Annotated in this window: 39 protein-coding genes and 4 pseudogenes (1 of these 43 only partly in view); 20 read left to right on the top strand and 23 right to left on the bottom strand. The window is 39.0% G+C overall.

Annotated elements, in window-relative coordinates:
- Positions 1-146 precede the first annotated feature (146 nt).
- Positions 147-665 carry a DUF1465 family protein gene (locus ACFIJR_RS03415; protein ID WP_015856950.1) on the bottom strand — a complete coding sequence of 173 codons (519 nt, stop codon included), beginning with the start codon at positions 663-665 and terminating at the stop codon, positions 147-149.
- Between the two features lie 181 nt (positions 666-846).
- The gene (locus tag ACFIJR_RS03410) at positions 847-1,989 is read right to left on the bottom strand and encodes an OpgC family protein (RefSeq protein ID WP_375653602.1); all 1,143 of its coding nucleotides are present in this window, start codon (positions 1,987-1,989) and stop codon (positions 847-849) included.
- A 365-nt stretch (positions 1,990-2,354) separates the two neighbouring features.
- Here ACFIJR_RS03410 and ACFIJR_RS03405 point away from each other — a divergent pair, with 365 nt between their 5' ends.
- Together ACFIJR_RS03405 and ACFIJR_RS03400 are read left to right on the top strand one after the other, a co-directional pair.
- Positions 2,355-3,017 carry a thiamine phosphate synthase gene (locus ACFIJR_RS03405; protein ID WP_375653600.1) on the top strand — a complete coding sequence of 221 codons (663 nt, stop codon included), beginning with the start codon at positions 2,355-2,357 and terminating at the stop codon, positions 3,015-3,017.
- 311 nt (positions 3,018-3,328) lie between these two features.
- Positions 3,329-4,084 carry a TIR domain-containing protein gene (locus tag ACFIJR_RS03400; RefSeq protein WP_375653599.1) on the top strand — a complete coding sequence of 252 codons (756 nt, stop codon included), beginning with the start codon at positions 3,329-3,331 and terminating at the stop codon, positions 4,082-4,084.
- Positions 4,085-4,365: 281 nt separating this feature from the next.
- Here ACFIJR_RS03400 and ACFIJR_RS03395 read toward each other — a convergent pair whose 3' ends face one another.
- On the bottom strand, positions 4,366-4,653 hold the full coding sequence (locus ACFIJR_RS03395; RefSeq protein ID WP_375653597.1) for a type II toxin-antitoxin system RelE/ParE family toxin: 288 nt from the start codon (positions 4,651-4,653) through the stop codon (positions 4,366-4,368).
- On the bottom strand, positions 4,653-4,841 hold the full coding sequence (locus ACFIJR_RS03390; RefSeq protein ID WP_375653596.1) for an antitoxin: 189 nt from the start codon (positions 4,839-4,841) through the stop codon (positions 4,653-4,655). The genes ACFIJR_RS03395 and ACFIJR_RS03390 overlap by 1 nt, the downstream gene beginning before the upstream one ends.
- A gap of 496 nt (positions 4,842-5,337) precedes the next feature.
- On the opposite strand from ACFIJR_RS03390, the gene ACFIJR_RS03385 reads away from it, so the two are divergent.
- From ACFIJR_RS03385 to ACFIJR_RS03350, 8 genes and pseudogenes are all read left to right on the top strand, one after another.
- On the top strand, positions 5,338-5,703 hold the full coding sequence (locus ACFIJR_RS03385) for a helix-turn-helix domain-containing protein (protein ID WP_375653595.1): 366 nt from the start codon (positions 5,338-5,340) through the stop codon (positions 5,701-5,703).
- A gap of 371 nt (positions 5,704-6,074) precedes the next feature.
- Positions 6,075-6,467 carry a helix-turn-helix domain-containing protein gene (locus tag ACFIJR_RS03380; RefSeq protein WP_375625254.1) on the top strand — a complete coding sequence of 131 codons (393 nt, stop codon included), beginning with the start codon at positions 6,075-6,077 and terminating at the stop codon, positions 6,465-6,467.
- Positions 6,468-6,781: 314 nt separating this feature from the next.
- Positions 6,782-7,825 carry a tetratricopeptide repeat protein gene (locus ACFIJR_RS03375; RefSeq protein WP_375651737.1) on the top strand — a complete coding sequence of 348 codons (1,044 nt, stop codon included), beginning with the start codon at positions 6,782-6,784 and terminating at the stop codon, positions 7,823-7,825.
- 604 nt (positions 7,826-8,429) lie between these two features.
- Entirely contained in the window at positions 8,430-8,798 is a 369-nt protein-coding gene (locus tag ACFIJR_RS03370) for a helix-turn-helix domain-containing protein (RefSeq protein WP_375653593.1), read from the top strand.
- 598 nt (positions 8,799-9,396) lie between these two features.
- On the top strand, positions 9,397-9,972 hold the full coding sequence (gene efp / locus ACFIJR_RS03365; RefSeq protein ID WP_015856958.1) for an elongation factor P: 576 nt from the start codon (positions 9,397-9,399) through the stop codon (positions 9,970-9,972).
- 11 nt (positions 9,973-9,983) lie between these two features.
- A complete protein-coding gene (locus ACFIJR_RS03360; protein ID WP_015856959.1) occupies positions 9,984-10,775 on the top strand; it encodes an inositol monophosphatase family protein in 792 nt (263 codons plus the stop codon).
- 23 nt (positions 10,776-10,798) lie between these two features.
- A pseudogene (locus ACFIJR_RS03355) lies at positions 10,799-11,405 on the top strand (inositol monophosphatase family protein); the annotation flags it as partial.
- 73 nt (positions 11,406-11,478) lie between these two features.
- Positions 11,479-11,794 (top strand): annotated as a pseudogene (locus ACFIJR_RS03350) (inositol monophosphatase family protein); the annotation flags it as partial.
- Positions 11,795-12,274: 480 nt separating this feature from the next.
- On the opposite strand, the gene ACFIJR_RS03345 reads toward ACFIJR_RS03350, so the two are convergent.
- Entirely contained in the window at positions 12,275-14,251 is a 1,977-nt protein-coding gene (locus ACFIJR_RS03345) for a hypothetical protein (RefSeq protein WP_375653592.1), read from the bottom strand.
- Positions 14,252-15,144: 893 nt separating this feature from the next.
- A complete protein-coding gene (locus tag ACFIJR_RS03340) occupies positions 15,145-16,935 on the bottom strand; it encodes an ABC transporter transmembrane domain-containing protein (protein ID WP_375653590.1) in 1,791 nt (596 codons plus the stop codon).
- Positions 16,936-17,123: 188 nt separating this feature from the next.
- Here ACFIJR_RS03340 and rpmE point away from each other — a divergent pair, with 188 nt between their 5' ends.
- Together rpmE and ACFIJR_RS03330 are read left to right on the top strand one after the other, a co-directional pair.
- The gene (gene rpmE, locus ACFIJR_RS03335; RefSeq protein WP_015856961.1) at positions 17,124-17,345 is read left to right on the top strand and encodes a 50S ribosomal protein L31; all 222 of its coding nucleotides are present in this window, start codon (positions 17,124-17,126) and stop codon (positions 17,343-17,345) included.
- Positions 17,346-18,054: 709 nt separating this feature from the next.
- Positions 18,055-18,303: pseudogene (locus tag ACFIJR_RS03330) on the top strand (ABC transporter); the annotation flags it as partial.
- Positions 18,304-18,676: 373 nt separating this feature from the next.
- Here the strand turns inward: ACFIJR_RS03330 and ACFIJR_RS03325 are convergent.
- The 5 genes from ACFIJR_RS03325 to tkt form a co-directional block, all read right to left on the bottom strand.
- Positions 18,677-19,018, bottom strand: a complete 342-nt coding sequence (locus ACFIJR_RS03325; RefSeq protein WP_375653589.1) for a hypothetical protein — start codon at positions 19,016-19,018, stop codon at positions 18,677-18,679.
- Positions 19,019-19,777: 759 nt separating this feature from the next.
- Complete coding sequence (locus ACFIJR_RS03320) at positions 19,778-20,809, bottom strand: class I fructose-bisphosphate aldolase (protein ID WP_375648187.1); 1,032 nt, start codon at positions 20,807-20,809, stop codon at positions 19,778-19,780.
- Positions 20,810-20,916: 107 nt separating this feature from the next.
- Entirely contained in the window at positions 20,917-22,110 is a 1,194-nt protein-coding gene (locus ACFIJR_RS03315) for a phosphoglycerate kinase (RefSeq protein ID WP_375626658.1), read from the bottom strand.
- 526 nt (positions 22,111-22,636) lie between these two features.
- Positions 22,637-23,644 carry a type I glyceraldehyde-3-phosphate dehydrogenase gene (gap, locus tag ACFIJR_RS03310; protein ID WP_375626574.1) on the bottom strand — a complete coding sequence of 336 codons (1,008 nt, stop codon included), beginning with the start codon at positions 23,642-23,644 and terminating at the stop codon, positions 22,637-22,639.
- A 197-nt stretch (positions 23,645-23,841) separates the two neighbouring features.
- On the bottom strand, positions 23,842-25,848 hold the full coding sequence (tkt, locus tag ACFIJR_RS03305; RefSeq protein ID WP_375653588.1) for a transketolase: 2,007 nt from the start codon (positions 25,846-25,848) through the stop codon (positions 23,842-23,844).
- Between the two features lie 334 nt (positions 25,849-26,182).
- Between tkt and ACFIJR_RS03300 the strand changes: the two genes are divergently transcribed.
- A complete protein-coding gene (locus ACFIJR_RS03300) occupies positions 26,183-26,458 on the top strand; it encodes a DUF4164 domain-containing protein (RefSeq protein ID WP_005774573.1) in 276 nt (91 codons plus the stop codon).
- A 12-nt stretch (positions 26,459-26,470) separates the two neighbouring features.
- The gene (locus ACFIJR_RS03295) at positions 26,471-26,854 is read left to right on the top strand and encodes a cell division protein ZapA (protein ID WP_375626578.1); all 384 of its coding nucleotides are present in this window, start codon (positions 26,471-26,473) and stop codon (positions 26,852-26,854) included.
- Positions 26,855-28,345: 1,491 nt separating this feature from the next.
- Here ACFIJR_RS03295 and pyk read toward each other — a convergent pair.
- Positions 28,346-29,782: a pyruvate kinase gene (gene pyk, locus ACFIJR_RS03290; protein ID WP_375626580.1), complete on the bottom strand. Its 1,437-nt coding sequence runs from the start codon at positions 29,780-29,782 to the stop codon at positions 28,346-28,348.
- Complete coding sequence (locus tag ACFIJR_RS03285; RefSeq protein WP_375625243.1) at positions 29,779-30,267, bottom strand: DUF1036 domain-containing protein; 489 nt, start codon at positions 30,265-30,267, stop codon at positions 29,779-29,781. Before ACFIJR_RS03285 ends, pyk begins: the two co-directional genes overlap by 4 nt.
- 263 nt (positions 30,268-30,530) lie before the next feature.
- On the opposite strand from ACFIJR_RS03285, the gene ACFIJR_RS03280 reads away from it, so the two are divergent.
- Positions 30,531-30,791: a DUF2312 domain-containing protein gene (locus ACFIJR_RS03280; RefSeq protein ID WP_039760779.1), complete on the top strand. Its 261-nt coding sequence runs from the start codon at positions 30,531-30,533 to the stop codon at positions 30,789-30,791.
- A gap of 536 nt (positions 30,792-31,327) precedes the next feature.
- On the opposite strand, the gene rimJ is transcribed toward ACFIJR_RS03280, so the two are convergent.
- From rimJ to ACFIJR_RS03260, 4 genes are all read right to left on the bottom strand, one after another.
- Positions 31,328-31,891: a ribosomal protein S5-alanine N-acetyltransferase gene (gene rimJ / locus ACFIJR_RS03275; RefSeq protein ID WP_375653692.1), complete on the bottom strand. Its 564-nt coding sequence runs from the start codon at positions 31,889-31,891 to the stop codon at positions 31,328-31,330.
- Positions 31,892-32,448: 557 nt separating this feature from the next.
- Complete coding sequence (locus ACFIJR_RS03270) at positions 32,449-34,311, bottom strand: ABC-F family ATP-binding cassette domain-containing protein (protein WP_375653690.1); 1,863 nt, start codon at positions 34,309-34,311, stop codon at positions 32,449-32,451.
- Positions 34,311-34,697 (bottom strand): hypothetical protein, encoded by a 387-nt coding sequence (locus ACFIJR_RS03265; protein WP_375625241.1) that lies wholly within the window; start codon positions 34,695-34,697, stop codon positions 34,311-34,313. Before ACFIJR_RS03265 ends, ACFIJR_RS03270 begins: the two co-directional genes overlap by 1 nt.
- Positions 34,698-34,801: 104 nt before the next feature.
- Positions 34,802-35,437, bottom strand: a complete 636-nt coding sequence (locus tag ACFIJR_RS03260) for a thiamine diphosphokinase (RefSeq protein ID WP_375625240.1) — start codon at positions 35,435-35,437, stop codon at positions 34,802-34,804.
- A 156-nt stretch (positions 35,438-35,593) separates the two neighbouring features.
- Here ACFIJR_RS03260 and ACFIJR_RS03255 point away from each other — a divergent pair, with 156 nt between their 5' ends.
- Positions 35,594-37,171 carry a M48 family metalloprotease gene (locus tag ACFIJR_RS03255; RefSeq protein ID WP_375648183.1) on the top strand — a complete coding sequence of 526 codons (1,578 nt, stop codon included), beginning with the start codon at positions 35,594-35,596 and terminating at the stop codon, positions 37,169-37,171.
- Between the two features lie 143 nt (positions 37,172-37,314).
- Here the strand turns inward: ACFIJR_RS03255 and ACFIJR_RS03250 are convergent, their stop codons facing one another.
- Both ACFIJR_RS03250 and ACFIJR_RS03245 read right to left on the bottom strand, forming a co-directional pair.
- Positions 37,315-37,470: a hypothetical protein gene (locus ACFIJR_RS03250; RefSeq protein WP_375653586.1), complete on the bottom strand. Its 156-nt coding sequence runs from the start codon at positions 37,468-37,470 to the stop codon at positions 37,315-37,317.
- Between the two features lie 23 nt (positions 37,471-37,493).
- Positions 37,494-38,405 (bottom strand): RNA polymerase factor sigma-32, encoded by a 912-nt coding sequence (locus ACFIJR_RS03245; protein ID WP_015856975.1) that lies wholly within the window; start codon positions 38,403-38,405, stop codon positions 37,494-37,496.
- 582 nt (positions 38,406-38,987) lie between these two features.
- On the opposite strand from ACFIJR_RS03245, the gene ACFIJR_RS03240 reads away from it, so the two are divergent.
- The 3 genes from ACFIJR_RS03240 to ACFIJR_RS03230 all read left to right on the top strand — a co-directional run bounded on the left by ACFIJR_RS03240 (position 38,988) and on the right by ACFIJR_RS03230 (position 41,820).
- Positions 38,988-40,568 carry a hypothetical protein gene (locus tag ACFIJR_RS03240; RefSeq protein ID WP_375653585.1) on the top strand — a complete coding sequence of 527 codons (1,581 nt, stop codon included), beginning with the start codon at positions 38,988-38,990 and terminating at the stop codon, positions 40,566-40,568.
- Between the two features lie 21 nt (positions 40,569-40,589).
- Positions 40,590-40,931 (top strand): ferredoxin FdxA, encoded by a 342-nt coding sequence (gene fdxA, locus ACFIJR_RS03235; RefSeq protein ID WP_375648180.1) that lies wholly within the window; start codon positions 40,590-40,592, stop codon positions 40,929-40,931.
- A gap of 304 nt (positions 40,932-41,235) precedes the next feature.
- Positions 41,236-41,820, top strand: coding sequence for a CarD family transcriptional regulator (locus ACFIJR_RS03230; protein ID WP_375626593.1), 585 nt, complete (start codon positions 41,236-41,238; stop codon positions 41,818-41,820).
- Between the two features lie 1,917 nt (positions 41,821-43,737).
- Here the strand turns inward: ACFIJR_RS03230 and ACFIJR_RS03225 are convergent.
- Both ACFIJR_RS03225 and rpmF read right to left on the bottom strand, forming a co-directional pair.
- Positions 43,738-43,806 (bottom strand): annotated as a pseudogene (locus tag ACFIJR_RS03225) (50S ribosomal protein L32); the annotation flags it as partial.
- A 99-nt stretch (positions 43,807-43,905) separates the two neighbouring features.
- Entirely contained in the window at positions 43,906-44,085 is a 180-nt protein-coding gene (rpmF, locus tag ACFIJR_RS03220; protein ID WP_005774555.1) for a 50S ribosomal protein L32, read from the bottom strand.
- 423 nt (positions 44,086-44,508) lie between these two features.
- Here rpmF and ACFIJR_RS03215 point away from each other — a divergent pair, with 423 nt between their 5' ends.
- Positions 44,509-45,411: a polyprenyl synthetase family protein gene (locus ACFIJR_RS03215; protein WP_375653583.1), complete on the top strand. Its 903-nt coding sequence runs from the start codon at positions 44,509-44,511 to the stop codon at positions 45,409-45,411.
- Between the two features lie 564 nt (positions 45,412-45,975).
- On the opposite strand, the gene ACFIJR_RS03210 is transcribed toward ACFIJR_RS03215, so the two are convergent.
- A complete protein-coding gene (locus ACFIJR_RS03210; RefSeq protein ID WP_375625234.1) occupies positions 45,976-47,127 on the bottom strand; it encodes an MFS transporter in 1,152 nt (383 codons plus the stop codon).
- A 340-nt stretch (positions 47,128-47,467) separates the two neighbouring features.
- On the bottom strand, positions 47,468-47,858 hold the final stretch of the coding sequence (gene ispG / locus ACFIJR_RS03205; RefSeq protein ID WP_375625233.1) for a flavodoxin-dependent (E)-4-hydroxy-3-methylbut-2-enyl-diphosphate synthase. Its footprint extends 851 nt past the window's final position; only the last 391 of its 1,242 coding nucleotides appear in the window; its start codon lies off the right edge, out of view; it ends in the stop codon at positions 47,468-47,470.

Below are 47,858 nucleotides of genomic sequence, written 5' to 3'. Positions count from 1 at the left end.
GAAACAAATTGGCGAAAAACTTCTGGCAATTCATGCCAATGAGGGGTTTCAAGTTCCAATGTCGGTGTATGAAGTGACACTTTTACAATTTCTTTTTTTATTTGTTCTGATGACATTTCCCCTTCACGCAGAGCAAGGAAATACCTCTAAGAACGCCCAAAGGCTGTTTTGAGCAATTCGATTTGTTTTCCTACTGGATTATCATCTTCTAAGGCACAGGAGGCTGCAGTTTCCCAACCAGCACGCATATACTGTATGCGCGCTTCTAAACGCAATGAATGAGAAACAAATTGGCGAAAAATTTCTGGCAATTCATGCCAATGAGGGGTTTCAAGTTCCAATGTCGGTGTATGAAGTGATACTTTTACAATTTCTTTTTTTATTTGTTCTGATGACATTTCCCCTTCACGCTCTGCGCGAAGAAGAAGGAGTTGAGAAGCGATTTGCATAAGTCGTGTACTTAAATACATAGCTTCTTTCGCATAGATTGCAGAAACTTCTGCCGAAAGGGAACGTGCTACTAATTTCCCTTCTGAATCAATATACGCTGCGGTTTTTTCAATCAGCGCCATTGTTTCTTCATAGAGACGATTAAAAGCATTTTCAAAAGCATTATGCTCAATCATGATAATAGGTTCATCATATGGACGTTTATGTACACTCACGCTTTTATACTCCAAGTATCAGCACAAAATTATACCACTCAACGAACAGAGTATTAAAAAGTTTCTTTTGTTGCTGTGTAGAACGCTTTTTTTAAAACTGCTACCTCTTTTAATTTTTTTGCGCAACGCGCTTTTTATACTAAGGTTAACGCACCCAACAAACACTATAGGAGCGTTTTTCTTATAAACGGATCAGTTTCCTTGAAAAGGACCACTGCCAAGATCGCCGTCTTTCACAATAATAGGCGACTCCAAATTGCAGAGCAATACCCGTTATTATTAAGAGGGTATCGGAAAAAAACGTTCCTGTCATCACTGTTTTTATAATTTGTCCAAACATCGCAAAAATGGTTCCCGTTACAAAGACCGGTAAACTATGTTTTCCTAAGATTGCTAAAGGATGTTTCTGAGAGACATAAAACCATTTATTGATGCTTGGCAAAGAAAGAATGAAAAAGGCTAATGCAAGAACATGGAGTAAACGTGGCAAGCTTAAAAAGGTTTTATTAAAGTTCAACAATGGGGAAGACCAGCCAAGCCACCCCAAAATACCCCACCAGTTTAAGCGAACCCATAACAGTGCCAACAAGAGATACGCTGCCGCACAAACAATCCAAAAAGACCGAAAAGCGATTGTTTTTCCTTGTTTAAGCGCTAAAGTACTGGTCAATCCTATGACAAATAAGAATTGCCAAGACAAAGGGTTTAAAAACCACTTTCCTTCTAAAGGATAAGAAGGAGGAGCAATTTTATAAAATCCGCAGATAAGATACAGCGTAAACGAGCCCAAAAGCAGCCATTTTGTCTGTTTACAACTCAAATAAAGGATAAAAGGCGCAAAAAACATCAAAACGATATAAAGTGGAAGAATATTATTATATCCCAATTGATGCCCAAAACTTAAGGTACTCAAAAATGCGATACCAGGCTCTTTAAAAAAGAGTCTCATATTGTTCATTGATAAAAGTTTTTCTGTTTTCCATAATAAAAAGGCAGCAAAAAAAAGACTTAACGTGACAAAGGTAGTAAAAAGATATGCGCCATAGAGCTGCAAAGCTCTGTACCACAGTTTTCGGATGATAAAAGCAAAGGATTTTTGCTGTAACCGTCCATGAAAGCTTAATCCAAGCGCAATCCCTGAAAGCAAAACAAACACTTCTGCACAATCAGAAAAACCGAAATTTCTATGGGTAAAAGACTCATAGATCGTTCTGGGAATATGGTTGATGAAAATCGTCAATAAAGCTAAAGAACGAAAAACGTCAATACGTGTATCACGACGAAAAGGTTGAGTATTATGCTCAAGAATACCTTGGTATTTCATCAGTGGACTCCCACACGCCACAAACCCCTTGAAGTCCCATAAAAATGGTGGTTACCCTTATTGCCAACAAGCATAAACAGGATGAAATTTTAATTTTTAAGTGTCAAGTTTCATTTTAAGCGTTTATTTTTTAAAAGGCAAAAGTTTTTTAAAGGCAAAAGAACGAAAAGCGTCCATACATGTATCACAACAAAAAGGCAACATATTATGCTTAAAAACACTCTCATTTCTCATAAGCAGGCACCCACACACCCACAAATCCTTTAAATTACGTGAAAATGGTGGTCACTTTCATCGCAAATAAGCATAATAGAATGAAACTTTAATTTTAAGCATTATTTTTCTCTAAGAAACAGGGATTTGACATGACAGAACAAAAAAATAAACCAATTGATTCACCTCTTTTCCCTCAGTTGATTTTAACACTTGATGTTCGGCGCAACACCCCACACACATTTTTGCAGCAAATTTTGCAAACAAAGTCTTTTGCATGCGTCATCCTCTATGATTCTGAAAAGTTGAAAGATGATGGCTCTTTTTTACAACAACAAGCGCAAACCTACGCAGAAGATATTCAACATCATAACGCAGCCCTTCTCATCGCTGATGACAGCCGCATTGCTGGACGCATAAAGGCTGATGGATTGCACATAGAAGATGATCTTAACGCTCTTGAAAGCTTCAAAAATCAGCAAAAGGAACAAAAAATCATAGGCTTTGGCAATTTACGCAATCGCCATAGTGCTATGCTTGCAGCGGAAACAGGTGTTGATTACCTGTTCTTTGGAAAACTCGGTGCTGATAAAAAAACCCAAGCGCACCCCCGCAATCTCCAGTTAGCAACATGGTGGGCAGAGATTATGCAAACCCCCGCCATTATCCAAGCAGGAAGCGATTTTTCAACCTTTGATGAAGTCTTAAAGACTGGATGTGAATTCATTGCTGTAGAAGAAGTCATTTTTGGGAACGACAACCCCTTAATACTGCTTAAAACAATGCAAGAAAAATGTGAAAACACCCCCTTGTAATATAGGAAGAAAATTTATAAATAAAGCGTTAACTTTCGTGTTTCTTATATAGAGCACATAATGGTATATATAAATAGGAGAAAAATTCGTTTCGTTTATTCACAATTCAATCAGATCGCTTCATCACGCAGTAAAATTTCCCATCATTTAGTCAAGTTTTTCCACGTTTCAATCAATTGAATGGAAGGTGACCGTCTCTTTTTGTGCATCGTATAAGAAAATGAAATCATAAAGCTATTTAAATTCAAATAGTTATAAAAATAAATCAACATTTTATATTAATAACCAGCGATATTGAAAGAATATAAACAGTGAAATATAGCGGAACACTTGAAGATCTTAAAGATATAGTTAAAACAGCTGGATATAAAATCATAGAAATTAAGTCTCTATCACTTAATTCTTCTAGAGGATATCAGATCAAAACCTCCGAAGGAGGCGTTATTAATTGGTATGAAAGCACAGGAACAATCAACGTTCAAGGCAAAGAATCCGCTGTGAAAAAGCTAGAAAAAGCTTTGGTTAAACATATACAAGAAACATCAACGATTCCTTCCTCAAAAACTGCCCCCAATACCTCAAATAAAAAAATTTTTATCGTTCACGGTCATGATCGTACTGCCCTAAAGCAACTTACATCTATTCTTAATGATTTTAATCTCGAACCATACATCTTACAAAATACTGGCGGGAATGGCTTAACCATCATTGAAGCTTTAGAAAAAGGAATCCGTAGCAATTTCATAAAATTTGGTATTGTGCTGCTTACTCCCGATGACATAGGCTATGCCAAATCTGCCGGCAAAAAAGCAGCACAACCCCGTGCACGACAAAACGTTATTTTCGAAATGGGCATGTTAATGTCTGCGCTTTCTCGCAAAAATGTAGCTATTCTAAAAAAACAAGACCTTGAACTCCCTTCAGATATTAGTGGAATTATATACCTTCCTTTTAAAGAACACGTAAAAGAAACACTTAAAGATCTTTCTCATCGACTATGTGAAGCAGGCTTCAATTTAGATGCAAAGAAATTAGATGAAAAGAAAGTTACTCATGCATTAAAGTAAATTTGAATAATGCTTATGTTTATTTTTTAAAGCGCACGCCCAAAACCACAAGGCACCCCACCACATTCCACAGACACACACATCCTATAGGCTCAAAGAAACGATCACCCCCACTCTTATTCAAACAGCAAGCGATTGTGCAAATTTTAATGAAGAGACCGCGTGTAAATTCATTACCATAGAAGAAATCATTTTAATCCCTTTGATAAACACGGAGGCTGTTGTCATGATTTTGGTAATTGTTCCAGAGAGATTTAAGAAGCAGATAGCCTCTGATTAGATTAAAGAAAAATAGGAAATTCACGTCGGGCATGCACTACAGCTACAATTTCGATTTGATGTGCAGCTACTCGATACAATATAAGGTAATTTGGATGCGCTACAATTTCTCGTAATCCTAATACCTTCTCACTCTGTCTGTATAAATATGGATGTTCAGCCAATGGCAATACGGATGCTTCCAAAAACCTTTTCATTCGGCGCGTAGCAGATGAATTTTCGCGAGCAATGTACGTTAAAATCTGACGCAAATCATCGCGCGTCGAAGACAACCAAACAACCGGAAGCATCACTTTTTCTGTTCAGCTTCAAGCTGACTGATTATAACTTCCATTTCAGCCATAACCTCATCATGCGGAATAGGAGGATATGGATTTACAAGACTGCTCGCTACCTTATCGCGCAGCCATGCAGTGTAGCTGCTTTCCTGTTCAACGGTTTCGAACTCTGAAATTAGCGGAGAAAGGGTGGTCTTCATAATATATGTCCTTTCTATTCCTGAATATTGAAGATAATTACTCTTGGTTATGTTGTCAATATTAGCGAATTGAAAATATTTAACTTTTAAGCGTCCAAAGTTCTTTTGATCTTAAAACTTAAGGCTTTTTAACCCTCTCAAAAAACACGGGGGCTAATGTCATGATTTTGACAATCATTCCAGAGAGATTTAAGAAGCGGATAGCCTCTCATTAAAAAACAAATTTTGTAAGTAAAAAACTATTTTTATTGTAAATTTCTTAAAATTACTTTATGAATTAAAAGATGTTTTGGTCGCATACGCAACGACCAAGAGGGTCTTGAAAGCCCGAAAATCTAAACATGAATTTACCCCACTTTGTGGGTATCCCGGAATTCCGGGAGTTTTTGCTATGTCCAGGTGCTTTAAGCACTAAAAGCAAAAAGGCTGACTCGGATTCAGTGTTTTCAAGCTCCCGGAATACTCATGCGAGGGCGCTCGCAACCGGCGGGGAAACATGCAATCTCAAAATCTTAATATTGATCTTTTTATTGGCAAAAAAATTCGCTTAAAACGAAAAATGTTGAAGATGTCTCAAAAAACATTAGGTCAACATTTAGGCGTCACTTTCCAACAAATTCAAAAATATGAAAAAGGCTTAAATCGTGTCAGCGCAGGGCGTTTAATGGAAATTTCTGATATCTTGAATGTTCCACTTTCCTTTTTCTATGCCAATATCATTACAAAACAACAGCCCCCATACCACCATGATGAAATCGCATCAAGCACAGAGGAATATCTGCTGCTCAAAAGATTTAGAACTCTCACAACGGTAAAAAAGAAAGCCTTTTTAAAACTGATCTCTGAAGAGAATGCAAACTAACATCACACGGATAGCACGCACTATTCAAAGTCCCCTTTGTAACACTTTATTGCTTGAATGCAAAACATACCACCCCTCCATTTTAAAAAACGACACGTTAAGAGACACTATTTTAATTTTTATTGTAAATTTCCTAAAATTACTTTATGAATTAAAAGATGTTTTGGTCGCATACGCAACGACCAAAAGGGGCCTTGAAAACCCTAGATCCGAGCGTAAAGATGAACCCACTTTGTGGGTATCCCGGAATTCCGGGAGTTTTTGCTATGTCCAGGTGCTTTAAGCACTAAAAGCAAAAAGGCTGACTCGGATTCAGTGTTTTCAAGCTCCCGGAATACTCATGCGAGGGCGCTCGCAACCGGCGGGGAAAAATGCAATCTCAAAATCTTAATATTGATCTTTTCATTGGCAAAAAAATTCGCTTAAAACGAAAAATGCTAAAAATGTCTCAAACAACTTTAGGACACGCTTTAGGTGTCACTTTCCAACAAATTCAAAAATATGAAAAAGGCTTAAATCGTGTCAGCGCAGGGCGATTAATGGAAATTTCTGATATTTTGAATGTTCCACTTTCCTTTTTTTACGCGGATATCTTAACAAAACAGCAGTCCCCATATCATCATGATGAGATCGCATCGAACACAGAGGAATACCTGCTGCTCAAAAGATTTAGAACTCTCACAACGGTTAAAAAGAAAGCCTTTTTACAGCTGATCTCTGATGAGAGTGCAAACAATATCACACGGATAGCGCGCTATTCATAAGCATTCATAAGTATTTTAAAAAGCAGCCCCCATTGTAAGCATTTTTTCATTTTAGGAGGAGATGCCCTTAATATAATAGACGATAAGCATTTTTACACACAATAACCCTTTATCATTATTATTTTTAACAGGACTATTTTCAACAGTCTGGCTCTCGTCAACATTTATGCTATTTTTTTAAACTTACCGAACCCTACCTTAACTAAGATGAAAAACTGAGAGATAAAAAGTAATATAGAAATGAAATTCTTATACGGCTTGTAATGATGAAAAAAAAATGTGAAAGTTCTGATCGGTAATGAGGAGAAAACACCATGATCAAGAGAAGCGTGAAGCTGCTTATCTTAGGCGTGCTTGGCCTTGCAAGTTCTGCTGTCAATTCAGCTGGAAACACTGAAGAATTCTCAAGTTCTGAAGACTCTTTCAATACGATTCAAGAAGCTTCAAACACTCAAGAACCTTTTCAGCCCTTAAAAGCTGGAGACTATGATCAAGCCTATGACTATTACATCCAAGGTTATTATTTAAAAGCTTTTCGTGAAGCACTCCGACGTGCTGAAAAAAATGATCCTTTTGCACAAACTCTTCTTGCCAGAATTTATATGGAGGGATGTGCTGTCCCTATTGACGGTGCGCGTGCTGCTTTATGGTTTGAACGCGCCGCAAAACAGGGGGAACCCCAAGCACAACTACGCTATGGGCTTATGTTGTTTGATGGTAACTTTATAAAACAAAATCAAGAACTTGGTGAACAGTTCATTCAAAAATCTGTCAATGCAGGCGTCAAGGAAGCCTATTTTTATTACGGACAACTGCTTCTTTATAAAGCCGCACAGGAAAAACAAGCTCTCCCTGGTGTTTCTTCTCAAAGCCGTGAAAATGAAGCAATCGAGCAAGCCTTAAAATTGTACTTAAAAGGTGCTGCTCTTGGAGATGCTGAAGCTGCTTTTTCTGCTGCAAAAATTCTTTCCTTAGGCACGTTAAAACGACCAAAGGATGATCGCAATGCTCGCAAACTCATGGAGGTAGCGGCTCAAAACAACCACTTAAAAGCTCAACTTCATTTAGCACAATGGCTTATACAGGGGCGTGGAGGAGAAACAGATTTTCCCCGTGCTTTTCATTTACTTCAAAGAAATGCTATCAACATGATAGCACCAGCACAGATTTCCCTTGCAAGGCTTTATCGAGATGGCACAGGAACAAAAGGCGATATAATAATGGCAGCGGCATGGTATATGCTCGCAAAAGAGGCAAAAATGCAAGCTCCTGATCTTGAAATGATGCTCCAAGGCATGGACAAAACACAACTAGAAAAAGCGCACAAAGAAGCAATAAAGCTCCTTCCTGTTTTTTAAAATACTCCTCTCTGCTTCAAAGAGATAAAATTTATAGAAATTCCGGGAGATTTTGCACTGTCCAGGGGCGATAAGCACTAAAAGCAAAAAGGCTGATTTGAGTTCAGTATTTTCAAGCTCCCGGAATACCAACGCGAGGGCGCTCGCACCCCGTCGGAGGGAAATGCAAACCAAAGATCTTTATAACGACATTTTCATTGGTAAAGAAAACGCACTGATGTCATTTGCTTAAGCAAACAATATCCAATAAGCAAAAGAACTAGGCTATCGCGAAAATTCCGAAAGCTCTATTTTTTCATTCTTTTTTCTTGGACGAAAAACACGCCGACTCTCATTAAAAAACTATTTTTTATTGTAAATTTGCTGAAATTACTTTATGAATTGAAAGGTGTTTTGGTCGCATACGCAACGACCAATAGGGCTCTAAAAACCCGAAACCTCGTACATAAATTTACCCCGCTTTGCGGGTGTCCCGGAATTCCGGGAGATTTTGCTATGTCCAGGTGCTTTAAGCACTAAAAGCAAAATGCTGATTCGAGGTCAGTGTTTTTAGACTCCCGGAATACCAACGCGAGGGCGCTCGCACCCGGCGGGGGGCTTTAAAATGCAAAGTAAAAATCTTAATATTGATCTTTTTGTAGGCAAAAAAATTCGTTTTAGACGAAAAATGTTGAAGATGTCTCAAAAAACATTAGGTCAACATTTGGGTGTTACTTTCCAACAAATCCAGAAATATGAAAACGGCTTAAATCGTGTCAGCGCAGGGCGTTTAAAAGAAATTTCCGATATATTGAATGTTCCGGTTTCCTTTTTTTATGCGGATATCTTAGCAAAAAAACAGCCCACATACCACCATGATGAAATCGCATCGAGCACAGAAGAATACCTGCTTTTAAAAAGATTTAGAACTCTTACCACTGTAAAAAAGAGAGCCATTTTACAGCGCATCTCTGATGAGAATGAAAACTTTTAACATTATGATATAGGGCGCTACACTCTCTGTTCTTAACTTGCCTCCCACACCTCAAAGGACAGAAGTCCTTTCCCTATCCAGTTGGTAAACAATCCATCTTCTCAGAACAGAACTCTTTTAACTTCCCATTTTATGCGGTTCATTTCACAAGATTATCCGGACAAGCCACCCTCAAATATTCACCACATATTCTCAATTAAAAACACCTCATGGTTTTACGGAACTTATATCATTGCCATCAATTATATCATTGCCATTAATGATGATATTTTACGACACAAAGGGATAAAATCCCCAAAAATTCTAAAAATTTTTTGTGCAAATTTTTAAAAAGCTTGCGTCTGAGCGCTTTTTATGGTCTTGCAAAGAACTGAAAAGCAAAAATACATCAAGGTCCTTTTTTTACTTAAGCTTTTCTCTTTGCAAAAAACATGAGAAAACCTATGGAGCACACAGGACCATGAGAGAGCCGCAAGGCTAATCAAGGGAATTTGAGCCCGAAAATAACAAAAGAGCTTGACTGTTAAAGGCAGCAAAGAAAAGCGCCATAACGACAACAAGAGAGCTCTTTTTGCAAGAATAGAATTGGATAGAAACGATGAAAATTAATGGCAATGAAATTCGCCCTGGTAATGTGATCGAACATCAAGGAAGCTTATGGGTTGCTGTTAAATGCAACGCTGTAAAACCAGGAAAAGGTGGTGCATTTAACCAAGTTGAAATGAAAAATTTAATTGATGGTACAAAACTTAACGAACGCTTTCGTGCTGCTGAGACGGTTGAACGCGTGCGCCTTGAACAAAAGGATTTCACATTTCTTTATCAACAAGGGGATGCTTTGGTCTTTATGGATTCAGAATCTTATGAACAACTTGAACTTCAAAAGGATTTTGTTGGTGAACGTGCTGCTTTTCTCCAAGATGGGATGACTGTCACAGTTGAACTTTATCAAGAAAAGCCTATTGGCATCTCACTTCCTGATCAAGTTGCTGTCACGATTGCGGAAGCCGATCCTGCCATCAAAGGACAAACGGTTACCTCCTCTTATAAACCCGCCATTCTTGAAAACGGGATTCGTATTCTTGTTCCCCCCTTTATGAATGCTGGTGAACGTATCATTGTAGACACCAATGAGTTGATTTATTTGCGTCGCGCAAATGAAAAAGATAAATAAAGGAATAAAAAATGGCCCATTCTGCAGTCATGAATGTCATGGTGCAAGCTGCAATGAAAGCAGGACGCTCTTTGGTGCGTGATTACGGTGAAGTGCAAAATTTGCAAGTGTCTTTGAAAGGACCAGCGGATTATGTCAGCCAAGCAGATCGCAAAGCGGAAAAAATTATTTTCAATGAATTAAGCAAAGCGCGCCCCAAATTTGGTTTTCTAATGGAAGAGTCTGAAGAAATCATTGGCGAAGATTCCCAACATCGTTTCATTATTGACCCATTAGATGGCACCACAAATTTTCTCCATGGCATTCCTTTTTTTGCTGTTTCCATTGCCTTAGAAAGTCAAGGGAAAATCGTTGCTGGTGTCATTTACAATCCCGTAAGTGATGAACTCTTTACCGCAGAACGCGGGTGTGGTGCTTTTTTCAATGACCGACGCTGTCGCGTTTCTGCTCGACGCAGACTAGAAGATTGTGTCATTGCCACAGGTATGCCTCATTTTGGTCGCCCAAATCATGGAACCTATCTTATTGAATTACGCAATGTGATGGCGGAAGTTGCCGGACTTCGCCGTTTTGGCGCTGCTGCTCTTGATTTAGCTTATGTTGCTTCTGGCCGAACCGATGGCTTTTGGGAAGATAATCTGCAAATTTGGGATATGGCTGCTGGAATATTGATGGTTCGCGAAGCCGGTGGTTTTGTCACCGATAAAGAAGGCGGCAGCGATATATTTCGCAAAAAAAATATCATTGCTGGCAATGAACACATTCGCATAAAACTAGAAAAAACCCTCAAAAAAGGCATTTAGACCTCAGAAAAGATCTAGCAGATTATGTCAGCCAAGCAGATCGCAAAGCGGAAAAAATTATTGGAGAAGATTCACAACACCGTTTTATTGTTGACCCTTTGAGATGGCACCACAAATTTTCTCCATGGCATTCCTTTTTTTGCTGTTTCCATTGCCTTAGAAAGTCAAGGGAAAATCGTTGCTGGTGTCATTTACAATCCCGTAAGTGATGAACTCTTTACCGCAGAACGCGGGTGTGGTGCTTTTTTCAATGACCGACGCTGTCGCGTTTCTGCTCGACGCAGACTAGAAGATTGTGTCATTGCCACAGGTATGCCTCATTTTGGTCGCCCAAATCATGGAACCTATCTTATTGAATTACGCAATGTGATGGCGGAAGTTGCCGGACTTCGCCGTTTTGGCGCTGCTGCTCTTGATTTAGCTTATGTTGCTTCTGGCCGAACCGATGGCTTTTGGGAAGATAATCTGCAAATTTGGGATATGGCTGCTGGAATATTGATGGTTCGCGAAGCCGGTGGTTTTGTCACCGATAAAGAAGGCGGCAGCGATATATTTCGCAAAAAAAATATCATTGCCGGCAATGAACACATTCGCATCAAACTAGAAAAAACCCTCAAAAAAGGCATTTAGACCTCAGAAGTAGTGTCATTTTAAAAGGCAATGCTAATTAAAAGGCAATGCTAAAAGTTCAACTTTGCAACATCCCCATAGGGATATTCCTCATCACGCAACCTTATCTCTTATTGAATTGCGCAAGTAATGATGGAAGTTTCTGGACTTCGCCTTCTTAGCACTGCTGCTCTTAATTTAGCTTATGTTGCTTCTGGCCGAACCGATGGCTTTTGGGAAGATAATCTACAATTTTTTGATAAAACTACCGGCATACTAATGCTTCGCGAAGCTGGTGGTTTTGTCACTGATAAAGAAGGCGGCAGCGATATATTCCGCAAAAAAATATCATTGCTGGCAATGAACGCATTCGCATTAAACTAGAAAAAAAACTCAAAAAAGGCATTTAACTCTTACAGTTTTTTTACAAAAACCTTAGAACCTTAAAACCCCACGTAAAGAGAGAGTTTTAAATTTTCTTTACATAAAACGATAGGAAATAACTAATCAGATTAACAAAAACATCATCACAAATAAAAAATATACTCGCTATCCCCCCCACAAAAGCAATCCCCAACAGCTTACCTTATTGACGTTTCTGTTATTCAAATTCCCCTCCAAACAAGCTGCAAAAGGCAATAAACAAAAAAACATCATAACAAAATGCCCCAAGAAGCAATTATCGCACCCAAAGCAAAAACACAATCCATTTCCTCCTCAATATATGCTCTTTATAGTGCGCTATCCATTGATCGAAAAAACTCTCCTCTCTCATAAAAACTGCCGCATATGTTTAAGAGTTTTCACGTCTTTTCCACCACTGCATAATAGCAGAGATTTCAGAAAAACCACTGATTCATAGGGCTGTTCTCTACCCCTTCATTTAACCATTATCTCAGATAGTCTATGAAATACTCTCGAGATTTATAGTAACAAAAATCCTTTTTCCCAAAAATTGCTTTCTGCATTTCACTTGTAAGCTGCTCTTTATCTTTTTCAACAGCCTCTTTCAGCGCCTTTACCTTCTTATCCCCAAAGATAACTTTTAATTTGTCTTTTAACTTTTTTTCCTCAACAAGCTTCTCCCAAAAGATCAATCGGTTATCGCATTTCTCATTTGATGATTTCATCCACTCTTTAACGCCTAATTTGTAAGCTTCTTCAAATGTTGGATTCCCTTCAACAATGGAAAGATTTTTTGCTCTATTTGTGTCATTCTCTTTACAAGTATTGATTGCATCTCTAACTGTGACAGAATGGCAACCATTATCAAAGGCAACATAGCCCTTTTTCACTGTTTTAATAAGCTTCTTATAGTAAATGAAAGTTTCTCTTGCCGCCTTATAATCACTGGAAATATCACACAACAACAACAACACATTCTTTTTACAATATAATAATAAAGTACACTCACCAGACCAAGATTCCGAAAGCTTTAGCATTTCCTCTATCTCTTTGTGTTCTATACTTATAGATATGTTGTCCCACAAAGTATCTGTAAATTTTTTCTTTTCATCCTCCCCTGTAAAGTTTTCCTTTTGGTGCTGTTTGCATTCAGCTGTAATCATATCATCAAGAACATATAACCACCAATGAAGTAATAACATCGTAGGTTGACTCCGTTTTTTTTTCGTAAGAGGATCTACAAACTTTTGCAGAATTATTCCATTCTTTCTCATTAATCGCACTGCTTTTATAAAAAATTTCCTAAAATACGAGCTATCCAAGAGACTGCATATTTTTTTGTAATGTTCATAAGTAAGTTTTTTTCCAAGTGCTTGCTTGTACAATAAACGCACTTTGTGATCCCCTCGAACACAAATATCCTTTACCAATGGAAGCCGATCCCCACTGAATTTCATATCTTCCCTAGGATTTTTTATCCCCAGTACGTCTCTTTCCCATAGCCTTACTCCCTCATCCCATTGTTTCAACCATTCCTGCGATACTTTTTGAGTTTTTGCAAAAAGCCTTTGTTCCCCTTGTTCAATAATCTCTTGATATCCAACGCACTCTTGCTCTTTTCGCTCAAGTTGTTCAGTCAATTGAAGACAATTCTGTTCCCCTTGTGCAATAATATCTTGATATCCAACGCACTCTTTTTCTTTTCGCTCAAGTTGTTCAGTCAATTGAAGACAATTCTGTTCCCCTTGTGCAATAATATCTTGATATCCAACGCACTCTTTTTCTTTTCGCTCAAGTTGGTCAGTCAATTGAAGACAACTCTGTTCCCCTTGTGCAATAATATCTTGATATCCAGCGCACTCTTGCTCTTTTCGCTCAAGTTGTTCAGTCAATTGAAGACAATTCTGTTCCCATTGTGCAATAATATCTTTATGTCCAGCGCACTCTTGCTCTTTTCGCTCAAGTTGTTCAGTCAATTGAAGACAACTCTGTTCCCCTTGTGCAATAATATCTTGATATCCAGCGCAATCTTGCTCTTTTTGCTCAAGTTGGTCAGTCAATTGAAGACAATTCTGTTCCCATTGTGTAATAATATCTTTATGTCCAGCGCACTCTTGCTCTTTTCGCTCAAGTTGTTCAGTCAATTGAAGACATTTCTGTTCCCCTTGTTCAATAATATCTTGATATCCAGCGCAATCTTGCTCTTTTTGCTCAAGTTGTTTAGTTAAATGCTTGTTCTGATAAATTGCCAATGCAAGCATTAAGCTTCCCCCACAACACACTATCATTGCAAAACCAAACAAAAAATCCACTGAGTATCCCGAATACCACGACTTCCCCATGAATATGATGCAGCAAATCATACCGCCGAATCTTATACTCCCAAATTCTTTCCCCCATTTCCAAATGACCTTAATTATAGCTATTATGAAAGCTATTGCCCATTTTATGTCTTCTTCCATTCTTGCTCTCTTTTATTCTCACCAACATTTAACGCAGCTTTCTCATCGATTTCTCGATATTGTATCATTGTGTGTACATCTGATTTGAAAATCACTACATATTATATTTTAATAAAAATAATACACAAAATATAGATGTTTTTGTTGGTAAAATAGAACAATTTGTATTTAAATAATGCTGTTTTAGTGATTTATGTACTTTAAAGAAAAGCCTTATAAGCCCTCAAAATGCATGATCCATGAAATATTGATTTTCAAAGTAATAAAAACCTTAATCCAACCAAACAGCAAAATATGCTGCGTGCTCACACTGTTTATAACAACGATAAAAAGCGCCTCTCTGCCTATTTATCAGTTCTTCTTTAAGTAGCCCAGCACCATCATACTCTTATGCCAGCGCCCCAATGTTGTGACAGTCCCTAAAACTTGAGACGATTCATGAAGAGGACTTATTCTTTCTAAAGTGTTTTATTCACGCGGGCTCTCTCTGCTTGCCACATACAAGAGACATGGTTTTAACTAATACAACATAACTAAATTTGAAACGAGAAAATCCTATGGTATTCATGATCTCTCATGAAAAACAATGAATTACTCTTATAAATAAACGTGACAGTTAAATAAACGTGACAGTGCTGTTATGAAGAGAACTCCTTGCACATCTTAATAGTTCATAGAGATTAACTGGGTGTCATTTTATATTCTGTACACAGATGAAGTATTTTTATAAAAATGCCCGTCTCACGCAGAAAAAAGGACAGCCCGTTAAGACTTTAAAAAGAAATACACCACAATGCTTGCCCTCTTTTTCCATGAGAGATTCAAATTGATAAGCCTGTCTGAAAAGAGTGCTGTTTATGTCCCTAAAGATACTGCTCTTGTATCAAGATCACTTACTCCGGTGAAAATTGGAGTTTTGCGAGGTAAGCATAGACGCCATTTTTTGCCACAAGTTCTGCATGGGTTCCTTCTTCAACAAGAGCGCCTTTATCCATCACGAGAATGCGATCAGCTTTTAAAATTGTTGCCAAACGATGTGCAATTACCAAGGTTGTACGATTTTGCATCAATCCTTCTAAGGCATCTTGCACCAACTTTTCACTGTTTGCATCTAAAGCAGATGTTGCTTCATCAAGAAGCAACAGGGGTGCATTTCTTAGAATTGCCCGTGCAATACCAATGCGTTGTTTTTGCCCCCCAGAAAGCATGGTACCACGTTCTCCTACTTGCGTATCCAAGCCATCTGGTAAAGCTTGAATAAATTCAAGTGCATTAGCCGCTTTAGCGGCAGCAAGGATTTCCTCTTCATGGGTATTTTCAGTTCCAAAAATAATATTATCACGCAATGTTCCATCAAAAATGGCGACATCCTGTGGAACATAGGAAATTGCGCTGCGTAAATCTTGTAAAGAAAGGCGATTAATTTCCATGTCATCTAACCGAATTGTTCCACTTATCGGGTCATAAAAACGAAGGATCAAAGAAAAAATGGTGCTTTTTCCTGCTCCAGAAGCCCCAACAAAAGCAACCGTTTCGCCTGCCTTTACAGAAAATGAAAGCGAGCGTAAAACCTTCTCTTGTGGTCTAGAAGGATAGGTAAAATCAACCTGATCAAAAACAAGTTCGCCTCGAACAGGTTGTTCCAATGATAAAGGATTTTTAGGAGCTACAATAGTAGGTTGTTCTTGTAGCAATTCGGAAAGCCGCTCAGCAGCGCCTGCGGCTTGGATTAACTCTGCCCCCAGTTCCGATAATTGCGCAAAAGTAGAAGCTCCAAAAACTGCATAAAGGACAAATTGCCCTAATGTCCCGCCTGTCATCGTTCCATTTAAAACATCGCGCGACCCAATCCATAAAACAGCAACCACACTGCTAAAAACCAAAAAAATTGCAAAACCCGTAAAAAAGGAGCGCAGGATCACGGAAGCACGTGCTGTTTGAAAAGCACGTTCTATCAATTGTGAAAAACGTGTTGCAACGAGTTTTTCTGCGGTAAAAGCTTGCACAGTGCGAATAGCACTCACCTGTTCTGTAGCAACAGCATTGGCATCTGCGAGACGATCTTGCGCCGCACGTGTACGAGAGCGAACTTTCCGCCCAAAAACCACTAAGGGAATGGCCACAACAGGAATAGCAACCAAAACCAACAAAGACAATTTAGCATTGGTAATCACCATCATCACGACGGCTCCGATCACTATAATCAACTGACGCAAAGCAGTAGAGGCGGTAGAACCCACAGCTAATTTTATTTGTGTTGTATCTGTTAGAAGCCTTGAAACAATTTCTCCTGAATGCGACCGATCAAAAAAAGCAGGAGAAAGTTTCATAATATGAATAAACACATCACGCCGTAAATCGGCAACAATCCGCTCTCCTAATGTGATAACACAATAATAACGGGCTGCTGAAGCAAATGCGAGAAGCAAGGCTAAGATAAACAAAATTCCGAAGTAAAAATTGATATGTCCATGGCTTGAAGTAGAAAACCCATGATCAAACATTTGGCGGATAGCCACAGGCAAAGCTAATGTGACAAGAGCCGCAACAGATAACGCTAGAAAGGCAAAGATAAACAACCAACGATAGCGCAAAAGATAAGGAAAAAAAATTGCAAGCGAAGAGAATGAAGATTTTCTAGGAGAAGATTTTGTAGATTTTTCTGAATGATTAAAGAGATTCATAAGGTTTCGCTCACTATATTGAATTTATAACACTTGATACAATGATGCATCTTGAACACTTGTTTTTTTATGTGTGCTCAGCTATAGGAATAAATACTTTAATCAATGTATCAAAAAGACAAAGGAAGCGCACTTAAAAAAATCGAGCAAGTGCTGTTTCATTCTGTAAACGCAAAAGGTTTTTACGCATGAAAGCGAATATTCATCCCAACTATCACACAATTACCGTTGTTATGACGGATGGAACCCAATATAAAACGCGCTCTACTTGGGGAAAAGAAGGCGATACTCTTAATCTAGATATTGACCCAAGAACGCATCCAGCATGGACAGGTGGCTCCCAGACACTCGTAGACCGTGGCGGTCGTCTTTCTAAATTCAAAAATCGTTTTGGTAATATTGGCATGTAAAAGCCTATTCCTGATTATAAAGAGCACAAGTTTTAAAAAATGATTGCTCTATTGTAAGTGATTGTTTTTTTATGCTGTAAAGAGTGCACTTTAAATATTAATTCAAAAACGCATCCAACATAAATAGATAGGATCTTAGGCACTAATAAATCTTGGTGGCTGCGTTTTTAAATTTAAAAATCAGTTTGAAATACGAGCATAAATCCTTCCTCTTAGAGTATAACGACCTGAAATAAAATAATTACAAACTATCCTTCTTTTTTTGGAACTGAAAAATACCCATGAAGAGAGCATTCTTGTCGCCGCTAAAGCGGCTAATACGCTTGAATTGATTCGAGCTTTACCAGATTGGCTTGGATACGTGAATAGAAGAACGTGGTACCATGCTTTCTGAGGGACAAGACAACGCATCGGTATTGTATGGTCAATTCTAAGAAATACACCCCTGTTGCTGCAAGTCGGCACCATCATTATATTTGCCAGCTCATGGGTGTTGCTACAACCTTGGCACTTGAGACAATTCATTATAGGCATTTTAAGTCCTTTCTTAATATTTTTTTATTCACGCGGGCTCTCCCCGCCTGTAACGTGCAAGAGACATGGTTTTGGTTGATTCAACATGGAACAGATTTGAAATGAGAAAATCCTATGGTATTCGGAATTCCCATTCAACATACAAAACAGTGAATTATTATTATAAATCAAAACATTGCTGCTTTATGAAGCAACATCTGCTTTAGATGCAAACAGTGAAAAGTTGGTGCAAGACGCCTTAGAAGGATTGATGCAAAATCGTACAACCTTGGTAATTGCACATCGTTTGGCAACAATTTTAAAAGCTGATCGTATTCTCGTGATGGATAAAGGCGCTCCTGTGGAAGAGGAAACCCATGCAGAACTTGTGGCAAGAAATGGCGTCTATGCCTATTTGGCAAAACTCCAATTTTCACCTGAGTAAGTGATCATTATAAAGACAATATCTTTAAGGACATAAACAGCACTCCTTTTCAGACAGGCTTATCAATTTGAACTTCTCATTTTTCCATTTAACACACGATAAGGTACCATTTAGGCACCATGAGAAGCTTTCCCCTTATATCATGATTTCAAAAGCCGCATGAGAAAAACAAAATAAGCCGTTTGGGTGTCTTAAGGTCAAGGATGCCGATAGGCGCAACTTGTAAAGGGTTGCCTTGAGCTTAAGGACCAAGGCTTGTTAGCCCCTTCATTAAACGCGGGTCTGATGTTACGATTTTGGAGAGCGATTATTAAGAATTTGAGAGGCAGACAGCCTCTCATTTTGATTTATATGCAAACAAATTGCACTCTATTTATTCAGGGAGAATAAGAACATACCCAGGAGGTGCTAAACGGAATAAGAGAGCATCGTAACCCCAACTAGCAGACAGGCAGCAAATAGAAAAAACGCCTTCACCAATTGCCATGAGTAATGCGAACGATACGGCGGCTTCATCTGCTGTTGCGTCACGGCGTTCTAAGAGGTATCCGACAAAAAAGAAAAAGCACGTTAATCCACTCGCACCCGCAAAGAAGCTTAGTACGGCATGAACCGGTCCACGCATGCTGAACAGGATAAGAAAAATTATGAAAGTAAATACTGTAAAGATCCCTTCGAATACCCCACGCACCATATTGCACAATTTTCGCATCATAATTGCAGAAAAGCTCTGTTCTGCGTATCGATTTTTTCTTTTGATGCTTGTATTCTTAGAAGATATACTGTTATTTTTAGAAGATATACCGTCCACAACTCCCCCCGTTTTAAGCCAAGATGCTATGAAGTTATTCATTTTTAATTATATCATCACAAAATACAAGAAAAATTTATCCATTTTAACGAAAAAATAGGTGTTTTATTGAGGTGCAAATCTATTTTGTTAGCAAGAGTTATTCAATCCGTTCGTCAATAGAAAAACTACCCCCATGGAAGAGGAAGCTATCCTGACGCAGAAAAGCTTCATAAGCTGTATTCCAATCCGCTCAGAAATCGCAACTCTCCAATCTACCCGCTTTTCCACCTTTGAAACTGTAATAAAATGGATTCTGCTGATGACAAGTAATGATAACATGAAAAAGAAAAAATATCACAATATCAAACTCTTCAATACAGTATGAGCTTTATGATTTTCACTCAAAAAGCAAGTGCCTACCCATGAACGACACCATACTAAAGTGCTGTGCATTCACAAATTTCCTTTAAAGCACCATCTCCCCTTCCCGAAATCGCACCTCTTGCGCAATCTTATCTCTCGATAGCACCCATTAGAAACTTTTAAAAGGTCCAAGGAGAAAACTCTCTGAGAAAGCTTTCAAGCCTAAAACGCCCCCGCCATTTTTATCATGATGAGGGCACCCAAAAAACACGCAGAAACAAGCAAAATCTCTCCGCATTTAAAAACAGAGTTTGTGCTTCAAGCGCACGCTTTTTCTTGTTCTGTTGTCCATTGTCCCAAAGCCGCAAGATGATTCATCAAAGCTCGATGACTAAATGCCTTCTGTGCAACAGCAATATTCTCATCCTTTCCAGCCCATGCTTTTAAAGCAGCTGCTTGTAATGCTCGTCCATAGGAAAAGGTCAATTTCCAAGGAAATGCGCCCAAAGAATTCATAGCAGATAAATGCGCCGTTGCTTCCTTATCAGACTGTCCTCCAGAAAGAAAAGCAATTCCAGGAACAGCAGCAGGAACAGTCTGTTTAAGCACCTGGACGGTCTTTTCAGCAACTTCTTCGACAGAAGCCTTGCGCGCATCCTTACCATCAATCACCATATTGGGCTTTAAAATCATCCCCTCCAAAAGAACACGAGCTTCAAACAATTCTTTAAAGACGGTCTGTAAAACAGCTTTTGTCACCTCAAAGCAGCGTGTAATGGAATGCCCACACGATGGTCCATCCATCAACACTTCCGGCTCAACAATCGGCACAATATTGAACTCCTGACACAAGGCAGCATAGCGTGCAAGAGCTTGTGCGTTTTGTCTTATGGCGCCTCTTGTTGGCAAAGTGTGTTCATCAATAGCAATCACCGCACGCCATTTAGCAAAACGTGCTCCCAAAGCATAATAGTCTTTTAGCCGCTCACGAAGACCATCCAACCCTTCGGTAATTGTCTCTTGAGGAAAAGCGGCCAAAGGTTTTGCACCGGTATCAACTTTAATCCCTGGCAAAGCGCCTGAATCCCGAATAAGATCCGTCAACATTTTCCCAGTTGATGCTTTTTGCCGAATGGTTTCATCAAATAAAATAACCCCAGAGATGGCGTTTTCCATCGCTTCTTTTGTACTAAAAAGCATTTCACGATAAGCACGGCGCTTATCTTCATTGGATTCAACACCAATACTTTCAAAACGCTTTCCAATGGTCGCCGTACTTTCATCTGCCGCCAAAATACCTTTACCCGCATGCACCAAAGCAAGTGCAATATCTTCAAGCCGTTCATTCATAAAAAATTCCTCTTTATTTTGTCTTAATTTCTAAAAATGCGCAACACTATCAAAACACTCTACAAGACCGTATAGTTTTTCTTTAACCTTCCCTTCAAAGAAACCCCTTAAGCCTGCATAAGGGCAAGAATGCCAGGCAGAACCTTACCTTCCATCCATTCCAAAAAAGCCCCTCCAGCAGTCGAGAGATAAGTAAAATCATTGGCAACACCAGCATGATTAAGAGCAAAAACTGTATCGCCCCCTCCCGCAATTGAAACCAACTTTCCCGTCAAACTACGTTCTGCTGCATGGCGTGCAACGGCAATGGTTCCCTTATCAAAGGGAGACATCTCAAAAACACCAAGGGGTCCATTCCACACAAGAGTAGCAGCTTTATCTATCACAGTATTGATATGCGCAATAGAGCGTGTCCCAATATCCAATATCATGCCATCTTGTGGAATATCTTCAATGTCATAAAGACGATGCGGTGCATCTTTTTCAAAGCGAAATCCAACGACAGCATCCACAGGGAGCAGAAGCGTACATTGACACTCTTGTGCTTTTTTAATGATTTTTTTTATCGTGTCCATCAGTGCATGTTCACACAGTGACTTACCAACAGACACACCTTGCGCTGCTAAAAAACTGTTAGCCATGCCCCCACCAATCACGAGATGATCAACCTTTTCCACCAAATGATTGAGCACAAAAAGCTTGCTAGAAACTTTCGCTCCTCCCACAATGGCAACCACAGGACGTGCTGGATTGCCAAGTCCTTTTTCTAATGCCTGCATCTCACCTTGCAAAGAGCGCCCTGCATAAGAAGGCAACAAATGCGTTATTCCCTCCACCGAAGCATGGGCACGATGAGAAACTGAAAAAGCATCATTGACATAGAGATCCCCATTATGAGCCAAAGCTTCCGCAAAAGAACAATCATTCTTTTCTTCACCAGCATAAAAACGAACATTTTCAAGCAGTAAAACACCCCCATTTTGTAATGACTCAACCGCAACCTGCACCACCGAACCGATACAGTCAGGAGCAAAAGAAACAGGCTGATTAATGATCTTTTCCAGCACTTGCACAACAGGACGGAGTGAAAACTCTGGCTCTACCTTTCCTTTAGGGCGACCACAATGAGAAAGCAGAATAAGTTTAGCACCCCGCTTTTGCAGCTCAATGATTGTCTCTTTATGTCGCTCTAAGCGCGTCGTATCACAGACCTTGCCGTGTGCCATTGGCACATTAAAATCCACCCGCACAAGAACACGTTTTCCAGTGACATCAACATCATCAAGTGTACGAAACCCCATCACTGCTTCCTCTTCACTTTCCATTGTTTCAAATAAAAACGCATCCAACAACCCTGCCCACTTTTCTTTCCACTTATCCCCTCTTTGCTTTTACAAGAGATCCACGACAGCTTATCTCTCACCCTCTGCTTGAAAAGCCAAAGCTTCATCGTCAAATGTACAAAAGCCCACCATTGCTCTTAATCTTCATATCCCATTGTAGCAAACAAATTGTGGCAAACAAATGCATTCGCTCAACTTGATCTCTATTAAAGCTTTCCTTTTACTTCTAAGCAAGAGAGTTTACATCTCCTAATTTTCTAACGTTTTCTCAAAGGGTATCTCGTTCAGATCTTACTTTTTCAAAGTTTACTCTTTCATGCAGCTTTTAAAAGCACGTATTGACACGGTATTAAAACAAAACACATCATCAATTTTTCAATATTCTCTTCTCTCTAGCGTATGAGAACAACAGCCTCTATCTGTTTTTCTCAAAATTGTACAAAAATGAGACTTTTCCCTATAAAAAGAGGACCCTGAGGTCCTCTTATATTGTCTTAGCAAAAGCCACAGCCGTATCACTCATACGGTTAGAAAAGCCCCATTCATTATCATACCAAACCAGAACGCGACAGAGCTTACCATCAATCACTTTTGTTTGATCATTGTGGAAAATAGCTGAATGAGGATTATGATTAAAATCACAACTCACGAGTTTTTCTTCTGTAGTGTCCAAAATGCCCTTCAAAGGACCTTGTGCAGCAGCAGCAATAGCTGTATTAATTTCTTCAATTGTTGTGGAACGCTTAGCGATAAATGTCAAATCAACTACAGAAACATTAGGGGTCGGAACACGAATCGATACACCATCAAGCAATCCCTTTAATTCTGGTAAGACCAATCCCACAGCTTTTGCCGCTCCTGTTGAGGTAGGAATCATAGAAAGAGCTGCTGCACGTGCACGATAAAGGTCACGATGCATTGTATCCAACACAGGTTGATCACCCGTATAAGAATGGATTGTTGTCATGAAGCCCTTTTCAATACCCACCGTGTTGTGCAAAACTTGTGCTACAGGCGCCAAGCAATTGGTAGTACAAGAGGCGTTTGAAACAACACGATGCTCCTTGCTTAAAGAGAGATGATTAACCCCATAGACAACCGTAAGATCTGCTCCTTCAGAAGGCGCAGAAACAAGAACACGCTTTGCCCCCGCATCCAAATGAGCACTTGCTTTATCACGCGTAGTAAAAATGCCCGTACATTCTAAAGCAATATCGATATCCAAATCTTTCCAAGGCAATTGAGCAGGATCACGCTCTGCGCATACCTTTATTAAACCACCCCCCACATCAATGGCATCCCCTACCACCTTAACGGTCCCAGGAAAACGCCCATGAACTGAATCATAGCGCAATAAATGGGCATTTGTTTCCACCGATCCCAAATCATTAATTGCGACCACTTCAATATCTTGCCGTTCACTTTCCACAAGTGCACGTAAAATATTGCGACCAATACGACCAAACCCATTAATTGCAACACGAACTGTCATTTCACATGTTTCCTCATCAATTTTTTAAGCACAACATTTAAAACACAATAAATGGGTACCAATCCAAAATCATTAATTCCCACAATGTCAATATCTTGATCAATCACTCACTTATCCACAATAATGCACAAGATCATCCACAACACTGGACAGAATATGATGCCCTAAAACCACCCCATTCATGACAACACAAACTATCACTTTGTCTTTTCCTCTTTGATCTTTCCAAGCTCTTTTTCAACGGTAGCGACCACATTCTCACAAGTAATACCAAAATGCGCATAAAGGGCATCAATTGTTCCACTTGCCCCAAAGCCCTCCATACCAATAAACACACCATCACAGCCAATAAAACGATCCCACCCTTGGGCGACAGCAGCTTCAATGGCAATTTTAATCGGTGCCTCCCCAATGAGAGCACGCTGATAAGAGAGAGACTGTTGAGAAAAAAGTTCAAAACAAGGCACAGAAACCACACGCGTTGGGATGCCTTTTTCTTCTAACACCGTATGTGCCTCCACTGCAATTTGCAATTCTGAACCAGAAGCAAACAGCGTCACTTGTGCATCATCACTAGCTGTTAGGAATTCATAAGCACCGAGCATACAGAGATTTTCTTCTTCATACTCTTGACGCAAAAGCGGTAGATTTTGTCGACTCAAAGCCAAAGTAGAAGGCGTTTTGCGTGCTTTCAAAGCCAATTGCCAACACTCGACTGTCTCCATAGCATCAGCAGGTCGAAACACAAGATGATTAGGTATTGCGCGCAGGCAAGCCAAATGTTCCACGGGTTGATGGGTCGGACCATCCTCACCAAGACCAATAGAATCATGTGTCATGACATAAATCACCCGCAATCCCATAAGAGAAGAGAGCCGCATAGCAGGACGCATATAGTCAGAAAAGCATAAAAAGGTTCCCCCATAAGGAATAAAGCCGCCATAAAGGGCAAGACCATTCATCACGGCTCCCATTACATGTTCGCGAATTCCATAATGCAGATAACGCCCTGAAAAATCTTCAGCAGAGATACTTTTCATCTGGCTGCTTTTTGTATTATTAGATCCGGTTAGATCAGCCGAACCACCAATAGTTTCAGTAACGACTCCATTGATAACTTCAAGAGCCATTTCCGAAGCTTTACGCGTAGCAACAACAGGCCGCTCTTCAACCAGTTTCTGTTTATAAGTATCAATAGCGCCATCAAATCCGCCCACGAGATCGCCCCGCATCAATCTTTCAAACTCCACACGCTCTGAGACAGGAAGATCAGCAAATTTTGCTTCCCACTTTTGGCGTTTTTTAGCAGCATTGAGACTAGCCAAGCGCCAATTATCGAGAATATCGGCTGGAATAATGAAAGGCTCAGCATCCCACCCTAAAGCGATACGGGTTTCAGTAATTTCTCGTGCGCCCAAAGGGGACCCATGAACTTTATTGGTACCCGCTTTATTTGGCGCTCCAAAACCAATTGTTGTTTTACAAGCGATCAAAGTTGGTTTATCGGAATTTTGTGCCGCCTCAATAGCCCGTGCAATTGCTGCTTGATCATGCCCATTGACTTTATGTGTCTCCCAACCAGAAGCTTTAAAACGCGCAATCTGATCAGTACTATCAGCAAGGGAAATCTCTCCATCAATGGAAATATTATTATCGTCCCACAACACAATAAGCTTATTGAGTTTCAAATGACCAGCAAGGGAAATCGCTTCTTGAGATATTCCTTCCATAAGGCATCCATCGCCCACCAACGCGTAAGTGTAATGATTGATGAGATCACCAAAACGGGCATTTTGCAAACGCTCCCCAAGAGCCATTCCCACGGCATTTGCCAACCCTTGTCCAAGTGGTCCAGTGGTTGTTTCGATTCCCGCCACATGCCCATATTCTGGATGCCCAGCAAGCTTTGCCCCTAATTGGCGAAAATTTTTGAGATCTTCAATGCCAATATCTTCATAACCAGAAAGATACAAGAGAGCATAAAGCAACATAGACCCATGCCCCGCCGATAACACAAAACGATCACGATTAGGCCAGCGAGGATTTTTAGGATCATGAGCAAGGAATTGTGTATAAAGGACTGTAGCAATGTCGGCTGCCCCCATTGGTAAGCCCGGATGACCAGAATTTGCTTTTTCAATCGCATCAATAGCAAGAAAACGGATAGCATTGGCCATCTGATTCTGTTGGTGGGTATTTGTCATGAATAATCGACCATTTCGTTAAATACGTTATTCTGTTGCTTTTTCCGTATTCTCTTAAAACTCTCAAGAAATACTATTTTTTAACCATTAGTGTGAGACTTCTTGCCACCACTTCAATAACATTAATAACATTCCCCTCACGCGTCCTGTATATCCATGTCATTTATGCCAATACGCGCAAAAAATCCAGCTTTTAATTTATATCCATCCCCTGCTTTGCTTGCTAAAATATCCTACATACTTAAAAATAAAATGCGCACAATACAAGAGTGAAAGTGATTCGTTTTTGCATAACACATTGATAAAGGATACAATTACCCAAAGGATAAAGGCAATGAACCAAGAGACTACAGTTCTACAAGATGCTTTAGAGCACCTAGAAAAGGCACTTAGAACTTTAGAGATCACCATAATAAACCGCAATGCCGTTATTGATAAAAATAACGAATGGGAAGAAGAAATCCAACGAATGAATGCTGACCGCAGCCATCTTGCCCAAGCGCTTGACAAAGCTGAAGCCCAAATTGAACGCTTAGAGTCCGTAAACAAAGAAGTTTCCAAACGTCTTATTAAAGCAATGGAAACAATTCGTGTTGTCATTGATAGATAAAGGTTTGAATGTATGGAAACTGTTTCCGTTACCATTGATGGTAAAGTTTATCGCATGGCTTGTGACAAAGGACAAGAACGTCGTCTTATTGCGCTTGCTGCTCAATTAGATCAATATATCACACATTTAAAGAACAATTTTGGTGAAATTGGCGACCATCGTTTATCGGTTATGGCTGGCATAATGATTATTGATGAAATGGAAGAAATAAAACGAGAAAATAAAAAATTACAAGAAGACTACAATGCTCTTTTACGACTCCACAACGAAAGAGACCGCACCATGGGAAAAATTATGCGTGACACCACCCAACGCATTGAAAATCTCACCAACCAATTGCTCAAAGATGATCAAAACAGCACAAACATTCAAGAACAAGAACAGGAAGATTTCTAAAAAGTACATCAGCGCATAATAAACCAGAGACTTGACTTGTCCGCCACATCTCACAGGATAAAAATTCTTAAACCCACACCAGTCTGTAAACAGTCTGGTTTCTTATAGGAAGGATTCCAGCTACTCACCACTTATGGGATTAACTTAAAACTCAACAAGAAAGCCCGACCCTGAATCTTTCATCTCCGCACAAACACTTCCTATATCAAAGAGGCAACCTTATATCACCACACTTCAAATGAGATGTCTTTAACAGTGCAACAAGATAACAAAACCAACATCATTGTAAAAAAATCATATAAATGACAACAGCAACAAACAAATAAAGCATCCTTCGAAAAAAAGAACTCTATTCATGTTTCCTCTGAATGCATACCATAAAGTCCTTGTCCTTAGATAAGGTCAAGCAGATTCAAAATATATTTAAAAAATAACCTTATCTATTATCCCGTAAAACACCGCCATTTGATAATATAAGCACCATGGAGTCTTTGCACCTAGAATGTCCATCAGATAAAACCCACCTAGAAGAACCGTATCATTTATAAACCAGCGTGAACTTTAGTATTTTCATCCTTTAGAGCAGGAAAAAAGCCAAACCCGAAGATTATGTTAATCTGCGACAACTTCAAACATCATAAACGACAATAATAGCTCTTGAAAACATCCTCTACCACCATCTTTATCCTTATAACAAACAATTCATCCATACCTTTCTCCCCACCCCTCAAAATCTCCACGCTTAATAAAAGAGCAAACCGGCACCATCACTATAACCGGCCTCCAATATTGCGACAGCCCCCTTGGCCCTTAAAACGATTCATAAGAGGGACACCTTTCTTGTACAGTTTTTACCCACAAGAGCCCCGCTTGTGACGTACAAGCAATAGTTATGATTGACAAAACATAAACAAATTTAAAGTTAAGAGAACTTTGCGGTATTCAGGGTTTTAATTCAATATAAAGAACGCTATGTTATCATTATAAATCAATATGTTGCAAACGCGCCGACAAAGCATATTTTTAAAACACATTCACCCATCAATTTTTCTCATAACATACCATCATGATTTTTTAGGCACACAATTCTAATTTTATTCAATTCTGTTTGCAAAAGTTTAAAATGAGAACAATTTCAAGGCTCTCATTCAAAAAGAAAAAGAATGAATTCTCATTATCAATGAACATCTTTCTCGTATAAACAGCAATAAAGCAATCCCCACTATGCCTACCTCAATGAAATAAAAGAGGGGGGCTTCCATTCAATGCCCTACCGTAAAAGCAGCTTCTTCAGAACTAAAACAAAATCAACAGACAACATCACCGCATCTGCTCCCATCACCAAACCTTATAACCTAACGCAACACCTTGCTATCTTTACAATGGGAGGTAAAAGAATAATAGGTCTATGGAAGCATTCACAAAAAACGCACACCCGTTGTTTTTAAAGCCTGTTTAAAGGCGCATAAAAAAACATCATGCATAAACGGCTCAAATCCCTTTCGTTCCATCTTGAGAGACAGAAGCAATACGCAAGAGATTTGTCGCTCCAGGCGTTCCAAGGGGAACCCCAGCTGTCACAAGAAAGCGATCTCCCCCTTTGCAAAAGCCTTCCTGAAATGCAATGGCTGCTGCACGATCAACCATATCCTCTAAACTCCGTGCATCTTGCGTGACCACACAATGAAGCCCCCAAACTAAAGCCAAACGCCGTGCTGTTTCCACAATGGGCGATAAAGCAATAATCGGTCTATTAGGGCGTTCACGAGAGGCACGCACCCCCGTTGTTCCGGAAGCCGTATAGGCAACGATAGCTGATAGCGCAAGTGTTTCAGCAATCTGACGCGCAGCAAGAGAAATCGCATCCGTTCCTGTTGATTCTGGTGCTGGATGTTGTGCCCCAACCTGAGCGGCATAAGTGTGATCTTGTTCGATTTGCCGCGCGATTCGGTCCATCATAAGCACAGCTTCTTCAGGATAGCGACCAGAAGCAGATTCAGCAGACAACATCACCGCATCTGTTCCTGCATAAACTGCTGTAGCAACATCCGACACTTCTGCGCGTGTCGGAACAGAAGATGTGATCATTGATTCGAGCATTTGTGTTGCCACCACAACAGGCTTCCCTGCTAAACGACAAGCTTTTATGAGCTCCATCTGAAGTGCAGGAACCCTTTCCAAAGGCATTTCCACTCCAAGATCACCCCGTGCAATCATAATACCATCGGATACATCAATAATTTTCTCTATATGCTCTAAGGCTTGAGGCTTTTCGATTTTAGCCATCAAAGACACCTTGCTTTTCGTCAACCGACGCACCGCCATAATATCTTCTGGACGTTGAATAAAAGAAAGAGCAACCCAATCAACAGGCTGCTGTAAAAGAGCCTGAAGATCCTCCTTATCTTTTGACGTCATCGAATCAAAAGGCAAAATTGTATCGGGAAAACTGACACCCTTTCGATCAGAAATACGTGTTCCAGCAACCACGCGACATTGTACAGAATGACCATCACAAACTTGCGCACGCAGTTCCAGTTTTCCGTCATCAATTAATAACCGATCCCCTGGTTTAACAGCCGAAAATACATCCTCATGAGGGAAAAAAACACGCTGTGCATCACCTAACACATCGCGATTATCTAACGTAAAGCTTTGCCCAACACGCAAATCTTCTTGACCCTTAGTAAAACGACCCACACGCAGTTTTGGCCCCTGAAGATCCACTAAAATACCAATGGGTCGCCGAACTGTTTTTTCAACTTCTCGTATAGACTTGACCAAATCACCCATCATATCACGGTCAGTATGGCTCATATTAAGACGAAAAACATCTGCTCCTGCCCTAAAAAGCTTCTCAATCATTTCACTGGAAAAAGAAGAAGGACCAAGAGTCGCAATAATTTTCACTTTACGTGCACGTTTCACGGTGGAGAATTTCCTGAAAGAGAAGGGACAACTGAATTGTTTAACAAAGACTCATCCGTCAACTGTATCATCCAACTGGTTTGATTTCCGGTATCGATTTCTTTAAATTCAGCCTTTTGATATCCTCGAGGGAAACAATCATGAACCCCTTGAATGGTAAATTGGCTATCTTGCACACACATGGTTACAGAGCCTGCCCAATTCCCTTTTTTTTGTGCCCCTTCCGCATAAAAATAATAAAACCGTGAAGCAAGAGGCCCTTCAATTAAGGTTTTACACTCCGTCACGGGTACCGTCCACCAGCCTTCGCTCACCCACCCTGAAAATGTACGATATCCAAGAGCAACCCCTACAGACTGTTGGGTTGTATTACAAACCCTAAAGTCAGCTTTTGCAAAAACAACAAGGGAAAACAAGAGCAAAATGCTCAAGAGAAAAACCTTCAATCCTTTCTGAAACACCCAATATCGTTTTTTTAAAATCACAAAACTTCCTCTATAATGTCAAATTCTCAAAAGAAATTACACACTTCTTTTTCAAAAGCTTTTCAAGTCTAAAACGTATATTTTTATATTTTTCTTTTTATAGCCCTTTTATCAATGCATATATCTTAAAAATTTTACAAAATATTTAAAGTCAATTTGTAAAAAAACAGTGTAGCTTGATTTGCTTTTTGTTTTTCAAGCTTTTTCAACATAAATTCGTCGTCGAAAAACAACTTAGAATATATAACTTGGAGAAAAATACAATGAACGATACAGTAACCGATCAAACACACGCCATATCCGTAAACCAATTACGCTCTTTTATCGAACGTATTGAACGACTAGAAGAAGAGAAAAAAACCATTTCTGATGATATTAAAGACGTTTACACTGAACTTAAAGGCTCTGGTTTTGATAGTAAAGCCGTTCGCAGCATTATACGGTTGCGTAAAAAAGAAGAGCATGAACGAATGGAAGAAGAAGCAATCATTGAGCTTTATAAAAATGCGCTTGGTATGAGTTAAAGCTATTGATAAAATTGGAAAATTTCTTAAGAAAAGAAAATGCAAAAAAACAAATGAATGTATAAAAATTTCACCCAATAATAAGCTGTTTGTGTAACTTGTAACGAGACTATCGGTCACAAAATACACAATATTGCAACAGCCCTCACATTAAAAGGATTTATACAGAGCATTTTTATCCCTCTCCTCCAATCATTTTTATCCACACAACCCCTCACTTGTACGCCAATCCAATTTGTGATGTGCAAGAGAGGTAATTTTTATGATTAAACATCAATAGATTTGAAATGAGAAAGTCTTACGATATTAAGGACTCTCTTCCTTCAAATTGAAGAAATGAATTATGATGATAAATCAATTCATTATCTACAAAAAGAAACATATAAAGTGGTCAGCAGTTGAAATCCGCTAAATGAGAGTCTGAACTGTTTACAAAAGAAGAGCTGGTTAAGGATCTTTATCTTTTAGGATAGGCAGAAATTCGGCATATTTACACATTTGATAAAAAGCCCCTTGATAGAACTTTTAATAAAACTTTATTCGAATCTATTAACGGACTCATACAGATCATTGATTCGAGAGGTTAGAATGTGGTCTCTCCATTTTCCAGAAATCATCAAATAGTCTTTGGCATAGCCTTCTTTTTCAAAATGAAGGCGCTTTAATAAACGTTCGCTTTTTATGTTCTCAGGTCTATAATTTGCCATCACTCTATGCAGATGATAAACATAAAAGATATGGCGTATTAGAGCCGATAAACTCTCAAACATGAGACCTTTGCCTTGTTGTTTTTCATCAAGAGAAAAACCAAGATGACAGGCTTGAAAAACACCCCGAACCACATTTGTAAAATTCACAACACCGATAATTGTGTTTTCATTTTTTAATCGTACAGCATATCGGTATGCTTGTCCTTGTGCATTTTCATAAGCAAATGCATTGGCTCGTGTTTCCCAAGCTGTTAGGCTGTGGTAACCATCAGATCTAACAGGTTCAAAAGGACGCAGATGATTCGCATTACGGAGGTAATAAGAAGACAGTTCAGCTGCATCTTCTAAACCGATCAATGTGGAAATTGTTCGCTTTGTTTTAATTGCCATCATTTTCTCCTCCTAGAAATGTTACAATAACACGTTGATTTATCCTAACAAATCATCACTTTTGAACTTAAATCATAATGTCAAATAAAATAAGCTTTCCTCATCACAACACTTCTTACGTTAGAATCAATGAGGATCATTTACTTTTCCGTCATAAGCGGGGGTGGTATGTTTAAAGCATAAGGTAAAGACAAGGAAATGTTTTTTACGAATGCTCTCAAGTTCCAAGGAGCGCTGTAGCAACATTGGGGACTGGCAAAGTGTGTAATGGAACTGGTATACTTCCATATACAAAATTTTGAAAAAACTCACGGCAAAGATAGTTTTGTTTCTTTGCCTTGTAAACTCAGATCATGCTTATTGTGCGCTATCATATCACTGCCCACATACAAAACCCAATGACCATCACCTTGAAAAGCTATATGTTACAGTGGGATTTAAAAAGTTTCTGCCATGACTCATCAACAACACTGTTCCCGCTAAATCAGCCACAAACTCTTGTAACAAATCCAAGAAAAGTGATAATGCAATACAAATCTTTTAAAATGTTTTAGACATTACCGTGAACACGCTTCCATTTCTTCGCGTAAAATTTCAAGTTCTAACCATTCTTCTTCTTTTTGTGTGCAAGTATTTTTCTTTTTTTCCAACGCTGTTGATAAACGCTCAAAACGCTCTTTATCACTGCGATAAAGGGCTGGATCAGAGAGCTCTTGTTCAATTTTTTTGATTTCGTCCTGCAAAACAGCAATTTCTTCAGGCAATTTTTCCAATGCATAAACCTGCTTATAAGACAATTTACCTCGTGTTTTTTTCTCCCGCCCTATCAAGCCATGATCTGTTGATGTGTCCTGCTTTGAAAGCTCTCCCACATGAGATTTTGAAGATGCATTACGCTGCGATAATTCTGTTTTTTTGCGTTGTAAACTCAGAGCATGCTGGTTTTGCGCCATCATATCACTATAACCGCCCGCATACAAAACCCACTGACCATCACCTTGAGGTGCCAACATATGCGTTACAGTACGATCTAAAAAGTCTCTGTCATGGCTAACCAACAATACTGTTCCCGCAAAATCAGCAATAAATTCTTGCAACAAATCCAAAGTTTCCATATCCAAATCATTGGTCGGTTCATCAAGAATCAAAAAGTTTGCAGGACGTGAAAGAAGTCGTGCAAGCATGAGGCGTGCTCTTTCTCCCCCGGAAAATTCTTTAAGGGGAGTGCGTGCTTGTTCAGGTGAAAATAAAAAGTCTTTCATATAAGAAACGACATGCCGCTCTTGTCCATTGATCACAAGAGTGTCACCTCTTCCTCCCGTTAAATAATGCGCTAAAGTTTCTTCTTCATTTAAAATACGTTGCTGATCAAGCAATGCCATAGAGAGGTTATAGCCATGCCTCACCGTTCCACTATCCACGGCTTCTTGCCCAATTAATGCAGAAATGAGAGTTGTCTTTCCGATTCCATTGGGTCCTACCAAACCGATCCGATCACCACGCTGAATGCGCAAAGAGAAATCTTTCACGATAATGCGATCACCATAGGATTTTGAAATTTTCTTTGCTTCAAGCACCAATTGCCCAGAATCATGACTTTTCGCTGCTGTCAAAAGTGCATTTCCCGGCTGCCCTTTATAGGTTTGATGACGCTGTCTTAAGTTTTTTAATTCGCCTAAGCGCCGTACATTACGCTTACGCCGTGCGCTCACACCATAACGCAACCATTGCTCTTCACGAGCAATTTGGCGCCCCAATTTATGCTGTTCGATGGCTTCTTCTTCCAGTGCTTTATCACGCCAATTTTCAAACTCAGAAAAACGCTTTTCCAGTCTTTTGGTTGTGCCACGATCAAGCCATACCGTTGACCGCGTAACATTTTCTAAAAATCGCCGATCATGGGAAATCACCACCATCGCTGAACGCAAAGAACACAAAACAGCTTCCAGCCATTCAATGGTTGGTAAATCAAGATGGTTGGTTGGTTCATCTAAGAACAAAATATCGGGTTTTGCAGCAATGGCCCGTAACAACGAAACACGTCGCTTTTCGCCTCCCGAAAGCGTTTCCAATTTTTCCGCCCCCGAAAACCCTAAATTTGTGCGAAGCGTATTGATCCACTGGACATCAGATGTACTGTCCAGCCCCGCTTCCATATAAGCGTTAATATCTTCAAATCCTGAACAATCCGGATTTTGTGAGACATAACGGAGCGTTACTCGCGGGTGGCGAAAAATTTCGCCACCATGAGGTTCTAATATTCCTGCGGCAATTTTTAATAAGGTCGATTTTCCACAACCATTACGGCCGACCAGCGCAATACGCGCCCCCTGCTCAACCGATAAAGAAGCTTGATTGAGCAAAGGCGTTTTTCCAAAATTTAAGAAAATGCGGTCAAGCCGCAGAAGCGGCACCGCCATTAACGAACGCGGCGCGGACAAGGTGCTTTATACATCACCCCTCTTGCATCACGGTAAGCACATAATTGTCGTACAGGGACTCTTTGTGCACAAGGTGCTTGGTAAACATGCCCTCTACGACCACGATACGTGCACAATTGTGATGCCTGTCTTTGTTGTTTTCTTTGATTTGCAGCTGCACCTGTTACTGTTCCAGCCAAAGCACCAAATGCTGCACCGGTAAGTGCTGCTCCAGGAGTACTTCCAGCAATAGCAGTTCCAGCCAAAGCACCAATTGCTGCTCCTCCTACGCCGTAACGTGCAACGCGTTCATCGTTTGTGGTACAAGCAACTGAACTGAAACCAATGGCTGAAACAACAGCCACTTTAAAAATTGATTTTAGCATATCAAAACCTTTCCTTCTCAAGATCAATACATAATATATCGTTTATGTCGGCACTTAATCACTAGGCCCCCCCCTGCCTTATTCAAAATATTATTGGAAGAGCTTTATGGAATAGGCACAGACGCTAACAATATAGCTTTTCCAGAACCTAAATGGCAAGAAAAGGTTCCACAAATACGGTTAGAAAGTGTTAAAGAAGAGCCAAATGACACATTTTTGTCACAAATTGGCCATTTTACCCCTTTAAGAGTTAAGCCTTTTAAATCAGAAAAACCGATAATACTAAACAAACATCCCTTAGGCAAATCATACGAACAGGGTTTTGACAAAACCGGCCAGCCTTCTTCCAAACCGCTTGTCAACAACACTGAAATGCCCCTTTCAGCCATCATTAACGCTTGCGTCATATGAGAAAGGCTATGATCACTTCGCTCACCTCCCAAAGCACCGCACAAAATAAGCTTTTTAGCGCCATTTTGCAGCGCTCTTTCACAAGCCAGAGCACTATCTGTCATATCTTTATCAGAGGGAAAAACTTCACGCGGAACATGACTATATTTGCGTATTAAATTCTCATCTGACGAATCAAAATCGCCTAACCACAACTCAGGCGACACATTAAGCGCTGCCGCATGACGCATACCACCATCAGCAGCAATCACCCGACTGTTTTGAATTTGATTAAGCAAACGATCAGTGATATGAACATCTCCATTTAATAATATCGTAAATGTTGTCATGCCATACTTTGCCTTTCACAAAATTTCCTTTACAGCGCATCCTTTTATAAGTGAGAGTCATTTTTTATAAACAAAAAGCGTGATATAGCCCAACGAATCCTTATCCCTAATGTCTTTCTTAAAGAAACATACGATACAAAGATACAAAAGATACAAATGCAATTTGCCAAATTACTCCGCAGAAATAATGTGCACCATGGTCCAACGCACCCCATTTTTCAACGCAATTTTCTTTTTCACTCGTGCCTGTATAAAGCCACTCTCATAAGTTTAACGTTTCTCCTTTCGGCTTGTCATACGCCCCTCTCTCAAAATGATAAGCTTTCTTCCACTTCTTCTAAAACAATCAAACGTACCAACAATCACAATATCTATGTCACATTAAGCGCTTTGCAACACCCGCGTATTTTGCAAATGTATGGCGGCGCTTATTATAATGCAAAACTTGAACACCTTTTAGCAAAGATTGTCCGTAAACTGACAGTTGCATCCCATAGTTCTCATCAAAACTATTCTGTAACAATTTTAAACTCAGAAAGTATTAACGCATTTGCGCTCCCCAATGGCGCAATCTACATCACTCGTGGTATGCTGGCATTAGCCAATGATTCTTCAGAAGTTGCAGCCATTTTAGCCCATGAGATAGCACATATTAGAGCCAATCATGGCATTTTACGCCTGCAAAAAGAAGCCCAATTAAAGATGGCAAATCACATATCTTCACATCTTCTTTCTTCTATTGGCAAAAAACTTCATAACCCTGTGCAAAACAAGCAACAACTCGCGCAATTTTCCCGCAATCAAGAGCTGGAAGCTGATTCCCTTGCACTTGAAATGCTCCAACAAGCAGGATATGATCCATTTGCTTCACCGCGCTTTCTTCAAACAATGGAAGCCTATAGTGCTTTGCGTAATATCTCCGGCACCCAAAATGCTTCTCTAGATTTTCTAGCTTCTCACCCAACCACCCCTCAACGCATTCGGCTTGCGATAGAAAAGGCGCGTAAAATCAGTAAAGGGAATAGTAAAACAACCGATCGCGATTCTTTTCTCAAAAGCATTGATGGCATGATTTTTGGAGGAGGGTTTTATACAGGTTTTGTACGAGGTAACCAATTTATTCACCCACAGTTGCGCATAGCTTTTTCTGTTCCAAATAATTTTACAATAGAACATTCAGCACACACTGTTTGGGCCAGTGGACCAGATAAAATTGCGATTCGTTTTGATGCTATTCCGCATCCTACTGGAATATCTGCGAGTGATTATTTGAAAAGCGGCTGGATTATCGGGCTAGACCAATCATCTATCCGCCCCATCACAATTCAAAGTCTCCCCAGTCAAGAGTTTACGCGTCAAGGATTCCAAAGCCAAAGTTTACTTGGAGCACGAGCCCATGCTACCAATGAGCAATGGCAATTTGATGTAGTTGTCATTCCATTCAACAACCATATCTTTCGTTTTCTGACAGCCGCCCCACATAATTCTCAAAATTTTGTAGAGGTTGCCCAAAAAACGCTACAAAGCTTTCATTCTCTTTCATCTTCACAATTAAAAAAATTGAAGCCCTTAAAAATCCGTGTTGTCCGCGTTAAACAAGGAGAAAACGTTGCAAACCTAGCCAATAAAATGCAACACACACCAGATAAAGAAAAACTCTTTCGCATCCTCAACGCCCTCTCACCAACACAAACTTTACCCGCAGGTACAAAAGTGAAAATTATTACAGAATAAGCCTTTTTCTCATCTTCTACAGCTTTGATTCTTTTCTATCTGTATCATGTCCTCCCCCTTAAAGCATATTCGAAAATAAAGAGAAACACTTTAAAATCCAACTTCATCATGCTTTTATAAGGTCTCCGTTTGATACATATTTCCTACCAACCAACATCACCCCCAATCTTCCTCTGTTCATCAATAGCACCAAAAGCATCCCCAAGGAGGCATATTCCTAAACAAATCTGGACATCCCCTAAAACTGACTTCATCGTATCCTCATATACCCCCTTACTTATACGTTCTCTTTCCTCCATCCCCCCCCAAAGCCTTTCACTGCTTATATATCGTAAGCATCTTCTGAATGAACCGTAAGAAGAGCAGAACGCAACTTTTGCAAAGCCCTAGCTTCAATTTGACGCACGCGCTCTTTCGAGATTCCTAACTTTTCACCCAAAACTTCAAGAGTCGCACCCTCTTCATTTAAGCGACGAAAGCGAATAATTTCCAACTCCCGTTCATTGAGAATTTGCAACGCATCGTAAAGCCATTGTGTACGCCTTTGACCATCAATGACTTGCTCAATTAAAGCATCAGGAAGAGGACTATCATCCACCAAAACATCCATCTTAGCAATGGGATTATCACTGTTCTCAGAAACAGAAACACTCAAGGAATTATCAGAACTGGAAAAACGAAAATCCATCGTTTCAACATCGCGCACGGAAACGCCAAGCTTTTCAGCGATTGTGCGAAAGATATCCTGTTTTGACAAAGCACTATCATCTTGTATCAGTTTTGCACGCAACCGCCGAAGATTAAAGAAAAGTGCTTTTTGCGAAGAACTCGTTCCCCCTCGAACAATTGACCAATTTCGCAAAATATAATCTTGAATAGAAGCGCGTATCCACCACGTTGCATACGTTGAAAAACGCACTTCCCGATCAGGTTCAAAACGTGCAGCTGCTTCCAATAGTCCCACATACCCTTCTTGTACCAAATCCCCCAATGGCATTTTGAAACGTTTAAAGCGGTTAGCAATAGCAATCACTAAACGCATATGAGCCGCTGCAATTTGATGCATGGCATCATCATCACGTTTGTCTTTCCACCGCAGAGCCAAATCATGCTCTTTTTGCCGTTCAAGATAAGGCGCTTGCATAGCAGAACGCATCATATTACGTCCTAAGCTTTTGTCTGCATCGCTATAATTTTTGCTGCTTTTATAAACAGCATTTGAAAGATTACCCATAATAACCCCTTGCGATTAAAATTATCAAAATTGATTTGGCAACGACATCATTGTTCTTTGCTTAAAAAGAACGCAAAAGTTGTTAACTTCTGTACCCACTACTTTAACGTGTATTTTTATAATCGCAATTGTTTTTTTTGACTGTCATGGTAAAAATTCTTGTCATAAGACACAATTTCACCTGCAAAATGCCTTTACAATATGCCTTTTAGCCTATGAAATATTTGAAAAAACTTTCTCTTCACTTTTCATGACAAAACAACAAAAAAAATAAAATGATCATGTAAAACAAAAGCTGTTTTTTGATAACCGGTTCTGTTTCCTTTTAAATTGAAGAATTTATTTATGCTTTCATCCTTACAATACAACCAATAAGTGTAATTTGCAAATATAAAGCATCAAAACTGAATGAAAACTGAATAAAAAAAAAGAATCATCCAAGTTTTAAAGACGCAAAAAGAAACAGCAAAAAACGACAAGAGTGATTGAAGCAAACGCAACAAACGTGTTAAAGAAAGAGAAGCATTATGAAATTGTCGCAAAAAGCTTTTGACCAATTTCGCACTGAGAAAGAAAATGATCATGGATAGCAAGATTGTTCAACAGGATGAAATTCTTCAAGATGATATTCTCATTGAAAAACACGGAAGGGGTAAATTTGAAGGTTTTCGTTTTTATGCCAACAAAAACAGTAGCGATCAAATAGCTGAGAAGCAAATTTCAACAGAGAATGAAAATTTGATTCTTGCTTTTTCCAAACGCGCAACACGTTTTTGTGCTTGTGCAAATGGAGATTTTACCCTCAGTTCTGATGGAATTGTGCGCTGGATTGGTCAACCCGTAGGACAGCTTGTAGCAACAGAAGATTTTTTCAAACCAAAACTGATTGTTTTAGCAGATGAACAACTCACTGGAGAATCCCGCAATAACGTTGTGAAGCGATTAGAACGCTTTGTCACCTTTCATTTTGAAACGACTTTAAAACCCCTGTTTGATTTGCGTAATGCTGATAGTTTAACGGATTCAACAAACAGTCTTGCTTTACAACTTTTTAACTCTTTAGGGATTTTACCACGCCGCGAAGTCTTAGACATTGTCAAAGAACTTGCGCAAGAATCACGTGCCGTGCTTCGGCGTCTAGGCGTACGTTTTGGCGCTTTTCACATCTATGTTGCCGGAATGCTTAAACCTGCTCCGGTTCAAGCCATTACTCTCCTGTGGAATCTTCAAAATGCGGAACAAGATCAAACTGGTGTGGGTGAAATTTTGTCAGCATTATCTGCTGGTCGAACCTCTTTGATTGTTGACCCTACCTATAACCGCCAATTTTATCAATTAGCCGGCTACCGAATCTTAGGACAACGTGCTGTAAGGATTGATATTTTAGAACGTCTCGCCAATCTCATCCGCCCCGCACTTCATTGGAAACAAGGAAATGATCCCAAACCCGATGGCGCCTATGATGGCAAAAGTTTTTTTGTTACACCAACCATGATGTCCATTCTTGGGGCCAATGGAAACGATATGGAAGAAATCCTCAAAGGACTTGGTTATCAATCGTACAGCATAAGCAATACTGTTTTTGAACAAAATCTCCTTGCACACCAAGCCTCTTCCTCTGTCAATGGAACAATGCAAGATGTTCCTGCAGCAGAATGCGTTGGCAGTCAATGGAAAACAATAAGCGATTCAGAAACAACACGAGAAGAAAAAAATACCTCATACCCAAATACTTTATCCTCTGGTATTGAAAAATATCCCCATAAAACCAATCATTTACCGGCAGCTGAACCTGTTGGGAATTTTGCCCCCCCCCCTCTCCCTACACAAGAAGATAAAGTTATTTTACTATGGCATTATAGACATCAATTTCACCACCACGCACAAAAAAAACGTGATAAATTAGGAAATAAGTGGCAAAATAAATCGAAGAGCGCTGTAAAAAAAGCGGAACACACAAATGAAAATTCCCCTCAAGAAGCTCCATCACAAACAAAACGCTCTCATAAGTTCCACAAATCCCAAGGCAAACATGCAAATCATAAGCCTTTTCAAAAAGAAAAGCGCTTTAATCCTGATTCACCTTTTGCGAAACTAGCTATACTACGCGATCAACTCACCAATCATAAAAACACGCATACACTTTCCTCTAAAGAGAATTAAAGTAACAAATGGAGTTTGATCTTGACCCACGTAGTAACCGACAACTGCATTCACTGCAAATATACGGATTGCGTTGAAGTCTGCCCTGTTGATTGTTTTTACGAAGGGGAAAACATGCTTGTTATTCACCCCGACGAATGCATCGATTGTGGTGTTTGTGTGCCAGAATGCCCAGCAGAAGCAATTTTACCTGATACAGAACCAGGATTAGAAAAGTGGTTAGAACTTAATCTTCATTATGCAAACAAATGGCCTAATATAACCACCCAAAAAGATCCTCTTCCTCAAGCAAAAGAAATGGATGGCGTTCCAAATAAATTAGAAAAGTATTTTTCAGAAAATCCAGGAAGCGGCGAAGACTAATGATACAGTGCGAACCCTCCTCCTTCAACAATTGAAAGACTTCCCTTTTAAAAATAAAAAAATCCTTAAGCGAAATGATTGATTCTTTGGAAGTTTGATGTTAGTGTTATTTTAACATGATCATCTTTCTAAGTATTTTTCTTTGCTTTTTATAGTAAAGCGGTGTATTTTTTTTGGATTTAAAAGTACTCGGCTTTTATGCTCACTTAATTGGTACAATATACTTGGTTAAAGAAAACTCAACCCTCAGGTTTATAACCTGTTTTCCGATACATTTGTTGATCATAAGGGAGTAAACTAAAATATGGCATCCCAACATGGAGCGTCTTCCAAGACCAAAGAATTTGCAACCTCTGAATATATCGTCTACCCTACGCATGGAGTAGGACAAATTATAGCGATTGAAGATCAAGAAGTTGCAGGACATAAATTAAAACTTTTTGTCATTCATTTCGCGAAAGATAAGATGGATGTCAAAGTCCCCATTGCAAAAGCCCTTTCCGTTGGAATGCGTAAATTATCTGCTAGTGACTCTGTCGAACGCGCCTTAAAAGTTTTACGTGGAAAAGCACGCGTTAAACGAACCATGTGGTCACGTCGTGCGCAAGAATATGATGCTAAAATCAACTCAGGAGATCTTATTTGTATCGCCGAAGTGGTCCGTGATCTTTTTCGCTCTAATCTACAGCCTGAACAATCTTACTCTGAGCGCCAACTTTATACAGCTGCTCTTGAAAGAATGGCCCGCGAAATTGCAGTTATTAATAGTCTTTCTGAAACAGAAGCTATCAATCTCATAGAGATGCATCTCTCCAACAAGCCAAAATGCGAATTTAAAACTGAGAGAGAAGAAACAGATGAAAACAGTAAAGCTGTCTACGCTGCATAACACACTCTTTCATCATAATGAGATATTTTGATAAAACCAGCTTTTCGCTGGTTTTATTTTTTTAATATCCTCTCTGCCCTTAAGGACAAAATTTCTTAACCAGCGCCAATCTATAAACAATCTAACTTTTCGACAAATCCCTCCTCCTCATTTTCTTGCTTCATAGATAAAAAATTGATTAATCATCATAATCTAGCATTATTCATATTAAATTAGAATCTTGAATATCGTAAGATTTCTCATTTCAAATTTCTCTCATGTTGAATCAATCAAAATCACTTGCTTGTCAATCACAAGCGGGGCTGATCTGTGGGTAAAAACTATACAAAAAGAGCGAGAAGTGTCTCAAGTGCCAAAGGATATACCAACATTGGAATCTGGTAAGATGTGTAAGGGTGCGGGCTTGCTTTTTTATTAAGCGTAAAGATCATAGTGCCGTTTATACACTGCACCGAGACTTTACCTTTTGCCCTTCTACAAAACCATTAGAACATTCAAAAACGCCGTCATAAATGGATGCAACAAATATTGAAAATATTCTTTTTCAAAAACGCGTAACGGTACAGCATAAATATATTTTGTCTTGGGCGCTCTATTTTGCATGAGAAGCATTCCCCCATTAAAGAACGCGATAAACAAAAGCATGAAATAAACCATCATCTCCATTCTATAAAAGGCATTCCAAATATTTTTGAAAGCTGTAAAGTTAACTTAAAAAATAACAATACAAACGAGCGTTGGTATTATCCCTTGCAACTTCATATTTTTCCAAAATAGGTTATATTCTCATTTAAGAGATTACGAGATGTACGCAATATTCTTACCCCAATCGGACATACAAAATCTAAAATGATTCATAGAACTCTTAAAAGTCTGAACCTCTGTTTTAAACAGACCGCTAAAGATTAGATATTGATGAACAGATAACAAAAAAATCACAAACTTAGGTAAGTAACACCATAAAACCATTTATAAACCAGCTATGAACTGGAGAATCATATTAGCTTTGATAAAATACTTTGCTCAACCCCATACATAAAACATCTGGTTTTAAGTTTACTTATTTTACAAGCTGTTCGTAACAAATCCCTTATATTCACAAAAATATGAAAAGAAAGCGTGATATTCACAGAAAAGTCTCATATGTCTTTATCATCAAAAGCACTAAAGAGTATTGAATGTGTACACCTTTTGTCTTGTAACGGTTTTCTCTTTTCTGCTTATAAGAAAACACGCTGGCATCATCATACACTTAACCCCCAATGTTACAACAATCCTTACATTTGAAAATATTCATTATAGACATTTTTTCCTTTCTTATAGAGTTTTTACCCACATGCCAGCCCCACTTGTGAGCGAAAAGCAAGTCATTGTCATTGATTCAACATGAGAGAAATTTAAAATGAGAAAATCCTACGATAGACCTTTCATTCAAGACGCAAAACAACGAATGATCTTTATAAATCAATGTGATGTAAATCTCTATTTTTTTCGGAGAATCACATGTCACAATGTAAGCCTCTAGACAAACCATTGCCTTAAATATTCTCATAAAAAACACCGGTATGCTTAAAGCCTTACATGGGACAACCGCCTTAAACGACGATATTTTACGGTCTAATAGGATTCCCTCTACAGTAAGCAAAAATTAAGTGCAATACAAAATGATTCCATTACTGACCTTATATCAATACCCCAGCTCTTAACAAAATCATCATAAAAGACACTGACACAAGCAATCCTTTATAACCTCTCAAAAAAACAAAAAAATCATCTCTCACAATAGAATCATTTTTCTATGGCAAAGCCTTATCCCACACATGTTCTCAAGAAAAAGCGAAAAACGCATCTTACCCAATGCATTCACTCATGAATCAAAAGAAGCTTACTACCGGAAAAGAGATAAAACGCTAAAGTTTTAACCACTAAAACGGAACGCCCGCGATACATTCCCATTTTCAAATCAATGTGATGAGAGCGATGCAAAGACACCTCAACATCCATCTTAAAGCGAAAATGCACGCCACAAACGTGCATTCACTCATGAATCAAAAGAAGCTTACTACTGGAAAAGAGATAAAACGCTCAGTCTTTAACCACTAAAACGGAACGCCCGCGATACATTCCCGTTTTCAAATCAATGTGATGAGGACGACGTAATTCACCAGAATTTTTATCTTCGATATAAGTCGGCGCCTTCAGAGCATCAGCCGAACGGCGCATGCCCCTCTTCGCTGGAGAGGTTTTTCGTTTAGGTACAGCCATAAAAAGACACTCCAAATCCATTAAAACAGAAAAAGCAATGTCAAAAATGACAATGCTTCATTTAAAAACACCATAAAATTTGAGGATATTATACACTGATAAAAAAGAAGAGGCAATGTCAAAATGACCCTCCTCTTACCAAAATGACCTTCTTTTCATCAAAAATGGTGTCAAAATGATCAAATGAATATCCAAAACACCGCAAAATTTGAGAATTTTATACACCAATGAAATCTTTTTTATAAGACCTTCATTCAATTTTTATTTAGTTTAAAAAGGGATTTGCGCATACAATAGAGATACGGATAAAAAGAGAAATTGATTTTAATAAAAAACGACGCCAATTTATGAAAAAAAGAAAAAGCGACAACCTTTCTTTTTAAACTTCATAATTTCATTTTTGTAAAAACAAAGGAAGCAAGAATGCACGAATTTACCACCCTTCTTGCAAAACATGGATACACCGTTGAAAAGCGGCTTGATACCCTGTTAAGTGATCAAATCCAAAATGGTGAAATTTCACGCCCTAAAAACTTAATCAAAGCCATGCGCTATGGTGTGCTGAACGGTGGAAAACGCCTGCGTCCTTTTCTTGTGATTCAAAGTGCTGCACTTTTTGATGTTCCTGTAGAACATTCTCTTGATGTTGCATGTGCCTTAGAATGTATCCATTGTTATTCGCTCATTCATGATGATCTTCCCGCTATGGATAACGATATACTCCGGCGTGGAAAACCCACCGTCCATATAGCATTTGATGAAGCAACAGCAATTCTAGCAGGCAATGCCCTCTTAACATTTGCCTTTGAAATCATTGCCCATAAAGCCAGTACTCTATCGACAGACATTAGAATCAAACTGATCACGTCTCTTGCACAATCGGCAGGACTTGGCGGTATGTTAGGTGGACAAATGCTGGACCTTGAAGCTGAAAAAAGACCGCAAGAAAGTACTGACATCACCACTCTACAACACATGAAAACAGCAGCCCTGATAAGCTTTGCTTGCCAAGCAGGCGCCATCATTGGCAATGCGTCCAAAGAATTAACCGAAAAGCTTACTGATTTTGGTACCTATCTTGGTTTAGCCTTTCAATTAACCGATGACCTTCTTGATGTCACCGCCAACACGCAAACCCTAGGAAAAACGGCTGGGAAAGATGAAACGGCACAAAAAGCGACCTTTGTTCATCTTTACGGCATTGAAGAAACCCAAAAAAAGCGAGATACACTCATCAGTAAAGCAGAAGCATTCTTACATCCTTTTGGCGCTAAAGCACTCCCGCTCCAACAAGCAGCACACTTTAGTGCAATACGCAAAAATTAAACTTCATCCACGCTATTGCACGTAGTGTAAATCGTCATCTTTGTTAAATGCATAATAGACTTTTCAAAGAAACGTTACCATTAATCTCCATTATAGTCCTTATCATGAAATGGATGCGACAAATCTTGAGAGGAATTTCATTAAAACAAGCCGCGTGAATTTATAACACAAGTGTATTCTGGGTATCCTATTTTGCATGAAAAGTGCCTTCCATTAAAGAATGAAAAAAGAAAATGTGAAATAATGCGCAATCACCATTCCTTAATAAGCATATAATCCGGCACAATCATTTTCTTTATCAGCGTCCAACCTTGTCAGCAACTCTTGGCACAATATTCATGAGAAGCATTTTTATTTCCTTTTTAATGATTGTTATGCCATGCCCACTTATAACGTACAAGCAGATGACTTTGATTGCTTCAACATACATAGATTTTAAATGAGAGTAACTGACACTATTCAGCTTTCTCATTCAACATGCAAAACAATGATGCGCCTTAATAAATAAAAGCCTAGCCCCACTATAGCACTGCATGAAACACACGTGATAATACGTTACTATTTTCACTGAGATTTCTTTAGGGCTCCTTCCAAAAAAAACATTGCCAACAGATAAACCAATAAATAAATACCCAAAATATAAACGAGTGAGAAAAAGCCAAATATATTGACCATATACGCACTCATGTAAAAAAATACCAATAAGCTAAATCTCCCAACGGTTGACAAAAAAGATTCATATGTAGCCCTGAAATGATCACTAATACTATCGTGCAAAATAACTTCTACACGAAGATATGTATACTTAATTAAGTAAAAAATCATACAGACTAAAATAACAGCAATTTCTTTTCTTGGCTCAAAGAAAACCATTGTAAAAATCAGTGAAGCCGAAAGAAACAGTAGTAAAATAAAATTCACTCTTTCACTTAGTTTTGTAAAGAGAAAACTAGCCAAGAGCTGAGAGAGCAATATCAGTGAAAATGTCACACCAAGATCAAAATAAGTGACATTAATATTATGATCTTTAAATATCCACTGCCAATACTGCGAGAATATATTGAAAAAGATCAGTGAAAAATAAAAGCATAAAGAGATATAAGGAACTTTAATAAAAATAGACAACATCTCTTTAGCATCATAAATGAGAGAATTCGCTTTATTTGGTTGTTTTTCTCCTTTCAGGTCATCAAGAAAAAACAAACCAAATAGTGTTGTCATCAACATTAAAAACGCCGCGATATACCATATATATTGGCTAGAATAATCAGCAAAATATGCGCCGATTAAACTGAATATAAACATGCCGATGTAATTATATTGAGAGCTAGAACCAAGCACTTTTTTAGTCGATGTCAATTTTGCTTTTGCATATTGAACAAGTAAAGCATTATAGGCGCCAGCAATCAATGTCAGCGATAAGGCATTAAAAGATTCTGCCAAAAGAAAACCATAAAAGCTTGTAGAAAATCCCATGAGACATAGCCATGTAGCAGCAAAAGCCGCTGCCAAAACGATAGATATTTTATAACTTTTTCTATCGGCAAAATATCCCAGAGGAATATCTGTAACCATCATAATAAAAGCCTGAAACGACTTAATGATCCCGATATCAATAAGAGTTAGCCCTTTTTCAAGCATATAAAATACAATAAAGGCACCTGTTAAAATTCTTATACCGTTAAATAAAAATCCAAACGCTAATATATTTGTCATCTATTCCCCAATAACACCACGAAAGGTGTCAATACATCCTTTTATATAAAGATAAAAGCTTAAATTTTATAACAAATATGGCAATAGCCGCTATATAGAACTCCAATCCTATCAATTTGATATTCTGAAAATTGCTGGAAATAATGTCACGTTTAGTTTTCTATTGGATCTGTTTGAAGACAGTATTATCAAAGAGAAATACTTGAAAACAATGAAGAAGCGCCTCAATTTATGAACGATCATCTTGTTCTCAACATGCAACCACAATGAGGACTGAATATTGATTTACAAGCAAAAACACAGCCTTTAATGAAGAAAAAATGCACTCCAAGAATTTATTTCAACCCTGTCCAAAGCGTGTATGAATATAATCACTCAAAAGCGCTTCAAATTCTTCAGCAATGTGATCACCCCGCAAAGTTTTTACCTTTTGTCCATCAATAAAAACAGGTGCCGCAGGACTTTCCCCCACTCCAGGCAAAGAGATTCCAATATCTGCATGTTTTGACTCCCCCGGTCCATTGACGATACATCCCATCACGGCAACCTTCAAACTTTCAACGCCAGGGTATTTTTCACGCCAAACAGGCATATTTTTGTATAAATCTGCTTCAATTTTTTGCGCCAATTGTTGAAAGACCGTTGAGGTTGTGCGCCCACAACCAGGACAAGCCGCAACCACAGGCAAAAATTGCCGAAAACCCATTACTTGCAAAAGTTCTTGCCCCACC

It is taken from the genome of Bartonella sp. OD88NMGDW (assembly GCF_042193775.1).
GTDB classification, from domain to species: domain Bacteria; phylum Pseudomonadota; class Alphaproteobacteria; order Rhizobiales; family Rhizobiaceae; genus Bartonella; species Bartonella grahamii.
The sequence above is the reverse complement of the archived record's forward strand: the minus strand, read 5'-3'. Positions and strand labels throughout refer to the sequence as shown.

What these genes read in the sequence shown, in the direction of transcription:
- ACFIJR_RS03210 (WP_375625234.1), bottom strand. Translation starts at nt 47,127, where the DNA reads ATGACAAATATATTAGCGTTTGGATTTTTATTTAACGGTATAAGAATT.
- ACFIJR_RS03370 (WP_375653593.1), top strand. Translation starts at nt 8,430, where the DNA reads ATGCAAAGTAAAAATCTTAATATTGATCTTTTTGTAGGCAAAAAAATT.
- ACFIJR_RS03340 (WP_375653590.1), bottom strand. Translation starts at nt 16,935, where the DNA reads ATGAATCTCTTTAATCATTCAGAAAAATCTACAAAATCTTCTCCTAGA.
- ACFIJR_RS03250 (WP_375653586.1), bottom strand. Translation starts at nt 37,470, where the DNA reads ATGGAGGAAAGAGAACGTATAAGTAAGGGGGTATATGAGGATACGATG.
- ACFIJR_RS03345 (WP_375653592.1), bottom strand. Translation starts at nt 14,251, where the DNA reads ATGGAAGAAGACATAAAATGGGCAATAGCTTTCATAATAGCTATAATT.
- rpmE (WP_015856961.1), top strand. Translation starts at nt 17,124, where the DNA reads ATGAAAGCGAATATTCATCCCAACTATCACACAATTACCGTTGTTATG.
- ACFIJR_RS03315 (WP_375626658.1), bottom strand. Translation starts at nt 22,110, where the DNA reads ATGGGGTTTCGTACACTTGATGATGTTGATGTCACTGGAAAACGTGTT.
- tkt (WP_375653588.1), bottom strand. Translation starts at nt 25,848, where the DNA reads ATGACAAATACCCACCAACAGAATCAGATGGCCAATGCTATCCGTTTT.
- rpmF (WP_005774555.1), bottom strand. Translation starts at nt 44,085, where the DNA reads ATGGCTGTACCTAAACGAAAAACCTCTCCAGCGAAGAGGGGCATGCGC.
- ACFIJR_RS03375 (WP_375651737.1), top strand. Translation starts at nt 6,782, where the DNA reads ATGATCAAGAGAAGCGTGAAGCTGCTTATCTTAGGCGTGCTTGGCCTT.
- ACFIJR_RS03230 (WP_375626593.1), top strand. Translation starts at nt 41,236, where the DNA reads ATGGCATCCCAACATGGAGCGTCTTCCAAGACCAAAGAATTTGCAACC.
- ACFIJR_RS03280 (WP_039760779.1), top strand. Translation starts at nt 30,531, where the DNA reads ATGAACGATACAGTAACCGATCAAACACACGCCATATCCGTAAACCAA.
- ACFIJR_RS03240 (WP_375653585.1), top strand. Translation starts at nt 38,988, where the DNA reads ATGGATAGCAAGATTGTTCAACAGGATGAAATTCTTCAAGATGATATT.
- ACFIJR_RS03360 (WP_015856959.1), top strand. Translation starts at nt 9,984, where the DNA reads ATGGCCCATTCTGCAGTCATGAATGTCATGGTGCAAGCTGCAATGAAA.
- efp (WP_015856958.1), top strand. Translation starts at nt 9,397, where the DNA reads ATGAAAATTAATGGCAATGAAATTCGCCCTGGTAATGTGATCGAACAT.
- ACFIJR_RS03300 (WP_005774573.1), top strand. Translation starts at nt 26,183, where the DNA reads ATGAACCAAGAGACTACAGTTCTACAAGATGCTTTAGAGCACCTAGAA.
- ACFIJR_RS03215 (WP_375653583.1), top strand. Translation starts at nt 44,509, where the DNA reads ATGCACGAATTTACCACCCTTCTTGCAAAACATGGATACACCGTTGAA.
- ACFIJR_RS03245 (WP_015856975.1), bottom strand. Translation starts at nt 38,405, where the DNA reads ATGGGTAATCTTTCAAATGCTGTTTATAAAAGCAGCAAAAATTATAGC.
- ACFIJR_RS03320 (WP_375648187.1), bottom strand. Translation starts at nt 20,809, where the DNA reads ATGAATGAACGGCTTGAAGATATTGCACTTGCTTTGGTGCATGCGGGT.
- ACFIJR_RS03295 (WP_375626578.1), top strand. Translation starts at nt 26,471, where the DNA reads ATGGAAACTGTTTCCGTTACCATTGATGGTAAAGTTTATCGCATGGCT.
- ACFIJR_RS03385 (WP_375653595.1), top strand. Translation starts at nt 5,338, where the DNA reads ATGCAATCTCAAAATCTTAATATTGATCTTTTTATTGGCAAAAAAATT.
- ACFIJR_RS03390 (WP_375653596.1), bottom strand. Translation starts at nt 4,841, where the DNA reads ATGAAGACCACCCTTTCTCCGCTAATTTCAGAGTTCGAAACCGTTGAA.
- gap (WP_375626574.1), bottom strand. Translation starts at nt 23,644, where the DNA reads ATGACAGTTCGTGTTGCAATTAATGGGTTTGGTCGTATTGGTCGCAAT.
- ACFIJR_RS03260 (WP_375625240.1), bottom strand. Translation starts at nt 35,437, where the DNA reads ATGACAACATTTACGATATTATTAAATGGAGATGTTCATATCACTGAT.
- rimJ (WP_375653692.1), bottom strand. Translation starts at nt 31,891, where the DNA reads ATGGCAATTAAAACAAAGCGAACAATTTCCACATTGATCGGTTTAGAA.
- ACFIJR_RS03395 (WP_375653597.1), bottom strand. Translation starts at nt 4,653, where the DNA reads ATGCTTCCGGTTGTTTGGTTGTCTTCGACGCGCGATGATTTGCGTCAG.
- ACFIJR_RS03410 (WP_375653602.1), bottom strand. Translation starts at nt 1,989, where the DNA reads ATGAAATACCAAGGTATTCTTGAGCATAATACTCAACCTTTTCGTCGT.
- ACFIJR_RS03270 (WP_375653690.1), bottom strand. Translation starts at nt 34,311, where the DNA reads ATGGCGGTGCCGCTTCTGCGGCTTGACCGCATTTTCTTAAATTTTGGA.
- ACFIJR_RS03380 (WP_375625254.1), top strand. Translation starts at nt 6,075, where the DNA reads ATGCAATCTCAAAATCTTAATATTGATCTTTTCATTGGCAAAAAAATT.
- ACFIJR_RS03405 (WP_375653600.1), top strand. Translation starts at nt 2,355, where the DNA reads ATGACAGAACAAAAAAATAAACCAATTGATTCACCTCTTTTCCCTCAG.
- ACFIJR_RS03255 (WP_375648183.1), top strand. Translation starts at nt 35,594, where the DNA reads ATGCAATTTGCCAAATTACTCCGCAGAAATAATGTGCACCATGGTCCA.
- ACFIJR_RS03265 (WP_375625241.1), bottom strand. Translation starts at nt 34,697, where the DNA reads ATGCTAAAATCAATTTTTAAAGTGGCTGTTGTTTCAGCCATTGGTTTC.
- ACFIJR_RS03325 (WP_375653589.1), bottom strand. Translation starts at nt 19,018, where the DNA reads ATGATGCGAAAATTGTGCAATATGGTGCGTGGGGTATTCGAAGGGATC.